At 67.3% G+C, this 50,951-nt stretch carries 45 protein-coding genes and 1 tRNA gene; 22 read left to right on the forward strand and 24 right to left on the reverse strand.

The features are described 5' to 3' along the window. From NCO8_RS24395 to NCO8_RS24410, 4 genes are all read right to left on the reverse strand, one after another. A partial coding sequence (locus tag NCO8_RS24395; RefSeq protein ID WP_067642471.1) for a DUF5130 family protein occupies positions 1 to 351 on the reverse strand: 351 nt, incomplete at its 3' end. Then, the gene (ctaJ, locus tag NCO8_RS24400) at positions 338 to 616 is read right to left on the reverse strand and encodes an aa3-type cytochrome oxidase subunit CtaJ (RefSeq protein ID WP_067486150.1); all 279 of its coding nucleotides are present in this window, start codon (positions 614 to 616) and stop codon (positions 338 to 340) included. The genes ctaJ and NCO8_RS24395, both read right to left, overlap by 14 nt. A 61-nt stretch (positions 617 to 677) precedes the next feature. Next, the gene (locus NCO8_RS24405; RefSeq protein WP_245655479.1) at positions 678 to 2,279 is read right to left on the reverse strand and encodes a glycoside hydrolase family 13 protein; all 1,602 of its coding nucleotides are present in this window, start codon (positions 2,277 to 2,279) and stop codon (positions 678 to 680) included. A gap of 175 nt (positions 2,280 to 2,454) precedes the next feature. Next, positions 2,455 to 2,868: a globin gene (locus NCO8_RS24410; RefSeq protein ID WP_067486149.1), complete on the reverse strand. Its 414-nt coding sequence runs from the start codon at positions 2,866 to 2,868 to the stop codon at positions 2,455 to 2,457. Positions 2,869 to 3,020: 152 nt separating this feature from the next. Here NCO8_RS24410 and NCO8_RS24415 point away from each other — a divergent pair, with 152 nt between their 5' ends. Further along, entirely contained in the window at positions 3,021 to 3,734 is a 714-nt protein-coding gene (locus NCO8_RS24415) for an HNH endonuclease (RefSeq protein ID WP_225280980.1), read from the forward strand. On the opposite strand, the gene NCO8_RS24420 is transcribed toward NCO8_RS24415, so the two are convergent. Then, positions 3,735 to 4,304 (reverse strand): helix-turn-helix domain-containing protein, encoded by a 570-nt coding sequence (locus NCO8_RS24420; RefSeq protein ID WP_067642477.1) that lies wholly within the window; start codon positions 4,302 to 4,304, stop codon positions 3,735 to 3,737. It abuts the gene before it with no gap. A 64-nt stretch (positions 4,305 to 4,368) separates the two neighbouring features. Between NCO8_RS24420 and NCO8_RS24425 the strand changes: the two genes are divergently transcribed. After that, positions 4,369 to 5,190 carry an AzlC family ABC transporter permease gene (locus NCO8_RS24425; protein ID WP_084457442.1) on the forward strand — a complete coding sequence of 274 codons (822 nt, stop codon included), beginning with the start codon at positions 4,369 to 4,371 and terminating at the stop codon, positions 5,188 to 5,190. Next, the gene (locus tag NCO8_RS24430; RefSeq protein ID WP_067486144.1) at positions 5,187 to 5,507 is read left to right on the forward strand and encodes an AzlD domain-containing protein; all 321 of its coding nucleotides are present in this window, start codon (positions 5,187 to 5,189) and stop codon (positions 5,505 to 5,507) included. Before NCO8_RS24425 ends, NCO8_RS24430 begins: the two co-directional genes overlap by 4 nt. An 81-nt stretch (positions 5,508 to 5,588) precedes the next feature. Here the strand turns inward: NCO8_RS24430 and NCO8_RS24435 are convergent, their stop codons facing one another. From NCO8_RS24435 to NCO8_RS24465, 7 genes are all read right to left on the reverse strand, one after another. Next, entirely contained in the window at positions 5,589 to 6,260 is a 672-nt protein-coding gene (locus NCO8_RS24435) for a DUF8185 domain-containing protein (protein WP_067642432.1), read from the reverse strand. A 4-nt stretch (positions 6,261 to 6,264) separates the two neighbouring features. Next, positions 6,265 to 6,690 carry a thioesterase family protein gene (locus NCO8_RS24440; RefSeq protein WP_067486948.1) on the reverse strand — a complete coding sequence of 142 codons (426 nt, stop codon included), beginning with the start codon at positions 6,688 to 6,690 and terminating at the stop codon, positions 6,265 to 6,267. Between the two features lie 41 nt (positions 6,691 to 6,731). Then, positions 6,732 to 11,618 (reverse strand): NAD-glutamate dehydrogenase, encoded by a 4,887-nt coding sequence (locus NCO8_RS24445; RefSeq protein WP_067642433.1) that lies wholly within the window; start codon positions 11,616 to 11,618, stop codon positions 6,732 to 6,734. Positions 11,619 to 11,816: 198 nt separating this feature from the next. Continuing rightward, positions 11,817 to 13,493, reverse strand: a complete 1,677-nt coding sequence (ettA, locus tag NCO8_RS24450) for an energy-dependent translational throttle protein EttA (protein ID WP_067486138.1) — start codon at positions 13,491 to 13,493, stop codon at positions 11,817 to 11,819. A 70-nt stretch (positions 13,494 to 13,563) separates the two neighbouring features. Continuing rightward, positions 13,564 to 14,133, reverse strand: a complete 570-nt coding sequence (locus NCO8_RS30835) for a single-stranded DNA-binding protein (RefSeq protein WP_084457436.1) — start codon at positions 14,131 to 14,133, stop codon at positions 13,564 to 13,566. A 128-nt stretch (positions 14,134 to 14,261) separates the two neighbouring features. Next, positions 14,262 to 15,236, reverse strand: a complete 975-nt coding sequence (locus NCO8_RS24460; RefSeq protein WP_281201990.1) for a serine/threonine dehydratase — start codon at positions 15,234 to 15,236, stop codon at positions 14,262 to 14,264. Beyond that, positions 15,233 to 17,314 carry a bifunctional copper resistance protein CopD/cytochrome c oxidase assembly protein gene (locus tag NCO8_RS24465; RefSeq protein ID WP_067642434.1) on the reverse strand — a complete coding sequence of 694 codons (2,082 nt, stop codon included), beginning with the start codon at positions 17,312 to 17,314 and terminating at the stop codon, positions 15,233 to 15,235. Before NCO8_RS24465 ends, NCO8_RS24460 begins: the two co-directional genes overlap by 4 nt. Before the next feature lie 134 nt (positions 17,315 to 17,448). On the opposite strand from NCO8_RS24465, the gene NCO8_RS24470 reads away from it, so the two are divergent. From NCO8_RS24470 to NCO8_RS24480, 3 genes are all read left to right on the forward strand, one after another. Further along, positions 17,449 to 17,522 (forward strand) — tRNA-Arg (locus tag NCO8_RS24470). Positions 17,523 to 17,805: 283 nt separating this feature from the next. Then, the gene (locus NCO8_RS24475) at positions 17,806 to 18,141 is read left to right on the forward strand and encodes an ArsR/SmtB family transcription factor (RefSeq protein ID WP_067642435.1); all 336 of its coding nucleotides are present in this window, start codon (positions 17,806 to 17,808) and stop codon (positions 18,139 to 18,141) included. Further along, complete coding sequence (locus NCO8_RS24480) at positions 18,138 to 18,617, forward strand: SRPBCC family protein (protein WP_067642436.1); 480 nt, start codon at positions 18,138 to 18,140, stop codon at positions 18,615 to 18,617. The genes NCO8_RS24475 and NCO8_RS24480 overlap by 4 nt, the downstream gene beginning before the upstream one ends. A gap of 95 nt (positions 18,618 to 18,712) precedes the next feature. On the opposite strand, the gene NCO8_RS24485 is transcribed toward NCO8_RS24480, so the two are convergent. Continuing rightward, positions 18,713 to 19,264, reverse strand: a complete 552-nt coding sequence (locus NCO8_RS24485) for a TetR/AcrR family transcriptional regulator (protein WP_157105077.1) — start codon at positions 19,262 to 19,264, stop codon at positions 18,713 to 18,715. 110 nt (positions 19,265 to 19,374) lie between these two features. Between NCO8_RS24485 and NCO8_RS24490 the strand changes: the two genes are divergently transcribed. The 8 genes from NCO8_RS24490 to NCO8_RS24520 all read left to right on the forward strand — a co-directional run bounded on the left by NCO8_RS24490 (position 19,375) and on the right by NCO8_RS24520 (position 31,359). Beyond that, positions 19,375 to 19,929 carry a carboxymuconolactone decarboxylase family protein gene (locus NCO8_RS24490; RefSeq protein WP_067642438.1) on the forward strand — a complete coding sequence of 185 codons (555 nt, stop codon included), beginning with the start codon at positions 19,375 to 19,377 and terminating at the stop codon, positions 19,927 to 19,929. 111 nt (positions 19,930 to 20,040) lie between these two features. Next, the gene (locus NCO8_RS31550) at positions 20,041 to 20,211 is read left to right on the forward strand and encodes a hypothetical protein (protein ID WP_157105078.1); all 171 of its coding nucleotides are present in this window, start codon (positions 20,041 to 20,043) and stop codon (positions 20,209 to 20,211) included. Positions 20,212 to 20,441: 230 nt separating this feature from the next. After that, on the forward strand, positions 20,442 to 21,062 hold the full coding sequence (locus NCO8_RS24495) for a hypothetical protein (RefSeq protein ID WP_067642439.1): 621 nt from the start codon (positions 20,442 to 20,444) through the stop codon (positions 21,060 to 21,062). Continuing rightward, positions 21,062 to 22,927 carry an SPFH domain-containing protein gene (locus tag NCO8_RS24500; RefSeq protein ID WP_084457439.1) on the forward strand — a complete coding sequence of 622 codons (1,866 nt, stop codon included), beginning with the start codon at positions 21,062 to 21,064 and terminating at the stop codon, positions 22,925 to 22,927. Before NCO8_RS24495 ends, NCO8_RS24500 begins: the two co-directional genes overlap by 1 nt. Then, entirely contained in the window at positions 22,924 to 27,954 is a 5,031-nt protein-coding gene (locus NCO8_RS24505) for a DNA repair ATPase (RefSeq protein ID WP_067642440.1), read from the forward strand. Before NCO8_RS24500 ends, NCO8_RS24505 begins: the two co-directional genes overlap by 4 nt. A gap of 277 nt (positions 27,955 to 28,231) precedes the next feature. Beyond that, positions 28,232 to 29,539 (forward strand): Na+/H+ antiporter NhaA, encoded by a 1,308-nt coding sequence (nhaA, locus tag NCO8_RS24510; protein ID WP_067642441.1) that lies wholly within the window; start codon positions 28,232 to 28,234, stop codon positions 29,537 to 29,539. Between the two features lie 48 nt (positions 29,540 to 29,587). Beyond that, a complete protein-coding gene (locus NCO8_RS24515) occupies positions 29,588 to 30,112 on the forward strand; it encodes a TerD family protein (protein WP_067642442.1) in 525 nt (174 codons plus the stop codon). Further along, entirely contained in the window at positions 30,112 to 31,359 is a 1,248-nt protein-coding gene (locus NCO8_RS24520) for a glycosyltransferase family 87 protein (protein WP_067642443.1), read from the forward strand. Before NCO8_RS24515 ends, NCO8_RS24520 begins: the two co-directional genes overlap by 1 nt. 16 nt (positions 31,360 to 31,375) lie before the next feature. Here NCO8_RS24520 and NCO8_RS24525 read toward each other — a convergent pair whose 3' ends face one another. From NCO8_RS24525 to NCO8_RS24550, 6 genes are all read right to left on the reverse strand, one after another. Then, positions 31,376 to 32,083 (reverse strand): TetR/AcrR family transcriptional regulator, encoded by a 708-nt coding sequence (locus tag NCO8_RS24525; RefSeq protein ID WP_245655481.1) that lies wholly within the window; start codon positions 32,081 to 32,083, stop codon positions 31,376 to 31,378. A 119-nt stretch (positions 32,084 to 32,202) separates the two neighbouring features. Further along, entirely contained in the window at positions 32,203 to 34,413 is a 2,211-nt protein-coding gene (locus NCO8_RS24530; protein ID WP_067642444.1) for an acyl-CoA dehydrogenase family protein, read from the reverse strand. Between the two features lie 2 nt (positions 34,414 to 34,415). Further along, positions 34,416 to 35,294 carry an SDR family oxidoreductase gene (locus NCO8_RS24535; RefSeq protein WP_067642445.1) on the reverse strand — a complete coding sequence of 293 codons (879 nt, stop codon included), beginning with the start codon at positions 35,292 to 35,294 and terminating at the stop codon, positions 34,416 to 34,418. A gap of 12 nt (positions 35,295 to 35,306) precedes the next feature. Then, positions 35,307 to 36,185, reverse strand: coding sequence for a MaoC/PaaZ C-terminal domain-containing protein (locus NCO8_RS24540; protein ID WP_067642446.1), 879 nt, complete (start codon positions 36,183 to 36,185; stop codon positions 35,307 to 35,309). Continuing rightward, on the reverse strand, positions 36,182 to 36,622 hold the full coding sequence (locus NCO8_RS24545; protein ID WP_067486118.1) for a type II toxin-antitoxin system Rv0910 family toxin: 441 nt from the start codon (positions 36,620 to 36,622) through the stop codon (positions 36,182 to 36,184). Before NCO8_RS24545 ends, NCO8_RS24540 begins: the two co-directional genes overlap by 4 nt. Before the next feature lie 30 nt (positions 36,623 to 36,652). Continuing rightward, positions 36,653 to 37,843, reverse strand: a complete 1,191-nt coding sequence (locus NCO8_RS24550; protein ID WP_067642448.1) for a lipid-transfer protein — start codon at positions 37,841 to 37,843, stop codon at positions 36,653 to 36,655. Positions 37,844 to 38,047: 204 nt separating this feature from the next. On the opposite strand from NCO8_RS24550, the gene NCO8_RS24555 reads away from it, so the two are divergent. The 4 genes from NCO8_RS24555 (at position 38,048) to NCO8_RS24570 (ending at position 42,042) form a co-directional block, all read left to right on the forward strand. Continuing rightward, complete coding sequence (locus tag NCO8_RS24555; protein WP_067642451.1) at positions 38,048 to 39,124, forward strand: serine aminopeptidase domain-containing protein; 1,077 nt, start codon at positions 38,048 to 38,050, stop codon at positions 39,122 to 39,124. A 308-nt stretch (positions 39,125 to 39,432) separates the two neighbouring features. Continuing rightward, on the forward strand, positions 39,433 to 40,221 hold the full coding sequence (locus NCO8_RS24560) for an ABC transporter permease (protein WP_084457440.1): 789 nt from the start codon (positions 39,433 to 39,435) through the stop codon (positions 40,219 to 40,221). Continuing rightward, complete coding sequence (locus NCO8_RS24565; RefSeq protein WP_067486112.1) at positions 40,214 to 41,047, forward strand: ABC transporter permease; 834 nt, start codon at positions 40,214 to 40,216, stop codon at positions 41,045 to 41,047. The genes NCO8_RS24560 and NCO8_RS24565 overlap by 8 nt, the downstream gene beginning before the upstream one ends. Positions 41,048 to 41,049: 2 nt before the next feature. Beyond that, positions 41,050 to 42,042, forward strand: a complete 993-nt coding sequence (locus NCO8_RS24570) for an ABC transporter ATP-binding protein (RefSeq protein WP_067642453.1) — start codon at positions 41,050 to 41,052, stop codon at positions 42,040 to 42,042. Positions 42,043 to 42,044: 2 nt separating this feature from the next. Here NCO8_RS24570 and NCO8_RS24575 read toward each other — a convergent pair whose 3' ends face one another. Continuing rightward, positions 42,045 to 42,359, reverse strand: coding sequence for a hypothetical protein (locus NCO8_RS24575; protein WP_067642455.1), 315 nt, complete (start codon positions 42,357 to 42,359; stop codon positions 42,045 to 42,047). A 334-nt stretch (positions 42,360 to 42,693) separates the two neighbouring features. Here NCO8_RS24575 and NCO8_RS24580 point away from each other — a divergent pair, with 334 nt between their 5' ends. Continuing rightward, on the forward strand, positions 42,694 to 43,179 hold the full coding sequence (locus NCO8_RS24580) for a DUF4254 domain-containing protein (protein WP_084457441.1): 486 nt from the start codon (positions 42,694 to 42,696) through the stop codon (positions 43,177 to 43,179). Here the strand turns inward: NCO8_RS24580 and NCO8_RS24585 are convergent, their stop codons facing one another. From NCO8_RS24585 to NCO8_RS24595, 3 genes are read right to left on the reverse strand one after another with little or no spacing between them, the layout of a single operon-like run. Beyond that, positions 43,180 to 43,494, reverse strand: a complete 315-nt coding sequence (locus NCO8_RS24585; protein WP_067642456.1) for a hypothetical protein — start codon at positions 43,492 to 43,494, stop codon at positions 43,180 to 43,182. Continuing rightward, positions 43,494 to 44,642: a fatty acid desaturase family protein gene (locus NCO8_RS24590; protein WP_067642458.1), complete on the reverse strand. Its 1,149-nt coding sequence runs from the start codon at positions 44,640 to 44,642 to the stop codon at positions 43,494 to 43,496. Before NCO8_RS24590 ends, NCO8_RS24585 begins: the two co-directional genes overlap by 1 nt. Before the next feature lie 40 nt (positions 44,643 to 44,682). Then, positions 44,683 to 45,774, reverse strand: coding sequence for a ferredoxin reductase (locus tag NCO8_RS24595; RefSeq protein WP_067642460.1), 1,092 nt, complete (start codon positions 45,772 to 45,774; stop codon positions 44,683 to 44,685). A gap of 145 nt (positions 45,775 to 45,919) precedes the next feature. On the opposite strand from NCO8_RS24595, the gene NCO8_RS24600 reads away from it, so the two are divergent. Further along, positions 45,920 to 46,573: a TetR family transcriptional regulator gene (locus NCO8_RS24600; RefSeq protein WP_067642464.1), complete on the forward strand. Its 654-nt coding sequence runs from the start codon at positions 45,920 to 45,922 to the stop codon at positions 46,571 to 46,573. 173 nt (positions 46,574 to 46,746) lie between these two features. Here the strand turns inward: NCO8_RS24600 and NCO8_RS24605 are convergent, their stop codons facing one another. After that, positions 46,747 to 48,087 carry an MFS transporter gene (locus NCO8_RS24605; RefSeq protein WP_067642465.1) on the reverse strand — a complete coding sequence of 447 codons (1,341 nt, stop codon included), beginning with the start codon at positions 48,085 to 48,087 and terminating at the stop codon, positions 46,747 to 46,749. A 113-nt stretch (positions 48,088 to 48,200) separates the two neighbouring features. Between NCO8_RS24605 and NCO8_RS24610 the strand changes: the two genes are divergently transcribed. Together NCO8_RS24610 and NCO8_RS24615 are read left to right on the forward strand one after the other, a co-directional pair. Continuing rightward, the gene (locus NCO8_RS24610; protein ID WP_067642467.1) at positions 48,201 to 48,755 is read left to right on the forward strand and encodes a PadR family transcriptional regulator; all 555 of its coding nucleotides are present in this window, start codon (positions 48,201 to 48,203) and stop codon (positions 48,753 to 48,755) included. Beyond that, complete coding sequence (locus tag NCO8_RS24615) at positions 48,752 to 50,782, forward strand: NADPH-dependent 2,4-dienoyl-CoA reductase (protein WP_067642469.1); 2,031 nt, start codon at positions 48,752 to 48,754, stop codon at positions 50,780 to 50,782. The genes NCO8_RS24610 and NCO8_RS24615 overlap by 4 nt, the downstream gene beginning before the upstream one ends. The last annotated feature ends 169 nt before the right edge of the window (positions 50,783 to 50,951 follow it).

The following is a 50,951-nucleotide window of genomic DNA, read 5'->3' on the forward strand; positions in this document are numbered from 1 at the left end:
GTTGGCGCGCTCGGCCACCGCGGCACCCGAGCGGACCTCGACGGCACCCTGGTTGGGCGAGACCGCGATGAGCACCGAGTCGGCGGACTCGGGGGTGTTCGGCAGCAGCGCGTCGGCACCGGCGGCCGGGTCGGCACCCAGGTCGCCGAGGTAGATGTTGAAGCGCACCTTCGTGGCGCGGGTGGCGTCGGTGAGCGCGTTGTCGAGGGCGACCCGCTCACGATCGGTGAACGGCACCTCGTCGAACACCGTGCCGGGCTCGTGCACACCGGAGACGCGGCCACTGCTGGTCAGCGCGTACCCGTGCGGCAGGTCGGCTTCGACAACCGCGGGCCAATTAGAACTTGCCACTTGCCCGGCCTCCGATCAGCTCCGCGTGCGCGGGTTCGAGAACCGCATGGCTGCCATGCGGTTCGGCGTGGTGGTGACCGGACGCAGCGGTCACCTCGTCGGTAGCGCTCCACAGCACCGGCGGGTGGGTCCACTTCTGCCCGAGCTCGAAGTGGGCCGGCTTCTCACCGGGCAGTGGCTTACCGAGATAGGACAAACCCGCGATCGCGAAGTAGATCGCGGCCGGGATGCCGACGAAGATCAGCACTGTCTCGAGAATGCTCACGAGTGAAACGTTAGACGATGCTCTGTAGTAGTTCATCCTCCGGCCGTCGGAATTGCGCGTGTCAGACCAACCAGGCCGCCGCGTTCGCGGGCAGGCGGTCGTCGGCGACCGGAGCGCTGGACAGCAGCAACTCCCCCGGCGGCAGCTGAATCGGCCCGTCGGAGGCGTTGAGCACACACACCAGCCCACCCGGCCGGCGGAACGCCAGACATCCGGCCGGACTGCCGTACCAGTCGATCCGGTCGCCCGCGAATTCCGAACGGGTACCGCGCAGATCGATCGCCAGGCGGTACAGCGACAACGTGGAGTGCAGGGTTTCCAGCTGGGCTTCGACGGTGCGGTCGGCCCACTCGGCGGGCATCGGCAGCCACGGCGTGCCCGTGGTGAAACCGAACGGCGGCGTACTGCCCTCCCACGGAATCGGCACCCGGCACCCGTCGCGACCACGCTCGGTGTGGCCGGAGCGTTCCCACACCGGATCCTGCAGCGCCTCCTCGGGCAGATCGTCGACATTGGGCAGCCCGAGTTCTGCGCCGTTGTAGACGAATACCGCACCCGGCAGCGCCAATTCGACCATCATCATCGCCCGCGCCCGCGCCACCCCGGTCTTGCCGCCGCCGTATCGGGTGACCTCGCGTTCGATGTCGTGGTTGGACAGGGTCCAGGTGGGTGGGGCGCCGACCGCGCTCACCGCCTCGACCGAATGGGTGATGGCGGTGCGCACGTCCTCGGCGGTGAAGGCCGCCTCGGCCAGCCGGAAGTTGAACGCCAGATGCAGTTCGTCGGGGCGCACGTACTCGCCGAAGCGCACGTTGTCGTCGACCCACACCTCACCGATGGACACCGCGTGTGGATAGTCGTCGAGCACGGTGCGGATGCGGCGATGGATGGCGTGCACACCGGGGTTGTTGAAGCGGGGATCGTCGTCGTCGTGCACCAGCATCTTGGTGTCGACGCGCGCCATGTCGGGCAGGCCCTCCGGTTTGGCCATGCCGTGGGCCACATCGAGACGGAAGCCGTCGACACCGCGGTCGAGCCAGAACCGCAGTGTCTTCTCGAAATCCGCGGCGACGTCGGGATTGTCCCAGTTCAGGTCGGGTTGTTCGCGGGCGAAGATGTGCAGGTACCACTGGCCCGGCGTGCCGTCGGGCTCGGTGATCCTGGTCCAGGCCGGGCCACCGAAGATGCTCGGCCAGTTGTTGGGCGGCTCGGCGCCGTCTTCGCCGCGACCGTCGCGGAAGATGTAGCGCGCCCGTTCGGGGCTGCCCGGTGCGGCTTCGAGTGCGGCCGCGAACCACGGATGCTCGGCGCTGGTGTGGTTGGGTACCAGGTCCATGGTGACCTTGATCTCACGATCGTGGGCCTCGGCGATGAGTTCGTCGAGGGCTTCCAAGCCTCCGAAGAGCGGGTCGATGTCGCGTGGGTCGGACACGTCGTAGCCGCCGTCGGCCTGCGGTGAGCGCATCACCGGACAGATCCACAGCGCGTCGACACCCAATAGCTCGAGGTAGCCCATCTTCTCGCGCACACCGCCGAGATCGCCGACTCCGTCACCATCGGAGTCGGCGAACGAACGCGGATAGACCTGATAGAACACGGCGGTTTTCCACCACGGAGCGGTGCTGTTGTCCCCCGGCACCGGCGAGGCAGGTGTCTGTGTCACAACCGCAATATTGCCAAAGAACGCCCACAATATTCATGCGGCGCGAGACTTTCTTCGAATCCGGCAAATCGCCAGCGTTCGCCACGCCGGACGGAAACATCGCGGTAAACCGGGGCGCAGGTCCGAAATCGGGTCGCTACCTGGACGTCATCAGCGAATCCCGGGCGTCCCGAGCTCAGTGCGGGGCGTTCTGCAACGAGGCCGCTGCCATCTGGAAATAGTCCAGCATCGCCTTGCGGTGTTCGGCGTCCAGGATCGACGGCTCGATCTCGTCGACGGCGATCCGCATGCAACGCAACCACGCGTCCCGCTCGAGCGCTCCGATGACGAACGGATGATGACGCATCCGCAGCCGGGGGTGGCCGCGCTCGTCGGAGTAGGTGCGTGGCCCACCCCAGTACTGTTCGAGGAACATCCGCAACCTGCGCTCGGCCGGCCCCAGATCCTCCTCGGGATACAGCGGGCGCAGGATCTCGTCGGCAGCGACCTCGCGATAGAAGACCGACACGATGCGGCGGAAGGTCTCCGCGCCACCCACCGCGTCGTAGAACGAGGTCGTTGTCTGCTCACCTGAAGTCACGCGCTCCATTGTGCCCCGAGCGCGCGCCGGGCCTTCAATCACAGTTCACCCGAAAGTTTGAAAAATAACCGTGCAATACGGGCTCAACCGTGGTCAACTGGGGGACAGTATCGACCCCAGATACCACATGATCCTGCCAATCATGAAATTGAGGTCACACAATGAAGCAGCGGCCAAGCGCCCGGTCACACGAGGCGCGCGCGCACCGACAACTCCAGCCCGCCGACGTCCACAATCGTGGCTCGGGGGCTATTCCGCTGCACATCTTGTCCGATCACCATCCGGGCGCACACGGTCTGCACGACCTGCCGCATCGCCCCGCGCCACTGCATCTCGCCGGCGATCACGACGCCGCCGCCTGGCGTAAACGCCGGGTGCTGCTTCTCAACGCCACCTACGAACCACTCACCGCACTGTCCGCTCGCCGCGCTGTCGTTCTGCTGATCTGCGCGAAGGCCGACGCGGTCCACGACGATCCCGCCGCCCCGGTCCTGCATTCGGCGGGCGCGACGGTTGCCATTCCCTCCGTTATCCGGCTGCGCACCTATGTGCGGGTTCCCTACCGCGCCCGGGTGCCGATGACCCGGGCGGCACTCATGCACCGCGACCGCTACCGCTGCGGGTACTGCGGCGGCAAAGCCGAAACCATCGACCACGTCATCCCGCGCAGTCGCGGCGGGGAGCACTCGTGGGAGAACTGCGTGGCCAGCTGCGCGCCGTGCAACCACCGCAAAGCCGACAAGATGCTGACCGAACTGGGCTGGACGCTGCGTCATCCGCTGGTCTCGCCCAAGGGCCCGCACTGGCGGCTGCTGTCGACCACCGCCGACCTCGACCCGCTCTGGTTGCAGTACCTGGGCGAAGGGGCCGCCTGATCAGGCGCTCTCGATGACCATCGTGGCCCACGTGCCCGGTTCGAGAGCCTCGAAGACGTGCGGGAGATCACCCAGGTAGCGGATGTAGTCGCCTGGGCGCATCTCCACGGGCTCGTCGGCGGGACCGACGATGGCATGACCGGCCGCGAGGACCACGTGCTCGACCACACCGGGCGTGTGCGGTTCCGAGCGACGGATCTGACCGGGTTCGGCCGCGATCCGGTACACATCGCAGCGCGCGTGCGATTGGCCTGCCGCGAGCAGGGTGACGCGATAATCCGCGTCGGCCGAGGGCACCTGCGAACCCTCGTCGGCGCGGATCACCTGCACGTTCGGGCGCGGCGGATCGAGCAGTCGCGAGAACGGCATCTCCAGGGCGACGCACAGCGCCCACAGGGTTTCCAGGCTGGGATTACCGGTGCCCGATTCCAATTGCGACAGTGTGGACTTCGCCACACCCGCGCGGCTGGCGACCTCGGTGAGCGACAGGCCGGCGCGCGCACGTTCTCGTCGTAGGGCCGCCGCGATCACCGCTTGGGGTGGTCCGGTGACCGGGTCCTGCCGGTCCATCAACGCCTCCTGGGAGCTGTTTCCGCGTTGACTTTACCGACCCGCGGCGTTCACTATGAAAAACATGCGTTCGATATGGCGAACACTCGATCGGCGGACCGCCGCCGCCGTGGCCGCGGCCTGCCTGGCCGTCGGCCTCTTCGGCGTCTCCTACGGCGCCTCGACCATCGCTGCCGGATTCCCGGTGTGGATGCCGATCGTCGCCGCGGTGACGGTGCTGGCCGGCGGCTCGGAACTGCTGTTCTTCGGGATCGTCGCGGCCGGTGGGAGCCCGCTCGCCGCCGTGGTCGCCGGGTTGCTGCTCAACGCGCGGCACCTGCCGTACGGGCTGGCCGCCCCCGATGTGTTCGGGCACGGCTGGCGTCGGCTGTTCGGGATCCACGTCCTCAACGACGAGTCGGTGGCCTTCGCGACCGCGCCCGGTGCTCGGGAACGCAAGCGTGCGGCGTATTGGGCCTGCGGAATCGGAGTCGCCCTGTGCTGGCCGCTCGGTGCGACCCTCGGCGCCGCCCTCGGTTCCCTCGTCCCCGACACCTCCGCACTCGGCCTGGACGCGGTGTTCCCGGTCATCCTGCTGACGCTGCTGCTACCCGCACTGCGTGATCGCGCGACGCTGCGCCCGGTACTGGCCGGGGCCGGGCTGGCAGTCGCGATCGCGCCATTCGTGCCTGCCGGGTTGCCGGTGTTGATCGCGCTGATCGGGTTGGTGCTGGCGTCCCGGCCTGCGAAGCCAACGGATTCCGCAGCGGCACAGCCGGAGAGTGTCGGCGGAGTCGGCCACGCGGAAGTCGACGCGGCGGGTGCCGGCGTGCGGCCGGGCGGGTGGGTCGCCGCCGACTCGGATTGCTGCCCAGCTGCGGCATCCTCGCGCGGGGGTGCGTCGTGAACGCGCCCTACCTGGTGCCCGCGATGATGGCGCTGGCGGTCGGCACCTATGCGTTGCGGTGGGCGGGGCCGGCGTTGCGGGATCGAATCCGGTTGTCGGCGCGCACTATTGCGCTGCTCGACACCGGGGCGTTGATCCTGCTGGCCGCGCTGGTGGCGACGGCGACGTTGCCGACGGGCACCGGGGAACTCGGGGTCGCCTTGCCCGCCGGGGTGGCGGTCGGCGGTGTGCTCGCCTGGCGACGGGCACCCTTGCTCGTCACGGTGATCGCCGCCGCCGCCACGACCGCACTGCTTCGACTCGTCGGCGTGCACTGACCCCGCTTGTCGCGCTCGGCAGGTCGGTATAGCGCCGCCGGTGGCATACGACCAGTCGGCAGGAAGCCCCCTGCCGTGAGTTCAACTGGGCGACAGCGGGATTCCACCACCCAATCGGCGGGCAACGGAACCGTAGCGGGCGTCGAGGCGAAGCCAGGTGCGGGTGGTGCGGACGCGAACCAGTTCGGTCGGCTGGATGCGCCGGGATTCGGCCTTCTCCCCCGCGTGCGGGATGAAGTCCATGGCGGTGAGGGCAAAGACGACGCGCATCGGGACCTCGACCGCGAGATCACCCGCGCCGGTCACCGTGAGCACCGACTGGTCGAGCAGGGACGCGGGCGGCCCGTGGGCGCCACCGTGCTCACGCGCCAGATCCGCTCCGCGCTCAGCCAATTCGACGAGCGCGCGGGCAGGCACATCGTCGACGTGGGCGAAGCCGTCGGTCGGCGGGAGCGCACCGCGCCAAGCCGAGTCCATCGAATAGCCGAGGTCGATCGGATGCCCGGTGCCGAGCCCGGCCAGCACCATGTCGGCGCCGACGGTGACATCGTCGACACCGAGTTCGGCCGTGATCGTGCGCACCGCCAGCGTCTCGAAACCCGTTGCCACCCAGGCGGAGACGAGACTGGAGCCGCGGCGGCGCAACCGCACCACCGCCGCCTGGTCCAAGCGCAATGCCCGCGACAGGAAGGTGGCCAGATTCTCGCGTTCGGCCGGGTCGGGCGTATGCAGCACGCGCTGTTCGGAACTCACGAAATCAGGCCCGCCACAACGCCAGGTAGTCGCGTTCGGTGTCGGTGAGCCTGCGCAACCGTTGGGTGTCGATGTCGAATGCCGCGAGCTGGGTGGTCGCGGTGACCGCGGGCGGCGAATCCGGTGCGGCCCCACTGGCCCGCACCTCGTAGCCGACGGTGAAGTCGACGGCGCGCAACTGCTTGATCCACATGGCGATGTCGAGCGGGGTGTCCTCGTGGCGCAGTTGTCCCCGGTACTTCACGTGCAGATCGACGAGCACACAACCCTGCCTGCCCATCGACGCGGTCGGCTTGTCGTCGTCGAACAGCCACGGAATCCTGGCCTCCTCCAGCAACGTCACCATGCGGGCATGGTTGACGTGCTGGAACACGTCCATATCCGACCAGCGGATCTCGACCTTCGCGTGGAAACGCTGCGGCAGAACCAGCTGCGCTTCGGGCGCGGCGGTGCTGCCGTTCGGCGAACTCGTCACCGTGGTACCTCCGATTGGGCGCCCACCCCGCTCACCATGCTCCGCACCTGTCGCGCGGCGACCGACAGTGTGGCGAGGTCGTGGGTCCCGGACTCGAACAGTTCCGACAGGGCAGCGCGCGCACGACCCAGCCGGGACTGGTTCTTCGACTCCCAGTATGCAATTTTCTCGTCGGGCGTCTCCTCCGGGTCGCCCGCCGACAGCACATCGAGGGTCAGCGACCGCAGCGAACCGTACATGTCGTCGCGCAGCGCGAGCCTGGCCAGCGCGTGCCAGCGGTCGCCGCGTTCGAGGTGGCTCACCGCCTCGAGCAGCCAATCGATCTTGAGGTGCTCGTTGAGCGCGTAGTACAGCGCACCCACCTCGGCGCCGTCGCGGTCGGTGATGTCGGCGATGTCGACCACATCGAGCAGCGGGAAGAGACCGAGCAGTCCGAATACTTCGGTGGCCAGTTCGGTCGGTGCGCCACGGGCGATGAGTTCGGCCGCGCCCTGGGTGAGCGAGGTGACGTGGTGACCGCGCAACCAGCCGGGCACCTGCGGCGCCAGCTCCTGCACCCGCCGGTGGTAGCGGTTGATCTCCGCGCCGACGGCGACGGGCTGCGGGCGGTTGCTCAGCAGCCAGCGCGAAGCCCGGTCCAAGGTGCGCTTGGATTCCAGTTCGAGCAGGTCGCAGACCGAGGCCGGGGCGTCGGCGCTGCGGATGCGCGACCACACATCGTGCAGCTGGAAGATCGCGGTGGCCGCGGCGAACGCGCGAACCGTGTCCGAGGTGGTCGCGCCGACCTCTTCGTTGAGCCGGTGGGCGTAGGTGATGCCGCCGTAGTCGACCACCTCGTTGACGAGCATCGTGGTGACGATCTCGCGGCGCAGCCGGTGCTTCTTGATCTCGGCACCGAACCGTTCGCGCAGTGGGGTGGGGAAATACAGCGGCAGTCTGCCCGCGAACGCGGCGCTGTCGGGCAGGTCCGTGTCGAGCAGGTCGGCCTTGAGGCCGAGCTTCACGTGGGCGAGCAGGTTCGCCAGCTCCGGTGAGGTGAGACCGACGCCCTCCGCCTCCCGCTGTTGCAACTCGGTTTCCGACGGCAGCGCCTCGAGCTCACGATCCAGACCACGCCGCTGTTCGAGATCGGAGATCACCCGCGCGTGCACGCTGGCCATCTGCGGCGCGTCGGTGCGGGCGATACCGATCAGGAAGTTCTGATCCACGTTGTCCTGCAACACCATTCGCGCGACCTCGTCGGTCATCGAGGCGAGCAGTGGGTTGCGGTCCTGCGGTGCGAGCGCGCCCGCGCTCACCACACCGTCGAGCAGCACCTTGATATTGACCTCGTGGTCGGAGCAGTCGACGCCCGCCGAGTTGTCCAGGGCATCGGTGTTCATCTTGCCGCCCGCGCGGCAGAATTCGATGCGCCCGAGCGCGGTGGCACCGAGGTTGCCACCCTCGCCGATCACCTTGACGCGCAACTGATCTCCGTTCACCCGGACCGCGTCGTTGGACTTGTCGCCCACCTCGGCATTGGTCTCGGTACTCGCCTTCACATACGTGCCGATACCGCCGTTCCACAGCAACTGCACGGGCGCGAGCAGGATGGCGCGCACCAGTTCCGGCGGCGACAGCGCCTGCACCGCGTCGGGCAGGCCGAGCGCCGCCCTGGCCTGCGGTGAGATCGGCACCGACTTCACGGTCCGTTCGAACACGCCGCCACCCGCGCTGATGAGGCTGCGGTCGTAGTCGGCCCACGACGAACGCGGCAGCGCGAACAGCCGCTCCCGTTCGGCGTAGGACGTGGCCGCGTCGGGGTTCGGGTCGAGGAAGATATGGCGGTGGTCGAAGGCCGCGACCAGCCGGATGTGCCGCGAGAGCAGCATGCCGTTGCCGAACACGTCGCCGCTCATGTCGCCGACACCGACCACGGTGAAGTCCTGGCTCTGGGTATCGATGCCCATCTCCCGGAAGTGACGTTTCACCGACTCCCACGCGCCCTTGGCGGTGATGCCCATGGCCTTGTGGTCGTAGCCTGCCGACCCGCCGGAGGCGAAGGCGTCGCCGAGCCAGAAGCCGTAGCGCTTGGCGACATCGTTGGCGATGTCGGAGAAGCTCGCCGTGCCCTTGTCGGCGGCCACCACGAGGTAGGTGTCGTCGCCGTCGCGACGGACCACCCGTGCGGGCGGCAGCACCGCACCCGTGGCCAGGTCGACATTGTCGGTGACGTCGAGCAGGCCGGAGATGAAGGTGCGGTAGCAGTCGATGCCCTCGGCGACACTCGCCTGACGGTCGGCGGCCGGGTCGCCGGTGGCGGCGGGCGGCCGCTTCACCACGAACCCGCCCTTGGCACCGACCGGCACGATCACCGCGTTCTTGACCGCCTGGGCCTTCACCAGACCCAGGATCTCGGTACGGAAGTCCTCGAGGCGGTCCGACCAGCGCAGACCGCCACGCGCCACCGAACCGAAGCGCAGGTGCACACCCTCGACCCGGGGCGAGTACACGAAGATCTCGAACTGCGGTCGTGGCTTGGGCAGTTCGGCGATTTCTCGCGGCTCCACCTTCAGCGACAGGTAGCCGCGCGGTGCGCCGTCGGCATCGACGACGTAGTTGTTGGTGCGCAAGGTCGCCTTGATGAGACCGAGGATGGCGCGCAGGATGCGGTCGGCATCCATGCTGACCACCTCGTCGATGCCTGCGCGCACGCGCGTTTCCAGTTCGGCGGCGTGCTCGGCCGAGACGGTGTCGGGATCGAAGCGCGCGGCGAACAGGGCGACGAAGTCGCGCGCCACCTCCGGATGCGCGAGCAGGACGCGGGCGATATTGACCTGGCTGTAGGGAAAACCCGCCTGCTGCAGGTACTTCGCGTAGGCGCGCAGGATGGCGACCGAGCGCCAGGGCAGGCCTGCCCGCAACACGAGTTCGTTGAGACCGTCGGCTTCGGCACGGTCGTACCAGACCGCCTCGAATGCCTCGGTGAAGCGGGCGCGCAGACCGTCGGCCTGGCCGGGGTGTTCGAGCAGCTCCGCGTCGAGATCACCGTCGAGGGCGTTGCGCAACAGCTCGGGACGGGCCTGCAAGCCGAAATCGTAGATCCAGCGCTCGGTTCCGCCGTCGAGTTCGAGCTGGTAGGGCCGTTCGTCGACGACCTCCACGCCGAGACTCTGCAGCACCGGGAGCACCTGGCTCAACGACACACCACGCCCGGCGATGTAGAGACTGAACCGCCACGAACCGGGCGCGGCCTCGGACCGGCGGTACAGGTGCTGGTCGATGCCACCTTCGGACAGCTGCTCGAGACGCGCGATGTCGTCCAGCGCGCGGGCGGGTGCGAAGTCTTCCTTGTAGCTCTCCGGCAGCGCCTTCGAATAGCGCGAGACCACGGCGGGGTCGAGCACGGTCGACGACGCGACCTCGTCACCGATCCGGTCGTCCCAGGAGTGGCTGGCCGCGTTCAGCAGCGACTGGAGGCGGCGCCGGTTCTCCTCGGAGGTGTCGGGGCCGTCCTGACCGGCGGCCTCGGGCGGCAGCATCACCGTGAAATACACACTGGCGAGCTCGCTTTCGCTCACCCGGGCCGAGTAGTCGATGTCTACGCCGCCGAGTTCGCGCACCAGGATGGACTGCATTTCCAGCCGCACCGCGGTGGTGTAGCGGTCGCGCGGCAGGTACACCATGCAGGCCACGAACCGCCCGTAGGTGTCGCAGCGCAGGAACAGCCGCACCTGCCTGCGCAAACCGACGCCGAGGACCGCGACAGCGGTACGGCGCATGGTGGCGGTGTCGGCGGAGAACAGCTCGGTGCGCGGGAACGACTCGATCACCTCGAGCATCGCTTGCCCGGAGAACGAGTCCTTGTCGAAGCCCGCGTCCTCGATGGCCGTGCGCACTCGACGATTGATGACGGGAATGTCGAGGACGTTCTCGTGCACGGCGCTCACGGTGAACACACCGATGAACAGGTGCACACCGACCACCGCACCCGCGTCGTCGACATCGGCGACCCCGATGAAGTACGGGTACACCGAGCGGTGCACCGTCGCGCGGACCAAGCCCTGCGTGAGCATCAGCAGCGGGCGGTCACCACCATTGATCGGCACCTGGAAGTCGGTACCGATATCGGGGCGGAGCACACCGAGGCTGGTGCCCGGAACCCGCGTGGAGACGGTGTGGCCGTTCTCGGTGGCGCGCTGGTAGCGCGTGTAGCCGAGCAGGGTGAAGTTGCCGGCCGCCAGCCAGCGCAGCAGCTGGGCGCAGTCGGCGAGATCGACCGACGGGAAGGGCGCGGTGCCCGCCGCGGCGGTCCGGTCGAGATGATCGGCGAGCGAACTCTGCGCCGCGACCATCGCCTCGGTGTCGTCGATCACCTGACGCACGTCGGCGAGCACCTCGGGCAGGGTGCGTTCGATCTCGTCGAGCTGGGCCTGCTCGGTCGACGGGTGCAACTGCAGATGCATCCACGACTCGGCCAGCCCCTCGGCGCCGTTGCCGTCCACCTCGTGCGGTGCCGCGCCGACGAGTGTGCCGTCGGCGTCGCGAGTGACCTCGAAGATCGGGTGGATCAGTTCGCTCACGCTCACCTGCATGCGGCCCAGCGCCGCCGTGATCGACTCGACCAGCAGCGGCATATCGTCGGTCACCACCTGCACGGCGGCTCCCATGCCCGACCCGTCGTCGGGATGGTGCACCTCGACCAGGGCTTTACCCGGTTGACGGCGGGCGGCGAGTTCCATGTGGTGGCGGAAGATCTGGGTGATCCCGGTGATCGGAAAATCCACGTCCCCCGCGTCGACGTGTCGGAAATACGCCTCCTCGAGTGTCGCGAGATCGTCGCGCAAACTCTGTGGCATTCCCGCCGCCCAGCCCGCACTCGACATTTCCGACGAGACCGTCATCTTTCGCCTGCTCCCATGTTTCGGTTGGCTTCGATTCCGTAAAGTCCGGTGACGCGATTCCGAGACTAACGCCGCCGCGCGAGCCGTGCCGTCGGAAATCCGGCTTCCCCGCCGGTAACTTGTGAAACGCCGACGGCCCGGCCGTTCGATCGACAAGTCGATCGTCAGGCCGGGCCGTCGATGCGGTCCGCGCGGATATCAGTCGCGAGTGAGCTTGCGGTGCGTAACCCGGTGCGGGCGAGCGGCTTCCGCCCCCATACGTTCCACCTTGTTCGCCTCGTAGGCCTCGAAGTTGCCCTCGAACCAGAACCACTTGGCTTCGTTGTCGTTGTCGCCTTCCCACGCCAGGATGTGGGTGCAGGTGCGGTCGAGGAACCACCGGTCGTGGGAGATCACGACGGCGCAGCCCGGGAACTGCTCGAGCGCGTTCTCGAGCGAGCTCAGGGTCTCGACGTCGAGGTCGTTGGTCGGCTCGTCGAGCAGGATCAGGTTGCCACCCTGCTTGAGGGTGAGCGCCAGGTTCAGGCGGTTGCGCTCACCACCGGAGAGCACCCCGGCCGGCTTCTGCTGGTCCGGGCCCTTGAAACCGAACGCGCTGACGTAGGCACGCGAGGGCATCTCCTGGTTACCGACCTCGATGAAGTCGAGCCCGTCGGAGACGACCTGCCAGACGTTCTTGTTGGGGTCGATGCCCGCACGGTTCTGGTCGACGTAGCTGAGCTTGACCGTCTCGCCGACCTTCACCTCGCCGCTGTCGGGCTCCTCGAGGCCGACGATGGTCTTGAACAGCGTGGTCTTACCGACACCGTTGGGGCCGATCACACCGACGATGCCGTTGCGCGGCAACGTGAACGACAGATCCTTGATCAGCTGACGATCGCCGAAGCCCTTGTCCAGGTGCGACACGTTGACCACGATGTCGCCGAGGCGCGGACCCGCGGGGATCTGGATCTCCTCGAAGTCCAACTTGCGGTGCCGCTCGGCCTCGGCCGCCATCTCTTCGTAGCGACCGAGACGGGCCTTGTTCTTGGCCTGACGGGCCTTGGCGCCGGAACGAACCCAGGCCAGCTCCTCCTTGAGGCGCTTCTGCAGCTTCTGGTCCTTCTTGCCCTGCACCTCGAGACGCTGGGCCTTCTTCTCCAGGTAGGTGGAGTAATTGCCCTCGTAACCGATGGCCCGACCACGGTCGAGCTCGAGGATCCACTGCGCGACGTTGTCGAGGAAGTACCGGTCGTGGGTGACGGCGAGCACGGCGCCCGGGTAGGAGGCCAGGTGCTGTTCGAGCCACAGCACGCTCTCGGCGTCCAGGTGGTTGGTCGGTTCGTCGAGCAGCAGCAGGTCGGGCTTGCTCAGCAGCAGCTTGCACAGCGCGACGCGGCGACGCTCACCACCGGAGAGGTTGGTGACCGGCTCGTCCGGCGGCGGGCAGCGCAGCGCGTCCATGGCCTGCTCGAGCTGGGAGTCGACATCCCACGCGTCGGCGTGGTCGAGGAACTCCTGCAGCTTGCCCATCTCGTCCATGAGCTCGTCGGAGTACTCGGTGGCCATGAGCTCGGCGATCTCGTTGAAGCGATCCAGCTTCACCTTGACCTCGCCGAGGCCCTCCTCCACGTTGCCGCGGACGGTCTTCTCCTCGTTCAGGTCGGGTTCCTGCATGAGGATGCCGACCGAAGCGCCGGGCGCGAGGAACGCTTCACCGTTGTTCGGCCGGTCCACCCCCGCCATGATCTTCAGCACGCTGGACTTACCCGCGCCGTTCGGGCCGACCACGCCGATCTTGGCGCCGGGCAGGAAGTTCAACGAAACGTCGTCGAGAATGACCTTGTCGCCGTGCGCCTTGCGAACTTTGATCATCGAATAAATGAACTCAGCCATATATGGAAGCCTATCGGTGCGGGTAACGGTGGTGCGATCCGGAGCGGGGGCCGGTGCCGCGGACCTGCCCTCAGGCGTCGACCTGCGCGGGAATGCCTTCGATCGGCATCTCGTCCGGCGATCGCGCCGGGAGGGAATCCGCCGCGGACGTAGAGGCTACGGCAGAACGGTCGTCGGGCGCATACTCGCCCTCCGCCCCCGGCGATGCGGCAGCCGACACTACAGCGCCCTGATCGCCCGGAATATTCCGTACCACGTGCGGGGTGAACCGCGCCGCCTCCGATCGTCGCTGGATCGTGGCGCTGCACCGGCCGAGGTCGGGTCCCACCGCGACGGCGCGCATCTCCAGATCACGACGTTCGACGCCGTCCTTGCCCCGGTATTCGTGCGAGCGCAGCTGACCGTAGGCGATCACCGGGTCGCCCCGGCGCAGTGATCGATCCACTCCGGCCACCAATCGGCGCCAGCAGCTGACGGTGAGATAGAGCGTGCCCGCATCCACCCATTCACCCGCGCTCGGATCGAACCGGCGTGCCGTGCTCGCCATCCGGAACGACACCACCTGCTCCCCGTTGGCCAGATCCCGCCGCACGGGATGGTTGACCACCGTGCCGATCACCGTCGCATTCGCCTCGTACATCGAAACCGCCCCCGCTCAGACATTCGGTGTTGTTGCTCTGACCATCCAAGAATGGCGCAGGCGAGCACCGCCGAGCAGGCACCGCAGACATCTGGGGACAACTTCTCGAGTTGTGGATATCCGCCGTGTCAGAGCATGGGCAGTTCGGTGTTCGCCCCGCACAGCACCACGATCGGCCGCACGCCCGGCTCCGGTTTGTAGGCCCCGCTCTGCACCGCAGCCAGCGCGGACGCGCCCTCGAGCTCGACGACCACCCGAAATTCGCGCCACAGGTATTCGCGCGCACGGGTCACCGCGTCGTCGGCCACGCCGAGCGCTCGCATCTGCTGTCTGCTGGCGATGTCATAGGCGATATCGCCGACCCGGGTCGCGCACATCGGTTCGTCGCCCGGGGACGGCGCGGCGACGTCGACCGGCCTGCCCGCCGCGAGCGCGGCCGACAGCGCGGGCGTGTGCTCGGATTCCACCCCGACGATCTGACGTCGCCTTCCGAGTGCGGCCCCGAGCCCGGCGATGAGGCCACCGCATCCCACGGCCGCCAGCACCGGCGGCCGCCCACGCACCTGTTCCTCCAGCTCCAGACCGATGATGCCTGCACCCGCCACCACCGCGGGGATGTCGTCGGCGCGCAGGTGTCCGGCGCCGCGTTCGGCCGCCAGGGTCACCGCGTGGCGCTCGGCCTCGGCGAAGGTCGCACCGTGCCAGAGCACCTCGGCACCGTGCGCCCACATGGCCGCGACCTTCGTGTGCGGTGCGGATTCGGGGACGACGACCGTGCATTCCTTACCGAGCTGCGCCGCTGCCAGCGCGAACGCGATCCCGGCGTTGCCACCCGAGGCGACGACAACATGCCCGGCCGACTCCTCGGCCAGCAGCGCGTTGAACGCGCCGCGCACCTTGAAGGTGCCGCCGTGCTGCAGGAACTCCATCTTCAACGACACCGGAACCGGTCCGTCGGGCCCGTCGACGCTGGTGTGGAACACCGGTGTCTTACGCACCCGCCCCGATAATCGGCGCCGAGCCGTCCGCACATCGGTCCGCAGCACACGCGGGGTCCCGACCGGTCGGCTCGTCTGGCTCGCCGGTATACCGCATTCGGTCACGGACGCACCTCGCGGTCGCGACGCGCGAGTTCGGCGTACATCGCGTTGTAGGCGTTGAGTTCGGCGTCGTTGTCGCGGTCGGCCACGCGGTCGGTGCGCTTGGCGAGCCGCTGATCGCTGCGTGACCACTGGATCAGCAGCGCAAGCATCACCACGACCAGCGGCACCTCGCCGCTTGCCCAGGCGAAGCTGCCACCGTTGCGCTGATCGGCGAGCAGGTCGATATTCCAGCCCAGGTCGAGGGTGCGGTAGAACCAGCCACCGAGGACGGTCGTCATGCTCATCAGAGCGATACCGAAGAAGGCGTGGAACGGCAGGGTGCCGAACACCATGGCCAGCTTGGTCAACGGCGCCACCTCACGCGGTTTGGGATCGATGCCGATCACCACCCAGTAGAACAGATAACCGCTGATGAGGAAGTGCGCGTTCATCATCAGATGCGCCGCGTGCGAATCGACGGTGGCGTCGAAGATCCCACCGAGGTAGAGCGCGTAGAACCCGGCCACGAAGATCACCGAAGCGACCACCGGCTGGGTGAGGAACCGCGAAACCGGGTTGTGCACGGCCGCGAGGATCCATTCGCGCGGACCGGGAATCCCGCCGCGACCGGCGGGTGTGAGCGCGCGCAGGGCGAGAGTCACCGCACCGCCGAGGGCGAGCAGGATCGGCGCGAGCATCGACAACGCCATGTGCGCGCCCATGTGCACGCTGAACATGGCAGGCGCGTACCGGCCGACGCCCGAGGAGGTGGCGAGCAGCAGCACGAGGCAACCGCTGACCCAGGCGATGGTCCGGCCGAGCGGCCAGGCGTCGCCGCGGGCGCGCAGCCGGTACACGCCGAGCAGATACAGGGCGGCGAGCACGATGGCGAGGGTGCCGAAGATCAGGTCGAACCGCCAGTCGAACAGCAGCCTGCCGACGGTCGGCGGGCCGTCGACGGTGTAGCCCAATTCCACTTCCGTCGGTGTGGGGATGGCCGTCGGTGGCGGAGGTGGGGTGCGCCCGAGTCCGACGGCGAGGCCGATCGTGGCGGCGAAGATCAGCATCTCCACGCCGGCGAACCGGATCAGCGCCGCGCGGTCGCGCGCGTCGGCCGCCAACGCGGGCAGTGCGGCCCGACGCTGCAGGAAGCCGATGCCCGCGAGCAGCACGAGTGCCGCCGTTTTGGCGAGCACGAGCCTGCCGTACGTGGTGGTGAACAGCTCGGCGGCAGGCACCCGGACCCAGGCGTTGATCACACCACTGAGCGCGATGACGACGATCGCGACGGTCGCGGCCAGCGAGAAACGCCGGGCGGCGACATCGGTATCGGCGCCGCCGCGCATCGCGTGGGCGAGCACGGCGACCAGCCCACCGACCCACACCGCGGCCGAGATCATGTGCAGGATGAGCGAGTTGGTCGCCACGTCGTGCGAACCGCCTGAGGACGAGTGCCCGGTCAAAGCCAACGGCATCATGGTGCCGATCGCGAGCGCGAGCAGGATCGGCGTCCAACTCCAGCGCAAGGCCAACCGGCACCCGATCGCGAGGACGAGGGCGAGCACGGTGGTCGTTCGCCACGCACCCGCCACCTCGACCTGGGCGATCACCGGCCACAGCACCTCGGGCCGCCAGATCGAACCCACCGGCTGACCCGTCGTATCCGACACCGTCAGCGGCACGAGCAACGCCGCGCACACCGCCCAGACGATCGCCGCGTCCGAGGCCCGTCGCACCGCCCGGTAACCGCCCGCCTCGAGCAACCCGCTGTCTTTCGGCGGCAGCAGGAACGCCGCGAACAGCAGGGAGCCGACCGTCACGGCGGCGGACAGGTCGGCGAGGGCCCGCAACGCGGGCAACCCGTACGTGGTGAGCGCGCCGGGATCGGGGATCCCCAGCAGACTCAGCGCCTGCGCCGCCGACAACGCGACGACGATCGCCGCGACCGCCGCGGCCATCGCCCCGGCAATCGCACCGAGCGCGCCGAACGCCCGCCCACCCGCCGAGGAACTGCTGCCCGTCGCGGCCGCCCGATCCGTCTCCGCCGGTCCAGCGCCGTCGCCGACGGTTCCTGCGGAGCGGTCTTGCGATAACGACATGTCAACGAGGGTAGTTCGACCTGCTCCCCCACGCGCCCATGGGGCGTCGCTCCCGACCCCGCCCACCACCCGGTCGGTCGCTATACTTTTCGCGCTGGACACCGACGCCGACATCGACAAAGGTGAACGCGTCTGCCTCCGTAGCTCAGTTGGATAGAGCAAGGGCCTTCTAATCCCTAGGTCGCAGGTTCGATTCCTGCCGGGGGCGCATCATTTGCGCAGTTCAGGGGCGTTTTTGGGGAGTCTGTTCTCCAGAACGTTCCCTGAACCGCCTGCGATGACCGGCGCCGTGAGTTGCGCCACGAACGGCGAACTCCCCGGTACCCGCAGCCCGGGTCGTGACGAACCGGCCTGCTCGAGACGCTCACCGCGGACGACGGATGCCTCGTACCTAGCCTGCCTTCGCAGCGCGTTCACCACTCACAAATCCGCCGACCATTTACGGCACCCAGGTCTTGCGTACCGTTATTTGAAAGCGCACACTTACGCAAGTGGAGGCTTTCAAAGATGTGGATCCGGGGATCCTGGGCGATCCGACTCGCAAAGCGATCTTCGAGCGTCTCGCCCGGCGGCCGTCGTCGGTGGGCGAGCTCGCCGAATCGCTGCCGGTCACGCGTCAAGCGGTGTCGCAGCACCTGCGTGTCCTGAAGGAGGGCGGTCTGGTCGTGGCGACCCCTGACGGCACCAAACGCATATACCGCATCAATCCCGACGGCCTCGCGGCGATCCAGGCCTACTTCCAGAACATCTGGGACCAGGCTTTGACCGCTTTTCAGAAGGCCGCCGACGCGGCCGCCACCGATTTCGAACAGGAGAATCGACCATGACCACTGGACAACTGCCCGTTCTGGAAGGCAAAGCCACCGTCGCGATGAGCCCGGAGCGGGCGTTCGCGTTCTTCACCGAATCATTCGGCAGCTGGTGGCCCGCGGCCTACCACATCGGCAAAACCGAGCTGGCCGATGCGATCCTGGAGCCCGGCGAGGGCGGACGCTGGTACGAACGCGGCGTCGACGACACCGAATGCGACTGGGGCCGAGTACTGGTCTGGGAACCACCGCACCGGCTCGTGGTGACCTGGCAGATCAACGGCCACTGGGAATTCGACCCCGACCCGTCCCACGCCAGCGAGATCGAAGTCCGCTTCACCGCCGAAGGACCCGAGCAAACCGCTGTCACCCTCGAACACCGCCACCTCGACCGCCTCGTCGACGGCAAAGCCATCCAGGACACGATCGTCGAACGCGGCGGCGGATGGAGCACCCTACTGGAACTGTTCGCCCAGACCGCGCAATCCTCCTGACACGGAACCCCTGACACGGTCAGCGGCGGAAGTTTCCGGCGCCGATCAGGGAAGATTCTGCGATCCGCCACCCTGGCGCATAACCGATCCTGTCGTCAGAGGATCCGCTCAGCGGTGCGTCGTGCGCGCTGGGCGGAGTCGAGGTCTCCGTCGAGATGGGCGGCGGCGATCGCACCGTCGAGCAGCTGGACGAGGCTGGCGGACAACTCTGAATCGCAGCGGTCACCGAGGATCTTCGGGAACAGGCCGTTGATCCAGGCGCGGTGATAGGCGACGGTCTCGCGAATTCCGTCGTGAAGGGGGTATTCCGCGGCAGCGTTGACGAAAGGGCAGCCGCGGTAACCCGGGGCGTGGAACATCTCGTCGAACAGATCGAACACGGTCAACGCCTGCTCGACGGCGTCGGCGGCACGGCGGGCGACTTCGGATTCGACACGAGCGCGCCAATTGTCGGTTCGGCGGCGCAGATACGCCTGCACCAGGTCTTCCTTCGTTCGGAAGTGCACGTACATGGTCGATTTCGAGACCCCGCTCTCGGCGATGACCCGGTCGATGGCGACAGCGCGGATCCCCTCGGCATAGAACATCGCGTCGGCGGTATCCAGGAGTCGCTGTTGCACGGACGGGGGGCGGGTCGACGTCGTCACCACACGATCATATCGAACGAACTAGTTCGTTTGACAGCGGTGTCGGTGGGGCTTATGTTTCCTTCGATCGAACCGAACAGTTCGGTTCGATTCTGGAGGATGAGGACGTCATGTCTCGTGTGAATCTGATCGATCCCGCTAACGCGACCGGCGCTGCCGCCGAGCAGTTGGCAGCCACCCGCACCACCATGGGCGTGGTGCCGAACATGGCGAAGGCGCTCGCGAACAGCCCGGCAGCACTGCGCGGGTTCCTCGGCATATTCGGCGCGCTGAAGGCGGGGGTGCTGAGTGCGCCCGATCAGGAACGGATCGCCCTGGCCGTCGCCGAGGCCAACGGTTGCACCTACTGCCTGTCGGCACACAGCGCGGTCTCGCGCAATGTCGTCAAGCTCGACGAGGCCGAGATCCAGGCCGCACGTCGCGGCGAGAGCGCGGATGCGCGTAGCGCGGCGATCTTGCAACTGACGCTGGCAGTGGTGCGGCGTCGAGGCCACATCGGCGACGACGAATTCGAGGCTGCACGCTCGGCGGGACTGTCGGATGAGGAGATCGTGGAGGTGGTCGCGAATGTCGCTCGCAACATCTTCACGAACTATGTCAACGAAGCTCTCGGCGTCGACGTCGAGTGGCCGCTGGTCACACCGTTGCCGACAGTGACCGCCTGACACCGACATCAGGGCATCGAAGACCCCAGGTGTGCCACCTTGGCCTCGGAACGGTGTTGCCACGAGGTGGGCTTCACCTGGGGTCACATCGCACGGTCATCACCAGCCTCGATGTACCGGTGGGCGCCGGCACAACGAGTGGCGCTGATCCTGCCCGCCGCGCTCGATATCGGCGCGATCCTGGTACCGGTGGCGGCGACCGGAACGCGGCAGTGGGAGTTCCGGGCCGGAATCCTTCACCGGCCGAAGTCATCACGCGCGGGCCGAGCCGACGTCGCCTGAGCGATCACGCGCCTCGGCCCACCGCAAAACGTGCAATCAAGTTGCGCGCGTTGGGTTTTTGCGGCATTCTGACAGGCAGGTGAGCCGGGAAGTCTGGTCGGCATTCCGAATTCATGCGAATTCGGGATTCGTTCGACGTGGGGAGAATTCCGTGCACACCGTCTGGTCTGTTTTTCATCGATACGGCGACTCTCATGTGGCGGAAATGCCCATGACGACCTCGCCGCCGCGTGGGTGAGTTCTTCACCGCGATCCTGACCTTTCCGACTGCGCTGTTCACGTTCGCGCTGCTCGTCGTCGTCGCCTTCTGGCTGCTCGTGCTCGTCGGCGGCACCGAGACCGAACTCCTCGACGGATCCGAGTCCTCTTTTGCGACAACGGGTTTGGACCCGCTCGGGTTGGGAGGGGTTCCGGTAACGGTCGCAGTGACCGGTCTGGTGACGCTGTCGTGGTTCACCAGCCTCGTCGCGATGGTCGGGGTCGGAGCGGTGGGCCTGTCCGGGATGGCCGCGGTGCTCGCCGGGTTCCCGGTGCTGATCGTCGCGGTCGTCACCGCGATCGCGGGCACCCGGCTCGTGGTGATTCCGTTGCGGCGCTTCTTACGCGACAGCGCGCAGCCGACCCGGCAGGACTTCATCGGCCGGGTCTGCGTGGTGCGCACCGGTCACGTCGATACCGGCTTCGGTCAGGCCGAACTCACATCCGCCGACGGTTCGTCGGCGATCATCCAGGTCCGCCAGAGCGCTGTGCATGCGCGGACCGCTCCCCTGTCCCAGGGGGATTCCGCTGTCGTCTTCGAATACGACCCGGCCACAGACACGTTCTGGGTGGCCGCACTGGAGGGGAACTGATGTCTACCATCGCTATCGGATTCGGCGTGCTGATCGCCGTCCTGCTGCTCGTCGCGCTCGCCGTGTTGTTCCTGGTGAGCCGGTTGTTCAAGAAGGTGAGTCAGGGTCGGGCGCTGATCATCTCGAAGATGCGCAAGGTCGATGTCACCTTCACGGGTGCGGTCGTCCTGCCGGTACTGCACAAGGCCGAGATCATGGATATCTCGGTGAAGACCATCGAAATCGCGCGGGTGGGCCGGGACGGGCTGATCTGCCGGGACAATATTCGCGCCGACATCCGCATCACATTCTTCGTGCGGGTCAACAAGACAGTCGAGGATGTCATCAAGGTCGCCCAAGCCATCGGCACGGCGCGGGCCAGTGACCAGGCGACGCTGCAGGAATTGTTCAGCGCCAAGTTCTCCGAGGCGCTCAAGACCGTCGGTAAACACCTGGACTTCACCGACCTCTACACCCAGCGCAACGAGTTCCGCGACCGGATCATGGCCGTGATCGGCACCGATCTCAACGGGTACAGCCTCGAGGACGCCGCGATCGACTACCTCGAGCAGACACCGCTGATCCAGCTCGACAGCCAGAACATTCTCGACGCTCAGGGCATCCGCAAGATCACCGAGCTCACCGCGATCGAGCATGTGCGCACCAACGAGTTCCGCAGGCACGAGGAGAAGGAGATCACCCGCCAGAACGTGGAAGCGCGGGAAGCCGTGCTCGAGCTCGAGCGGCAGCAGGCTGATGCCGAGAACAAGCAGCGACGTGAGGTCGAAACACTCAGGGCGCGTGAGGAAGCCGAAATTCTGCGGGTGCAGGCCGAGGAGCGGCTCAAGGCGCATGCCGCGGCGATGCGTACCGACGAGGCGCTCGGGATCCAGGCCCAGAACAAGGATCGTGAGATCGCGGTCGCGGAGAAGAACCGGGAACGGGTGATCGCGATCGAGTCCGAGCGCATCGAGAAGGACCGCCAGCTGGAGGTGGCCGACCGCGACCGGGCGGTCTCGCTGGCTCAGATCGCCAACGAGCGGGAGCTCGAGACCGAGCGGCGCACTGTCGCCGAGGTGGTGCGCGAGCGCGTCGCGGTCGACCGGACCGTCGCCGAGCAGGAAGAGAAGATCAAGGGGCTGCGTGCGGTGGAAGCCGCGGAACGGGAACGGCAGTCGATCATCATTCGCGCCGAGGCCGAGGCGCAGGAGCATCTGGTCAAGGACATCAAGGCCGCCGAAGCCGCCGAAGCCGCGGCGAAGTTCCGGGCCAAGGAGTCGATGACGCTGGCCGAAGCCGAGGTCGCGGCGGCGGAACTGCAGGCCAAGGCAAAAATCCGGCTCGCCGAAGCGACACAGGCCGAAGCCGCGGCACCCGGCTTGGGTCAGGCACTCGTCCGGGAACGCGAAGCGGACGCCATCGAGAAGGTCGGCCGCGCCGAGGCCGCCGTGCTGCGGGAACGCAACACCGTGGAAGCCGAGGGCCTGCGCGACAAGCTCAAGGGCGAAGCGGAGGGCCTGCACGAGAAGGCCGCCGCGATGGCGGTTCTCGACGACGCGACCCGCGAGCACGAAGAGTTCCGGTTGCGGCTCGAACTGCAGAAGGAAGTGGAGCTGGCGACCGTGCAGGCGCATCGGGACGTGGCACAGGCACAGGCCGATGTGCTGTCCACCGGTTTGCAGAACGCCAAGATCGATATCGTCGGTGGGGAGTCGATGTTCCTCGACCGCCTCGTCGGGTCGATCGGGCTCGGCAAGGGCATGGACCGGTTGCTGCACTCCGACACCGGTGCCGCGGCCTCGGCCGTAGTCGGGTCGCTGCTCGCGCGCAACGGTTCCGAACCGGACAAGGACGCCGCCGCTCTCGACCTCCTGCTGGACAAGTGAGCGCGCCGCAGACGCGGCACCGGGATACCACGGTCGGGACCGATACCACGGTCCCGGCCACGGGTGCCGCCCTCGACGGCGGCACCTACGAGGTGCTGCGTACCCGACTGCGCGAGCAGGCGGCCGAATTGGCCGCACGCTGTGAAGAACTCAACAACCGCAGGATCGAGAACTTCGGCGGCATCGAGCTGGCTCTGACCGGTACCGAACACATCCGCACCGAACACAACTGCGTTCCCCGCGACATCGTCGCCGTGGGCGATGGCCGAATGCTGTTCGGCTACAACGTCTTCCTCGGACTGAAGCCACAGACCGAAGTCGACGACGTCTTCGCCGCGCACCGCTTCCACCACGGCGGTACCGAATTCGCTTTCAGCACAGCCGAATCGACGGGCTTGCTCGACGACCCACGGTTTCAGCGCGACTTCGCCGAACTGTACCGGTACTACACCCAGACCCGGCTGCTGCAATTGCGCCGGATCGACGGGCGGATACTCGCGGTCTTCCAGACCGGGCAGCGCACCGACGACATCAAGGTGCTGCGTTGGCGCGTCGCGGCTACCGGCGAAGTCGGTTATCTCGACAATCGCGGCGAGCGCGACCATGTGTTCCCGCCCCCGCACGAGTTCACCTGGGTCGAGACAACCCGCGACGATCAGGTGCCCGGTCGTCACCCGCACCTGTCCGTCCTCGGCAAGGTGTTCGTCGAGACGCTCGGCGGCACACTCACCGTCAAGGTGGAGAACAACACCGAGATCGGCACCGGGATCTACTCCGAGCCGGTCGACGAGCCCCTGCAGAGCCTCGCCGACGCCGACGTGCACTACGCCGAGGTCGGTGCGCTGATCCTGCTTCGCATCCGGCCCTACAACGAAACAGTGTGGCGTCACCTGGTTTTCAATACGCGCACCCGTACCGTAGTGCGCCTCGACGGTATCGGTTTGTCGTGTCGCCTACTGCCCGAGGACCAGGGCATCGTCTTCCCCGGCGGCTACTACCTGGAAACCGGCGTCCACAAGGTCTTCGACACCGCCGTCACCGACCTCGAATACGAACGCACCGTCCGCGCCGCCAACGGTGAGGATGTGCTCTACGTCTTCCACGCACGCTCGGAGGGTCGCTCACTCCTGCTGCCCTACAACCTGATCCGCAAACAGGTCACCACACCGATCACCTGCCACGGATACTCTCTGTTCGACGACGGCACCATGGTGGTCTTCCGGGCGATCTCGGAAGAACCGACGCGCGTGCACACGATGCAGATCTGGCAGACACCGTTCGTCGCGGACACCCACGCCACCCGCGCACCGACCGGCGACACGGCGTTGTCGCGGATCGGGAACGCCGAACTGGTCCGCGGTATCTCGGACTGTCTGTCGGTGACCAGGATGGTCGCCGACATGGCGGCGACGACCGACGTGTTCGAGGCCGTCATCGCCGCCTGCGTCCGCACCGCGGACCACCACCATTGGCTCACCGATCCGGAGTTCGGCGGGCTGGCCGAGTCGCTGTCCGCCGTCCGGGCCACCGCCGACCAGGTCGTCGAGGAATTCGCGAAGGTCGAAGCCAGGACCGCACAGGCCGCGGCGGCGGTGCACGAGGCGGGCGAACAGGTCGCCACCCTGGTCCGCACCGGCGGTGGGCACAGCTCCGCGCGGGGCTGGGTCGAGGAGCTCACGGCCCTGCGTCGCGCGGCGGGACAGGTCGAGACATTGCGCGAGTTGCGCTACGTGGACCCCGACCGTGTCGACGAGCTGGCCGCGACGGTCGCGGCCGCGCTCGACGACGCCAGTCTTCGTTGTGTCGAATTCCTCAGCACCGCTGATGCTTTCGATGATTACGTGACCTCCATCGCGCAGGTCACCCAGCAGGCCGCCGAGATCGGCACCGTGGCCGAAGCCGCCCCGATCCAGGAGTGGCTGGCCGAGCAGACCGATGGCCTGCAGACCGTCATCGAGGTCGTCACCGGCCTCGAGATCGGTGACGCGACCCTGCGGACCGGCATTCTCGAGCGCGTCGCCACGACGCTGGCCTCGGCCAACCGGGCCCGCGCCACCGTGACGGCGCGACGCTCGGAGCTGGCCGCGTCCGAGGGACGCGCCGAGTTCGCCGCCGAGTACGCGCTACTCGGACAGGCGGTCAGCGGCGCGCTCGCCGCGACCGACAGTCCGGAGGCCTGCGACCACCAGGTGTCGACGCTGCTGTCGCGGATCGAAGGACTGGAAACGCGCTTCGGAGCGATCGACGATTTCGCCGAATGGATCGCGAGCAGCCGTGAGGACATCTACGAAGCCTTCGCCGCCCGCAAACAGCACCTTCTCGACGACCGAGCGCAGCGCGCCCGTCGACTCCTCGACTCCGCGCGGCGGATGCTGTCGACCATCGAACGACGCAGCCGGACTCTGTCCTCAGCGGACGAGGTCAACGGCTATTTCGCCGCCGATCCGATGGTGCTGCGACTGCGCACGGCGACCAGCGACTTGCGCGCCGCCGGTGAGGTGGTCGCCGCGGAAGAACTCGACGGCCGGATCAAGACGGCGCGACAGGAAGCCGGTCGGGTGCTGCGCGACCGGCACGACCTCTACTCCGACGGCGGTCGGACGATCCGCCTCGGCAGGCATCGGTTCGCGGTCACCACCGCCGAACCCGAGCTCGCGCTGGTCCCGCACGGTGACTCGCTGGTCTTCGCCGTCAACGGCACCGACTACCGGGAGCCGCTGTCCGCGGGTGAATTCGGGCCGGACGCCGCGGGTCTGTGGTCACAGCTGCTGGTGTCGGAGAACGCACAGATGTATCGGGGCGAGTTCCTCGCGACCTCGATCCTGGCCGACGTGGAGGGAGCGCCGGCCGGGCTCGAGCGGCTACACGACGCGGCGGCGGGGGGCACCCTCGACGCGCTCGTGCGTGCGGTGGCGCGGCAACGCTATGACGAGGGCTACCAGCTCGGTGTGCACGATCACGACGCCACACTGATCCTGGATGCGTTGCTGCGGATGCGTGCGGGCGCGGGTCTGTTGCATTACCGGCCGGTCGACCGGGCCGCGGCGCAGTTGTGGTGGCAGTTCGGCGGACCCGACTGGCAGCCACACGATCCGCAGGCGCACGCGGGCTGGACAACTCGCATCCGCTCGACTGCACGCGCCGCCGAGTATTTCGCGGACCCGCGCGCACGAGCGGACACGATCGAGGAATTGACCTGTGCCGTCGGCGAATTCGTGGAGCGACTCGCACTGGTCGACGTCGACCCGTCGCTGGCGGCCGGCTACCTGTTCCAGGAAATCGCCCAGACCCCCGCCGGCTTCGTCACCGCCGCTCCCGCGCGACATTTCTGTGCCCGATTCCGGAAGCATCTCGATGCCGCCGATCCCAGTGCCTACGCGGACCTACGTCGCGATATCGCGTCCTTCGACGACGACCTGCCGCGCAGATACCACCTCGTCCGCACCTGGCTGCGGGCGTTCGCCGAAAGTCGCGGCGACACAGAGCTGTTCGAGTATCTGGACGAAGCTGTCGCGATCGAGCTCGGGGGCGACGACATGCACCGCTACGACCACGAAGCCGAACTGACCACCAGCGTCGACGGACTGCTGGGCGAACACCCCACCCTCACCGGCGGATCACTACCGGTGCGGCTCGCCGAACTGACCGCGCGGGCACACCGTTTCCGCATCGAGACGGTTCCCGCCTTCCGCGAGCACCTACGACGACGCGACGCGCTGCTCGCCGCCCAGCGACAGCGGTTGCGCCTCGACGACTACAAACCGGCCGTGCTGAGCGGGTTCGTGCGCAACCGTTTGCTCGACGAGGTCTATCTGCCGCTGATCGGCGACAACCTGGCCCGCCAGCTCGGCACCCCGGCCGAGGCGGGTGGCGCGGTCCAGTCCGGACTGCTGCTGCTCATCTCGCCGCCCGGCTACGGCAAGACCACGCTCATGGAGTACGTCGCCGCACGACTCGGCCTGATCTTCGTCAAGGTCGACGGGCCGGCCCTGGGTCATGCGGTGCGATCGCTCGATCCTGCGGCCGCCCCGAACGCCACCGCCCGGCGCGAGGTCGAGAAGATCGACTTCGCCCTCGAACTCGGCAACAACGTGCTGCTCTACCTGGACGATATCCAGCACACCTCGCCCGAACTCCTGCAGAAGTTCATTTCCCTCTGCGATGCCCAACGGCGCATGGAAGGCGTGTGGAACGGGGAGGCACGCACCTACGATCTGCGCGGCAAACGGTTCGCGGTCTGCATGGCCGGTAACCCCTACACCGAACAGGGCAAACGCTTCCGCGTTCCGGACATGCTCGCCAACCGTGCCGATGTCTGGAACCTCGGCGAGGTGCTGTCGGGCCGCGACGACCTGTTCGCGCTCAGCTACGTCGAGAACGCGCTCACGACCAATCCCGTCCTCGCGCCGCTGGCCGCGCGCGGACGCACCGATCTCGAACTGCTCCTGCGTCTGGCCTCCGGTGACGACACCGCGCGGACCGACCAGCTCACCCACCCATACTCGCCCGCCGAACTGGCCGACATCCGTTCGGTGCTGCGCAAAGTGCTGCACGTGCGTGCGGTCGTCCTGGCCGTCAACCGGGCCTACATCGCCTCGGCCGCCACCACCGACACCGCCCGCACCGAGCCGCCGTTCCAGCTGCAGGGCTCCTACCGCGATATGAACGGACTCACCAGCCGCATCGTGTCGGTGATGAACGACGAAGAACTCGAGACCCTGATCGACGACCACTACCGCGGCGAGGCCCAAACCCTCGCCGCGGGTGCGGAGGCCAATCTGCTCAAACTGGCCGAACTCCGCGGTCGCGTCACACCCGAGCAAGCCGTTCGCTGGGAGCAGGTCAAGTCCGCCTACGTGCGCGAGCTGGCACTCGGTGGCAGCGACGACGACGCCCTCGTACGGGCTGTCGGTGGCCTCGGCCTGTTGGCCGACCGCCTCGGCGCCGTGGAAACCGCCATCCGGGGAATCGCGGACAGCCAGCCGACGGGCAACCACGCAGCCCCCCGAGCCTGGCACCGATCGTGATCGCCTTCGCTCGATCCGGCTCGCTCGGTGATGGCGGACATTCGCGACCCCTGCCGGGGCGGCTGTCGTGCGTCTCGCCGGTATGCCCCGGTTTGCGGTGGCAGCGGCTCTTGCGGCATCTTTACGGGTAGGTGCGCCGGGAAGTCTGGTCGGCAACCCGGCTCGAGCTCCGTCGAGTCGGGTTCGATCGGCGACGGGTAATGGTCTTGCTACGACTGCGCACCACGCACGACACTTCCGCACAGGTCATCGGCCACGGGTTTCCGGTAGGCGACCGATGAGTCCGTCGACACGACGTACCGTCCTGTCTCGCGGCAGCTGGCCGGAGTCACGCCGGATCGCCTCGGTACTGCGCAGCGAGACGGTCGGCGGCGTGTTGCTGATGGTCGCCGCCGTCATCGCGCTCATCTGGGCCAACACGCCCTTGGCCGATGCCTACGCCGCGCTGCGTGACTTCCACATCGGCCCGTCGGCGCTGCACCTCGACCTCTCGCTGAGTGAATGGGCCGCCGACGGGCTGCTGGCCATCTTCTTCTTCGTCGTCGGCCTCGAACTCAAACGCGAGTTCGTCGCGGGCGACCTGCGTGACCCCCGCCGGGCGGCACTTCCGGTAGTCGCCGCCGTCGGTGGCATGGCCGTCCCCGCGATCATCTATGTCCTGATCAACCGGGGCGGCGCGGCAGGAGCACTCGACGGCTGGGCCATCCCGACCGCGACCGACATCGCCTTCGCTCTCGCCGTACTCGCGGTGATAACCACCCACCTGCCCGCCGCGCTACGCACCTTCCTGCTCACGCTCGCCGTGGTCGACGACCTGCTCGCCGTCACCGTCATCGCGATCTTCTACACCAGCGAGCTGGAGCTGCCGTACCTGATGCTCGCTCTCGTGCCGATCGCATTGTTCGCGCTGGCCGTGCAACGGCGCATCAGCTCGCCATTGCTCCTGGTCCCGCTCGCGGTGCTCGCATGGTGGCTGGTGCATCTGTCCGGTGTTCACGCCACGGTCGCCGGCGTGCTGCTCGGTTTCACCGTTCCGGTCCTTGCCAGATCCGGCGCTCCCGACGAACACGGGCCCGCCGAACGATTCGAACATCGCATCCGGCCGCTGTCCGCCGGATTCGCCGTTCCGGTGTTCGCGTTCTTCGCCGCCGGCGTCACCGTCGGCGGGCTGAGTGGGCTCACCGATTCCCTCGGCGATCCGGTGACCATCGGAATCGCCGTCGGCCTGGTGGCGGGCAAGCTCATCGGAATCACGGCCACGACGTACCTCACGGCGAAACTCACCCGCGCCGAACTCGATTCCGAACTGTCCTGGATAGATGTCGCCGGCGTCGCACTGCTGGGCGGCATCGGATTCACGGTCTCGCTCCTCGTCGGCGAACTCGCGTTCGCGGGTGACCATCTGCGTGGTGATCACGTCCGCATCGGCGTGCTGTTCGGCACGGTCACCGCCGCCGTCCTCGCCACCATCGTGCTGCGCGCGCGAAACCGGGTGTATCGCACGCTCGCCGAGGCGGAGTCACGTGACGAAGACGGCGACGGTGTGCCCGACGTCTACCAACGCCCTCCGACCACCGACACATAGTCCGGCCCGCCCGTTACCGCCCGTCGACCGCTCGCCGAGGAGCATCGTATGACCGGAGCGCTCACCCACGCCCTGCGAGGGCCGTTGCGCCACATCACCATCGGATTGGGCAGGGACACGACCAGTGCACCCGACTCGTCCCCCGACGACATCGACGCCGCGGCGCTGTCCTATGTCGGGCACCGGCTCGTCGACATCGCCTTCAACGAACAGACGACCTCACGCGACGGAGCGATCCGGCACCTCGGCAACGACGTGACAGGCGACGATGAAACCCTCGTTGTCGACCTGGCCCGGCTCAACCCGATGATCACCACGATCATGTTCATCGCGACCTGCCACGCCGATCGAGGATTTCACCGGATCGGCAGCGGCTTCTGCCGGGTGGTCGACACTCTCGCGGGCACCGAACTGGCCCGCATCGAGCTGGCCAGCGCCCGATCCCACACCGGCCTGATACTCGGAAAGCTGCACCCGTCGAAGGGACAGTGGGCGTTCCACTGGATCGATGAACCGATCTGGGCCCAGCACGTCGTCACCGCCATCCCGCAGCTCACCAGGCATCTCGGCTGATGGCGCGCAACCTGTTCGACAAGGCCGAGCGCAGCGCGGGCCAGGTCGTCAAGTCGGTGATGTGGCCGCTGGCTCTCGTCACGGCGGCGGACATGGTCTTCACCAAGGCGCTACCGGGCCATCACACCAATGATTTCAAACCGGTCTACACGGCGGTCGCCGCGTTCCTGCGCGGCGAACCCGTCTACACGGCGAACCTGTCGTCGGTGGACCCGCACTACCTGTATCCGCCCGGTGGCACCCTGCTGTTGACGCCGATCGGATTGCTCGACGAGCCGACCGGCCGAACCGTGTTCCTGTTCCTCAACCTGTTCGCCGCGATCGCGGCGATCCATCTGCTGTTGCGGATGTTCGGTTACAGCTGGCGCTCACCGATGGCGCCGGTCGCCTACTTCGCGCTGTTTCTGTCCGAGGCGCTCGTCAACACCCTCACGTTCGGTAACGTGAACGGACTGTTCTTCCTCGCCGAAGTCGTGTTCCTGGTTCTGCTCCTACGGCGTCGAAACATCGCCGCCGGTCTAGTTCTGGGCGTGACGATCGCGATCAAACCGATCCTCGTACCACTGCTGCTCCTCCCCGCCGTGCGCCGCCAGTGGTCGACCGTCCTGATCGCCGTGGCGATGCCGCTGCTCACCACCGCGATCGCGTGGCCACTCGCCGCCGACCCCGGCCGCTACTTCGTGCACAACCTCCCCTACAGCCTGCAGGTTCGCGACTACTACAACTCCTCGATCTCCGGCTTCGGCGCCTATTACGGCCTGCCGCCGACCGCGGTACTGCTCACCCGTGGGCTGCTCGCGGTCCTGGTCGCGATCAGTCTGTGGCTGTTGTGGCGCTACTACAGAAACCAGGAACTGTTCTTCGTCACCACGGCTTCCGGTGTTCTGCTCACCGCCGAGTACTCGCTGAGTTCGCTCGGCCAACAGTACTATTCGATGTTCTTGTTCCCGTTCCTGTTCACCGTCGTCCTCGCCAACTCCGTGCTGCGGAACTGGGTCGCCTGGCTCGCCGTCTTCGGCTTCACCAGCTACGAAACCTGGTTGCTGTTCCGATGGCCCGCCTTCGGACGCAATCTCGAGTACTCGCGGGCGACCTTCAGCTGGGTACTGCTGCTGATCGTCGTGTTCTGTGTCCTCGGTGACCGCTACCTGACCGCACGCCGCGAGCATCGGCTCGCTCACGGGATCGACCCGATCCGTTCGGCCCCGGACTTTCCGGTACCGGACATCGAACGTCACCACGTATGACTGGCCCCCGGACAAACTAGATTTTGTCGGGCCCGAAGAGGTCGGCGACCGGGGTTTGGGCGTCTACGGCTACGCCGATGTCGGCCATGGTGACGGCGATCGTGTTGACGATCCAGCGTTGCAGGACGCGTGACAGTTCGTCGGCGGTGAGTGGTTGCATGCCGCGGCTGAGCCAGCGGTTGACCGAGTTGTCGACCATGCCGACGAGACCGAAGGCCAAGGGCTCGGCGACCTCGGTGGTCCCGCCGTGGCAGGCGATGCTGATCGCGAAGAGGCGTGCGGTCTGCACCGCGACGGCCGTGCGGGCGTCGGAGACCGACGGGGAGCTGCCGACGACCCGTTTCGACCCGGCGGCCAGGAATCGATGCAGGTGCGGATTGGTGACGATCCAGCCGATGTAGGTTTCGACCGCCCTGGTGACCGCGTCGCCGACGGTGCCCTCCGGGCTGAGCACCGGGGTCAGCCGGGTCATCAGCTCGGAGATGATCCGGGTGCGGACCTGTTCGTCGAGGTCGTCGCGGTCGCCGAAGAGCCGGTAGACCACCGAGCGGGGGACGCCTGCGCGTGCGGCGATGTCCTTGACGCCGACCCGCGCGCCGTCCTCGCGGATGGCGACGACGGCGGCGGCCAGGATCTGGTCGCGCCGTTCGGCCTTGTGCCCGTCCCACCGCTGCGATCGACCATCGGACGAGGTAGCTGGCGCGGCGGATTCCAGATTCGGCACAGTCGGACCCTACACCGCGAGGTCGGACGTGGATTTGCCCGCGAACAGGGCATCGATGCGGCGCGGGTGCTGCCCGGCCGTCACGTGATGACAGCCGGACAGCAGACCGATCGGCATGGTTACGCGCTCGGCGCCGCGTCGCGCGGCAGCCCGAGCATGCGCTCGCCGATGACATTGAGCTGCACCTCGGTCGTGCCACCGTAGATGGTGGTGGCGCGACCGGCGATGAGCTGTTCCATCGCGTGATCGCTACGCTCGCCCGGCACCGAGACGACACCGGCGACACCGAGTTCGGCGACGATGAACTCCGAGATCGCCTGTCCCAGACCCATACCGAGCAGCTTGCCGACGCTCGAGGTGGTGGAGACATCGATGCCGGACAGCTGCTTGAGCACCACCCGGGAACCGATCACGTCCACCGCCCGGCTCTCGGCCATCAGCTCGCCGACCCGGTAGCGGGCCACCGGCGACAGCTCGCGGCCGATCGCGAACCGCAGCAGGTCGGTGTCGGTGGCGTAGGCCTCCATCTTCTGGCTCAGTGCCACCCGCTCGCCCGCCAGGGTCGTGCGGGCCACGTGCCAGCCGTCGTCGACCGCGCCGACCACGTTCTCGTCGGGGATGAACACGTCGTCGAGGAACACCTCGTTGAACAGCGCCGACCCGGTCATCTCCCGCAGCGGACGCACCGTGATACCCGGGCTCGACATGTCGAGCACGAAATAGGTGATGCCCTCGTGCTTCGGCTTGTCGGGGCTGGTGCGCGCGATCAGCATCGCCCATTGCGCGAACTGCGCGACGGTGGTCCAGATCTTCTGGCCGGTGACGCGCCAACCACCGTCGACCTTGACAGCCTTCGTGGTCAGGCTCGCCAGGTCGGACCCGGCACCCGGTTCGCTGAACAACTGGCACCACACGAACTCACCGCGCAGCGTCGGCACGACCAGTTCGCGCTTCTGCCGTTCGTCACCGTGCGGGACGATGGCGCCGACCGCCCAGGTGCCCATCAGCAACTGCGGCATCGCGATACCGGAGGCCTTGATCTCCTGGGAGATCACCACCTGCTCGAGCGGCGAGGCCGAACGGCCGTACGGGCGGGGCAGGTGCGGCAGGTTCCAGCCGCCGTCACCGAGGGCGACGAGCTGGTCGTCCTCGTCCTCGATCGCCGCGATCTCGGCCAGCTCGGCCCGGATACCCGCCCGGATCTGCTCGGCTTCCTCGGGCAATTCGAGTTCGTTGGAGAGCGTGACCCCCGACAGCGCGTACCCGGCGACAGCCTCGGCCCGTTCGTCGCGCCCGCCCAGCTGACCACGCAACGCGAGCGCGCGCCGGTAGTACAGGTGCGCGTCGTGTTCCCAGGTGAAGCCGATGCCGCCGTGCACCTGGATGCAGTCCTGGGCCACCTCGACGGCGGCGTCGGGAATGATCAGCGCGGCGATCGCGGCCGCGTAGTCGGCGGTGTCGTCGTCGCGATCCAGCGCATAGGCGGCGTCCCACAGCACGGCGCGCGCCTTCTCGAGCGCGATGCCCATGTGCGCGCACTTATGCTTCACGCCTTGGAACTGCCCGATCGGACGACCGAACTGCACGCGGGTCTTGGCGTACTCCGCCGCGGTCGAGACACACCACGACATCACGCCGACGGCCTCGGCGCCGAGCACGACCGCCGCCACCGAGCGCACCCGGGTCGAGGTCACCGTGAGCACCCGCTCGGCGGGCACCTCGACGGCGTCCGCCTGCAACCGCCCGGCACCGCGCAGCACGTCGACGTTGTCCTGCGTGCTCACGCTCAGCTCGACATTGTCGAACGCGACCCACTGCCGGTCACCGTCGACGGTGACCGGCGCGATGAGCACATCCGCTGACAACGCCCCGAGGACACCGTCGGCCGTGCCGTCGACGATCAGCACGCCGTCGCGCAGCACACCCGTCAGCGACGACGACAGCGCCACCGCACCGGTCCGCGAGCCGTCGGCGAGACCGGGCAGCTGGGCACGCGCCCACGCTCCCCTGTCCTGCGCGAGCACCGCGCTCGCCAGTGCCGTCGGCACGAACCGTCCGGTGTGCAGGCCGCGGCCGAGCGGCTCGAGGGCGACAGCCAGCGTCAGCAGGCCCGCGCCCTGTCCACCGAGGTCCTCGGCGATGTGCAGGCTCAGCAGGTCCTGCGCGACGAGGGAGTCCCAGTAGGGCAGCTTGCCCGCATCGGTGGATTCGACTGCCGCACGGACGGTTTCGCTGGTGATGGTGCGCTCGGCGAATCCGCTCACCGCGTCGGCGAGAGCCAGGTGGTCCTCGCTGACGCCGACGCCGAGCTCATAGCTGTTGCGCGCCATGACTAGCTGGTCTCCTTCAGCTGTGCGGCGACACCGTCGATGGTCCACGGGCCGTCGGTCTCGACGGTTCGCACGTCGTGCCAGCCGCCGAGTTCGATGATGGCGCCGCCCTGCACCGCGAAAACCTTGCCGGTGAGCGGGCAGTCGGCCTCGGCCAGGTGCGCGACCAGCGGGGAGATGTTGGCCGGGGAGAACGGGTCGAACTCGCCCTCGGGTACCTCGGCGGCGAACAGGGCGCCCATGCCGGGGGTGGCCAGGGTGAGCCGGGTGCGGGCGATCGGGGCGATCGCGTTCACCCGCACGCCGTAGCGCTCGAGCTCGTCGGCGGCGACCAGGGTCAGCGCGGCGATACCCGCCTTGGCGGCGCCGTAGTTGCCCTGGCCCGCGTTGGGCATGAAGGTGCCCGAGGCCGAGGCGGTGTTGATCACCGACGCCGAGACCGGGTTACCGGCCTTGGTCTGCGCCTTCCAGTACGCGGCGGCGTGGTGCAGGGTGGCGGCGTGGCCCTTGAGGTGCACGGCGATGACCGCGTCCCACTGGGATTCCTCCATGCTCGCGATGAACGCGTCGCGCAGGATGCCCGCGTTGTTCACCAGCACGTCGAGCGAGCCGTACTCGCTGATCGCCTGGTCGACAAGCGCTTTCGCACCTTCCCAGGTGGCGATGTTGTCGGTGTTGGCCACGGCCTGCCCGCCCGCGGCGACGATCTCGTCGACCACCTGCTGGGCGGGCCCGGCATCGGTGCCGGTGCCGTCGTTGGCGCCGCCGAGATCGTTGACCACGACCTTGGCGCCCTCGCGGGCGAACAGCAGCGCGTGTTCGCGACCGATACCGCGACCGGCACCGGTGATCACCGCGACGCGACCGTCAAGCTTTCCCATAAGTCTTGTCTCCTAATTGAATTCGACGCGGCCGTCGGTGATGGTGATCTGGCCCGCGGCTTCGGTCTCGAAGGCGTAGGCGCGCACGCCGGAGTCGGCGGACCCGGTCGGCCAGAAGGTGGTGGTGATCTCCTGGCCCGGCAGGACAGGCTTCGCGAAGCGCACGGCCAGTCGGCGCAGGCGGGCTGTCTCGCTGTCGGCGAGTTCGGTCAGCGCCGCCCAGGAGGTGAAGGCCATGGTGCACAGACCGTGGTTGATGATGCCGGGCAGCCCGGCCATCCGGGCGATCTCGTCGTCGAGGTGGATCGGCATCGGATCGCCGGAGGCCGGCGAGTACCGGAAGGTCTGATCCTTGTCGATCTGCGCGGTGACCTGTGCGGCCGGCTCGCCCGCGCGGTCGGCGTCGGTGATGCGGTGCTCCGGTGCGGCCTCGCCTTCGCCGGGGCCCGCGTCGACCTTGCGGAAGAACGCGGTCATCCACTGCTCGTTGACGAGTTCGCCCGCCGCGTCGCGGGTTTCGGCGTAGACGACGACGGTCGACCCGTTGGGCTTGCCGACGTACCCGATCGGCTTGGCGCGCACGACCAGTTCGTCGCCCGGCCGGATCGGGCGGTGGAACAGGAAGTCCTGCTCCCCGTGCACCAGCTTCATCAGCAATTCCACCGGGGCCACGGACAGCGCCGCGGGCGCCATCGAGGTGAACACCGGCACCACCGCGAACACCGGCGGTGCGACTTCACCGTTGCGGTGGGCCGCGATCGGGTCGTTGGTGGCGGCAGCGTATTCGGCGATCCGCTCGGCGGTGACCGAGAAACGCTCCTCGTCGGTCCATTCCCCCAGGCCGGAGCCGTCGAAGACGACTCCGGCCGTGGTCGCGTCGGCGCTGCTCACGCCGCGGACCCGACGAGCTCGGTGAACTTGGCCATCGACTCCTTCAGATCCGCCTCGGCGTTCTTGGCGACGGCCTTGCCGATCGGGCCGACGATCATGGTCCCCTTGAAGGAGGCGTCGAAGGCGGCCGAGGAACCGGTGGCGGTCGGTTCGACCTTCAGCACGAATTCCACGGAGACACCCGCCATGCCGGTGCCGGTGATCTTCAGGTACTTCTGCGGGTCGACCTCGGCCACGGTCCATTCGATCTTGTTGGCCATGTTCATCACCGAGACGACCTCGATGAACCGCGATCCGACGGTCAGCTCGGCGGGCAGGTCCGAACGCCAGCCCTGGTGGATGGTCAGCCACTCCTCCCACGTCGCGAGATCACTCAGCTTCGCCCAGGCGGCTTCGGGGGTGATGGGCAGTTCGGTGGAGACGGACACAGATGCCATGGGGATACTCCTCGGTGAGATTGGTGGAAATCAGCGGTTGGCCGGGCGGTAGGCGGTCACCACGACCGCACCACCGAGTCCGATGTTGTGTTGCAGGGCGATACGCGCGCCGTCGACCTGACGGGCGTCGGCGGTGCCGCGCAGCTGCCAGGTGAGCTCGCTGCACTGGGCGAGACCGGTCGCACCGAGCGGGTGCCCCTTCGAGATGAGGCCACCGGAGGGGTTGACGACCCACTTGCCGCCGTAGGTGGTGGCGTTGTCGTCGACGAGGCGTCCACCCTCACCGGCCGCGCAGAGGCCCAGCGCCTCGTAGGTGAGCAGTTCGTTGGTGGAGAAGCAGTCGTGCAGCTCGATCACGTCGACGTCCTCGGGCCCGATCCCGGCCTGGGCGTAGACCGCTTCCGCGGCGGTACGCGACATGTCGGCGCCCACCAGGTTGATCGCGCTCTTGGTGGAGAAGGTGGTCTCGAGGTCGGTGACCATCGACTGCCCGACCATCTCGATCGCCTGGTCGGCGAGGTTGTGCTTGTCGACGAACGACTCGCTCGCCAGGATCACCGCGCCCGAACCGTCGGAGGTCGGTGAGCACTGCAGCTTGGTGAGCGGGCCGTAGATCTGCTTGGCGGCCAGCACCTCTTCCAGGCTGTATTCCTTCTGGAACTGCGCGTACGGGTTGTTCACCGAGTGGCGGTGGTTCTTCACGCCGATCTTGGCGAACTGCTCGGCGGTGGTGCCGTAGCGCTCCATGTGCTCTTTGCCCGCGGCGCCGAACATGTACGGCGCGGGCGGCATGGCGAACTCCTGCAGTTCGGCCAGCGCCAGCAGGTGCCGCATCATCGGCTGTTCGCGGTCGTCGTAGGTGGAGCCGAGCGAACCCTTCTGCATCTTCTCGAAGCCCAGCGCCAGGGTGCAGTCGGCCAGGCCGCCGCGGATCGCCTGGGCGGCGAGGTAGAGCGCGGTCGAGCCGGTGGAACAGTTGTTGTTGACGTTGACCACCGGGATGCCGGTCATGCCGAGCTCGTAGACAGCGCGCTGTCCGGCGGTCGACTCGCCGTAGACGTAACCGACATAGGCCTGCTGGACCTGGTTGTAGTCGATTCCGGCATCGGTGAGCGCCTTGGTGCCCGCTTCCCGGGCCATGTCCGGGTAATCCCACTCCAGCGCGCCCGGCTTCTCGAACTTCGTCATGCCGACGCCGACGACGAACACCTTCTGTGTCATGTACGCACTCCTGTGTGTCGCGTATCCCAAGTACGTGGGACTACGTGTACCAGGAAGGTATATTGGACATCGTGTCCCAGTCAATACCTTGACGTGCGGAAAATCGCCGGTCACGCAGATATTAGAATCTGGTGAAGTTGCGACTTGTCGTGTAAGTGAGACACGATGTCCAGGTCAGCGCATGCACAGTGATGGAGGAAGACGATGGTCGGATGGGGCACCGCGGTGCGCAACATCGGCGCCTTGTTCCGGGAGGGAATAGAGCCCTACACCCCGACACCGTCGGTCGACGTGTACAGCCACCCCCATCGGCGGCTGCGGTGCTATCGCCGCACCACACCGGCCGTCGGCAATCCGATCCTGCTCGTCCCGCCGCTGGCGGTCACGATCTCGTGCTACGACCTGCGGCCCGACCAGAGCCTGGTCGAGTTCCTCCTCGGCCTCGGCCGTGCGGTGTACGTCATCGATTACGGCGAGATCACCTACGCCGACCGTGATCTCGGGTTCGAGGAGTGGGTCGACGACATCGTGCCCGACGCGATCCGCCGGGTCAGCGCCGAGCACGCCTACGCCCCGGTCGAGGTGATCGGCTGGTCGTTCGGCGGCACCATCAGCCTGTTGACCACCGCGGCCGACCCCGAACTCCCCGTCGCGTCGGTGACGGCGGTCGGTACCCCGTTCGACCAACGACGCAACGGGCCGATGTCGCTGGCCAGATCGCTCGGCCGCCTCGCCCCGACCAAGATCGTCACCACGCCGGTGCGCCTACTGGGCGGCATCCCGAAACAGGCCGTGCGGATCGGTTTCCGCGCCCAATCGCTCGACCGCGAGCTGACCAAACCGCTCTACATCGCGCGCCACGCCAACGACCCCGAATCGCTGGCCAGAATGCAGGCCGTCGACCGATTCATGGACACGATGCCGGGCTACCCGGCGCGCTTCTACGCACAGGTGTACCGCCAGCTGATCATCCGCAACGAAATGTGGACCGGCACAGTGCATCTCAACGCCCAACACGCCGTCGACCTGGCCGCGATCACCGTCCCGGTCCTGCTGATCGGCGGAAACCGCGACACCCTCGCCTCCGCCGCGTCGGTAGCCGCCGGAATCGATGTCCTCACCGGAGCCCCCGTCACCTTCGTCGAAGTCGACGGCAGCCACCTCGGCATCATCGCCGGCCCCGATGCCCGCACCACCAGCTGGGCAGCGATCGCCGACTTTCTCGCCGACACCACTGTCGACACCGATGAACTCCTGACACGGAGTGCCACCGCACACTGACGGTCCGGCACGAGTGCTCCCGATGAGCCGGACCGATGCCGTGTCAAGAGTGGGCGACAGGTAATCTTGCCCCTCATGTGGATCATTCTCGCCATCTCTGTGGTCAGCTCGGTCGCCATCGCGATCCTGTTCGCGACGGGGTTCCCCAAGGACTGACAACGATCGGCGAACAACGCCGTTTTCGTCCTGATCCAGGGTCGGCCGCCTAGAGTTGACTGATTGTGCGGGGCAATGCGGAGGGGGACGCGGGGATTGTTCTCGCGGTGCGCCGACGCAGGTGCCGACGGCGCGCACCAGGTACCGCCGGGGTGTATTGGACCCTGGTGCGGGCGGGTTTCAAGAGACAGGCGCAGTACAAGCTGGCGATGTTCGCCGGGCTGTTCACCAACTGCGTCTTCGGGTTCGTCCGTGCCGCGGTGATGGTCGCGGCCGTGCGATCGGCCGGGGATTTCGGCGGGTACGACGAGGCGACCATCGCCGCGTACGTGTGGTTGTCGCAGGCCCTGCTCGGGGCGACGCAGTTCATGGGCCCGCCGATCGATCTGGTCGAGCGCATCAAGACCGGTGACGTCGCCATCGATTTCCTGCGCCCGGTCGACGTGCAACTCGGCTACCTCGCCGCCGACATGGGCCGCGCGGCGTGCACCTTCATCCCACGCGGCGTGCCGAGCATCGTGATCGGCGCGACGCTGTTCGGGCTGTCGATGCCGGACTCGCTACCGGCCTATCTACTCGGCCTGCTGAGCGTGGTGCTCGCGGTCGCGTTGTCGTTCCTGTGCCTGTTCGCGGTCGCGCTGTGCGGTTTCTGGGTGGTGGAGATCCGCGGCATCCGCATGCTGTACCAGATCGTCGGCACGTTCCTCGCGGGCCTTTTCGTCCCGGTCCATATGTTTCCCGAGTGGTTGCGCGTGGTGGCACACGCTACCCCGTTTCCCTCCATCCTTCAGTCCCCGATCGATACGCTGTCAGGGCGGGTCGTCGGAATGGAAGCCTTGTCAGTCGTTGCGGGACAAGGTTTCTGGGTACTGGCGATCGGACTGCTCGGCAGGGTGTTGTTGCGAGCGGGACAACGCAGGTTGGAGGTACAGGGTGGCTGAACCGGAGACCGCACGCATTGTGTCCGGGACCTGGTTCACCCCCTACCTCGCAGTATTGCGTTCGCGTGTCAAAGCACAGCGGGTCTACCGGGTTTCCTTCGCCATCGAGGTGTTCAGCGCGTTCCTGATCGGCCTGGTGGAGTTCGCCGAGGTGTGGGTGATCTTCCACAACGTCGGTACCCTCGGCGGGCTCGACGTCGACGCGGCACTGTTGCTGTTCGGCCTGTCCAACACCGCTTTCGCACTCGCCCAGGTGCTGGTCGGCCACCTCGACTCGCTCCCGGCGATGATCCGCATGGGCACCCTCGACGCGTATCACCTTCGCCCGCAACCACTGCTGCTCCAGTTGATCACCAGCGACATCTCGCTGCGCCGGATCGCCCGTGCCGCCGTCGCGGTTGTCGTCCTCGGCATCGGGCTGTGGCGCAACGAAATCGACTGGGGCATCGTCCCGGTTACCTTGATCGTGATCACCCTGCTGAGTGGAATCGCGCTGTTCTGTGGCCTTTTCGTATGTGCGGCGGGGCTACAGTTCTTCTTGATAGACGGTGCCGAGCTCACCAACAGCTTCACCTACGGCGGCTCGTTCGCCGCGATGCAGCCGGCCTCGGTGTTCCCGACACCGCTGAAACTGTTGTTCGGGTTCGCGATTCCGGTCGCGTTCACGGCGTACGTGCCGACCATCGCGCTGCTCGGACTGCAGGGTCCGCCGCTGCTGCCCGCGTGGTCGGCGTGGCTGACCCCGCTGGCCGCCGCCTGGGTGTGGTTGCTCGCGGCGGCGGCATGGCGGGTCGGGACGAGGCACTATCAGGGAGGAGGCGGATAACGATGGACGACAACGCCACATCGGATCCGATCATCGACATCGACGACCTCACCCGGCAATTCAGCGTGTACCGCAAGAACGGCAGCCGCTGGCGCAGACATCGCGACATCATCACCGCCGTCGACCGGATGAGTTTTCGGGTCGAACGCGGCTCGGCCGTGGGCTATATCGGCGCCAACGGCGCGGGCAAGTCGACCACGATCAAGATGCTCACCGGCATCCTCGTCCCTACCAGGGGCACGGTCCGCACGTGCGGTCTCGAACCCGTGCGCCAGCGGCGGGAACTGGCCTCGCGCATCGGTGTGGTGTTCGGGCAGCGGTCACAGCTGTGGTGGGATCTGCCGCTGCACGAGTCGTTTTCGATCCTCGCCGCGATCCACCGGCTCGATCCGGAGGTCGCGGGCAAACGGACACACGAGCTCGTCGAGCAACTGGAGATGGCCGACACCCTCGACACGCCGGTGCGTCAGCTCTCGCTCGGTCAGCGGATGCGCGCCGAGGTGGCCGCCGCCCTGCTGCATTCGCCGGAGCTGGTGATTCTCGACGAGCCGACGATCGGTCTCGACGTGTTGTCCAAGCAGCGATTACGCGAGTTCCTGCGCGCCGAGCGCATGGAACGCGGAACCACTTTGCTCCTCACCACCCACGACATGGGCGATATCGAACGACTCTGCGAACGGGTGCTCGTAGTGGATCACGGCACCCTCGTCTACGACGGTTCGCTCACCGGCCTCGGTGCCACCGTCGGCGCGCGCCGGGTACTCGTCGTCGACCTGGCCGAGCCGACACCGGATCTCGACGATCTGCCGTGCGGTGCGCAACTGCTGTCGAGCGCGGCGGGCGGCATGCGTCAGCGCCTGGCCTTCGACGCCGAACACACCACCGCCGCGGCGTTGCTCGCGGCGGTCTCGGATCGGGCGAAGGTGCGCGATCTGTCCATCGAGGAACCGGGCATCGAAGACGTGGTGCGCCGAATCTACGAGTCCGCGCGCTGATTTCAAGCGTTCGGGTTACCGGAGTACATACTCACCTCGCCGCCCTCGCCGATGAAGGCGTTGACCAGCATGATCCGCTGCGCGCGCAACTCGTCGGCATCGGGGGCGCTGGTGGTGATGGCGATCTGCGGGATGGCGGCCCAGTTCACCACATAGCGCTGCGGTGGCCCTTCGTCGTCGGACAGCCGGGCGAGCCGGAACACCGACACCGCACGGCGTTCCATCAGGTCGCGGACCACATCGGCGATTCGCTGCGGGTCTTCCAGCGCGAAGAGAAAGCCGAAGGTCAGCTCGGGCGAGGACACGTAAGCCGGCACATCTACCGAGGCTAGTGCATACGCGGGTCTTGTCGTCGGTGAGATTGCCGTGAATGTGCCGCAGTGGTTTTCCCCGTCACCGCCCGGTGACTCGCCCGTCATCGGCACATAACAATTTCTGCCGACCCGGAGTTTTGTACACCATACTATTGCGCGTCGATCCCGGATCGCGCTTTCCTGAAAGGGTCCCGATATTTCCCGGGCCGTCATCCTCACCGCAGCGTCGCGGAATACGTCGGCGTCTGGGCGGGGCTACGCCGGTGCCGGGGCGCGTCCCGGCGATTCCCCGGCCCCGGCGTATCCACCCTCGCGAGCTTTTTCAGGGGCGTGCACCATGCCGATCGACTCCGGCCACCTGACACAACCACCGTCACCGTCGGCCTTGTTACGGGCATTCGTCCGGCCGATCGATCGGAACCGTCCCCATCACCGGGTACTCGACGCGGCCGCCGCCCTCGCCGAATGCCACGCACGCAGGCGCGCGGTGATCGAGGAGGCCCGCGACCCGGCCGTCTCGAGCGCGCGGATCCTGCGTCTGATCGACGAGATAGACCGCGAACGCACCACCCAGATGGCGCTCATCGACAACTGGGTGGCCACCAACCTGGCCCATCGCGCGGGCGCCTCGCTGCACACCGAGACCCTCGGCGCGGTGATCGATCGGATGGCACGAAAATGGATCGCCGCCCAGCATGCGCTGGACGGCGATCCGGAGGGTCGAACCCATCTGCACTGGTCCCGGCTGGCCGAACTGGCCGACGGCTACCGCGATCTCATCACCGATGTGATCGAGCACCGGCGCCGGTTGCCGGTGTGGTGATCAGTGCTGTTCGGGAACCGGCTTCGGCGAGACCACCCCGGTCTCGTCGACGATCTCGGCCTCGGTGACGGGCTGCTCGGGCGCCCGCACCTCGTCGTCGGTGGCGTCGTAGGCCGGTTCGGCCGCGGCCGCGTCACGGCGAGCCGCGGCGGCCGCTTCCTTCATCTCGATCGCGTCGGTGATGAACTCACCGATCTCCCGAGCTACTCCCGCGACGGTTCCGGTGATCAGCGCGGCGATATTGCCCACCCGCTGCGCGCCGGAGGTCGTCAATTCCTGGACGAGATCCTTGTTGGTTTCGAATTTGCCGACCATTACACGCCCACTTCGGTTGCCTTCCGATTACGCATAACGATAACACCGGGCTTGGGCGCCCTCTTGATGATGTTGTCGGGCAGCGCGAGCTGGAAGATCTTGACCCACACCGAACCGATCTGCTTGGAGAAACGGCCGGTGTTGTAGGGCAGGCCGTACTTCTCGCACAGCGCCTTCACCTCGGGCGCCATTTCCGGGTACCGGTTGGCCGGGATATCCGGGAACAGGTGATGCTCGATCTGGTGCGAGAGGTTGCCCGACATGATGTGGAACAGTCGCGAGCCGTTGATGTTGGCCGAGCCGAGCATCTGGCGCACGTACCACTCACCACGGGTCTCCTCCGCGGTCTCCTCCTTGGTGAACGTCTGCACGCCCGCCGGGAAGTGACCGCAGAAGATGATGGAGAAGGTCCACAGGTTGCGCACCAGGTTCGCGGCCGCGTTGCCCGCCAAAGTGTGCAGGAACAGCGGGCCGGTCAGCGCCGGGAACACCACGTAGTCCTTGAGGACCTGCCTGCCCGCCTTCTTGAACTGCCCCTTGAGCAGCGGCTTCAGGTCCGACCACTTGCGCTTGCCCTTGATGATGTTGTCGGCCTCGAGGTCGTGCACCATCACGCCCCACTCGAACAGCACCATCAGCAGGAAGGCGTAGACGGGGTTGCCCAGGTAGTAGGGGTTCCACTTCTGGCCCTCGTCGATACGCAGGATGCCGTACCCGATGTCGCGGTCCATGTCGTGGATGTTGGTGTAGGTGTGGTGCATGTAGTTGTGCGAGTGCTTCCACTGATCGGCCGGGCACACGGTGTCCCAGTCGAATTCGCGGGAGTTCACGCCGCGCTCACGCATCCAGTCGTACTGGCCGTGCATCACGTTGTGGCCGATTTCCATGTTGTCGAGAATCTTCGACGCGCCGAGCGCGGCAACGCCGGCCAGCCAGAACGGCGGGAGGAAGCCGAGGTACATCAGACCGCGGCCTGCCACCTCGAGACCACGCTGGGTCTTGATGATCTTGTAGATGTATTCGCGGTCGCGTTCGCCGAGGTCGGCGACGACGCGGGCCCGCAGGTCGTCGAGCGCCTTGCCGAGCTCTTCGACCTGGTCGGGGGTCAGGATGACCGGGCCGTCTGCGGTTTCGGTGAGGATCGTCATAGCAGTATCTCCCCTGGGTTGTTTCGCGGTGATCGGTTGACTAGAGGGCGATGTCGACGTCGCCGACGGGTGCGTTCACGCAGATCTGGATCTGCTTGTCGGGGTCGGCGTCGAGTTCGCCGGTGCGCAGGTTGCGGGTGCAGCCGGACACCTTGGTCGCGGTGCAGGAGAAGCAGATCCCCATGCGGCAGCCGTATTCCGGGGTGAGCCCGGCCGATTCGGCCTGTTCGAGCAGCGAGGAACCGTTGTTCTCGGCGGCGACGTCGCTGCCGGAGAAGGTGACGGTGCCGGTGGCCTCGGACGGGTCGACCGGAACGGTGGTGAGGGTGAACTCCTCGCTGTGCACCCGATCCGCGAGACCCTCGGCCTCGAAGATGTTCTTCACGGCGTTCATCAGCGGCGGCGGGCCACACACGAAGGTCTGCGCGTCGGCGAACCAGGGCGCCACGCGCTCGAGCTCGTCGTAATCGAAAAAGCCGCTGCCGGTGGAGGTCTCACCGTTGACGACCGTGCCCGGCTCCACCGGGAAGCGGTATTCCACCCGGAAGTTGGGGCGCCGGTTGGCGATGGCGGCCAGTTCCGCGCGGTGCGGAATCATCTCCGGCTGACGCGCGTAGTGCAGGAAGGTGACCTCACCGGTGTAGGCCTCGGCGTCGAGGGTGCGCAGTATCGACAGCACCGGAGTGATGCCGCTGCCGCCGCTGATGAGCAGCACCTTCGCGGGCCGCTGCTCGGGCAGCGCGAACACGCCGCTCGCCGGCTCGAGGTTGACGACCATGCCCGGTTCGGCGTGATCGTGCAGGTAGTTCGAGACCAGCCCGCCGGGGTGCGCCTTGACGGTGATCTGTAGGAAGCGGTCGCTGCCGCCCTCGGGGTCGATGGGCGAGTAGCAGCGGACGTGGCGCACGCCGTCGATCAGCACCCCGATCTGGATGTACTGCCCGGCCTTGTGTCCACGCCAGCGGCGCGAAGTACGCAGGGTCAGGGTCACCGAGCCGGGCACCGCGCGGGATACATGGGTGACCTCGGCACGCAGTTCCCGCGCGGTCAGCGCCGGGCTGACGAGTTCGAGGTACCGGTCCAGCGGATGCGGCGTCGTCAACGTCTGCACCAGGTCGATCAGTCCCACCATGTGTGTTGCCCCTCTGCGGATGTTCCGTGGACGTGCTGGCGAAAATTTCAGTGCACGCCTGTACACTCACCAGTGTGCCGGATGAACCCGGCCCACTGTCAACCGGCAGCGATGTGAGCCGGACTACATTTCCAAGGAAGCGACTATGGTGAACGGATGTATGCTCACCGATGTGACTGAGCAGGCAGGAACCCGGAATGAGCGCAAAGCGCACACTCGGGCGGCTCTCCTCGACGGCACGCTGGCACTGGCCGCGGAGCGCGGGTTCGCCGCACTGAGCCTGCGCGAGGTCGCACGCTCGGCCGGGATCGTGCCGACGGCGTTCTACCGCCACTTCGCGTCGCTGGACGATCTGGGCGCCACCCTCGTCGACGAGGGTGTCACCGCGCTACGGCTGGCATTGCGCGAGGTCAGGCGCAAGCCCGACGCCCACCTCGCCGACACCGTGCGGTTCGTCTTCGACCAGGTCGCCGCCAAGCGCGCGCTGTTCGGATTCCTCCTGCGCGAACGGCACGGCGGCTCGGCACCACTGCGTCAGGCCATCGCGATGGAGATGCAGCTGATCGTGCGCGAGATCGTCGCCGACCTGTCGCGGTTGCGGGCACTGGATTCCTGGAGCACCACCGAGCTCGAGATCGCCGCGGACCTGCTGGTCAGCACGGTGACCGACGGAATCGGCGCGTTCGTGTCGGCGACCCCGCGCGAGGAATCGGCGGTCGTGGAGCGCACGGTGATGCAGATGCGCCTCATCGCGCTCGGCATCGCCGCCTGGCAGCCGTCGCGTTCGCCCGAAAACTGACGCCTCACCCGCTGTCCCGTCGCTGGGGTGCGAGGGATTCGCCTCGGCGGCCGACGACGACGTGCTGGTTGCGAGCGTTCATACCGGTGAAATACCCGCGTTCTCGCGAATCCGCGGTCGATCGGGTTGGGAGTACAGGTGTTCACAAATCGGTGCGGGCAAAATCGGTGACGCTACATAGGTTTGGCGTCCTGGATCGCGCTCGGTGCACGCACCGGGAGCAGTACGAGTAGACCGATCGTCAGCACCACGAGCAGGCCGATGATGCCGGCGCGATCGTTGTGGAAAGCCCACGCGAACAGCCCGAACAGGGCCGGTGCGAGGAACGAGACCGCGCGACCGGTCGTGGTGTAGAGGCCGAACAGCTGCCCTTCGCGACCGGGCGGGGCCAGCCGGGCCAGGAACGAGCGGGCCGAAGCCTGGGCGGGGCCGACGAAGACGGTGAGCGCGAGGCCGAAGATCCAGAACATCAGCGGGCCCGTGACCACCAGCAGAACCACGCCGCAGGCGATCATGCCCACGAGCGAGCCGACGATCACCCGCTTGGGTCCGAGCCGGTCGTCGAAGCGGCCAGCCGCGATCGCCGCCGCGCCGGCCACCACGTTCGCGGCCACGCCGAACAGCAGCACATCGGCGTCGGCGAAGCCGTACACGCCGACCGCGAGCACGGCACCGAAGGTGAAAACGCCGGCCAGCCCGTCGCGGAAGATCGCACTGGCCAGCAGGAACCACACGGTGTGCCGGTCGGTGCGCCACAGGTCGCGCACGTCACGCCACAGCACCCGGTAGGAGCCGAGGAATCCGACGCGGTCGGCGCCGGGATCGGCACCGGTGCGTGGCAGTTCGGGCACGGTGAACAGCACCGGCAGCGCGAACACCGTGAACCAGACGGCGGCGAGCACGATCACCAGCCGCACATTGAGGCCCTGATCGGTCGGCATGTCGAGCAGGCCGCGGCGGTCGCCGTCACCGGCGAGGAAGCCCACGTAGCAGGCGAGCAGCAACACGATGCCACCGAAATAGCCCATCGCCCAGCCGAATCCGGACACCCGACCGACCGTCGCAGGCGTCGACACCTGGCGCATCATCGCGTTGTAGGGCACCGTGGCCAGTTCGAAGGTGGCCGAGGCGAAGGCGAGCAGGGCGAGCCCGAGCCACAGGTCGCGGTGGTCGTCGTGGACGAAGAACATCATCGACATCGCGCCGACGGTGAGCGCGGTCAGCGTGGCCAGAGCCCGCTTGCGCGACCCGACCGCGTCGAAATACTGCCCGCACACCGGCGCCGTCAGCGCCACCAGCAGGCCCGCGCCTGCCAGCGCCCAGCCGAGCCACGCGCTCGCCGAGATCGTGCCCGGCAGATCGTCGCCGACCTTGTCGGTGAGATACACCGAGAACACGAAGGTGAGCATCACGGCCTGGAACGCCGAGGACCCCCAATCCCACAGCCCCCACGCCATCACCTGTCCGCGTCCGGCCGCCTCGCCGATGGTCGCGGACGCGCTCACCTCGGTCATGCACCGAGCGTAACGGCGCGTTCCGTGCCCGGCAGGGCATCGACGATCCGCCGCGCCGTCAATTCATATGAACCTGGTTGCATAGAACCGTTGGTTGCGCATATCCTCGTCGCATGGCACTCGAGCACGCGCTCCTGGTCTCGCTGAGCGAGCGAGCAGGCTCCGGGTATGAACTCGCCCGTCGATTCGACAAGTCGATCGGCTACTTCTGGAGCGCCACCCACCAGCAGATCTACCGCGTGCTCAAGCGGATGGAGGAAGCCGGCTGGGTCACCGTGGAATCGGTCGCCCAGCAGGGCAAACCCGACAAGAAGGTGTACTCGGTCGCCCCCGCCGGAGCCGAGGAATTGGCCCGCTGGATCGCCGAGCCCGCCGAATCGGTGCCCACCCGCGACGAACTCGGCGTCAAGGTGCGTGGCGCCGCGCACGGCGATATCGACGCCGTCTGCGCCGAGGTCGCCCGCCATCGCGCCGAACACGCGCAACGCCTCGAGGAGTACCAGCTCAGCGAGAAGAAATTCTTTCCGGCGCCGGACCAGCTCTCCGGCACCGCTCTGCACCAGTACCTGGTGCTTCGCGCGGGTATCCGCGCGGAGACCGGTTACGTCGAATGGTGCGACGAAGTACTGCAGGCCCTGCGACCGCGAAAAGGTGACCATCGCCCATGACTGCCTATCCCCATCTGTTCGAGCCCCTCGACCTCGGCCACACCACCCTGCGTAACCGGGTGGTCATGGGCTCCATGCACACCGGCCTCGAAGACCGCGCCTGGGACACCAACAAGCTCGCCGCCTACTTCGCCGAGCGCGCACGCGGCGGTGTGGGGCTCATCATCACCGGCGGGTACGCACCCAACCGCACCGGCTGGCTGCTGCCGTTCGGCGGCAAGCTCACCACCAAGACGGAGGCCTACCGGCACCGGCGCATCACCAAGGCGGTGCACGACGAGGGCGGCAAGATCGCCATCCAGATCCTGCACGCGGGCCGCTATTCCTATATGCCGACCAGTGTTTCGGCCTCGGCGGTGAAGTCGGCGATCAACCCGTTCAAGCCGCGTGCCCTCTCGGCCAAGGGCATCGAACGCACCATCGACGACTACGCCCGCTGCGCCGGGCTGGCCAAGTTCGCCGGGTACGACGGTTGCGAGATCATGGGCGGTGAAGGGTATTTCATCAACCAGTTCCTCGCGCCGCGGGTGAACAAGCGCACCGACAAGTGGGGCGGTACCCCGGAGAACCGGCGGCGGCTGCCCGTGGAGATCGCGCGCCGCATCCGCGCCGAGGTGGGCCCCGATTTCATCATCGTGTTCCGGTTGTCGATGGCCGAGCTCGTGGAGAAGGGCCAGACCTTCGACGAGATCGTCGCGCTCGCACAGGAATTGGAGTCCGTCGGCGTCGACATCCTCAACACCGACATCGGCTGGCACGAGGCTCGGGTGCCGACCATCGTCACCTCGGTGCCGCGTGCGGCGTTCGTGGAGTTCACCGCCAAGATCGCCCGCAAGGTGAACATCCCGGTGTGTGCGTCGAACCGGATCAACATGCCCGAGATCGCCGAGGAGATCCTCACCCGAGGCGACGCGGCCCTGATCTCGCTCGCACGCCCCCTGCTCGCCGATCCCGAATGGGCGAACAAGGCGCGCGGCGACCGCGCCGACGAGATCAACACCTGCATCGCCTGCAACCAGGCCTGCCTCGACCACGCCTTCGGCAACAAGAAGGTGTCGTGCCTGGTGAACCCGCGCGCGGGCAGCGAGACCACCCTCAACCTGCTGCCCACCCGGCGCACCAAACGCATCGCGGTGGTCGGCGCGGGCCCCGCAGGCCTGTCGGCCGCGGTGAACCTGGCCGAGCGCGGCCATCACGTCGACCTGTTCGAGGCCGACGACAAGATCGGCGGCCAGTTCGACATCGCCCGCCGCATCCCCGGCAAGGAGGAGTTCGACGAGTCGATCCGCTACTTCCGCCGCAAGATCGAGCTCACCGGTGTCCGGCTGCACCTCGAAAAGCGTGTCAGCGCAACCGAACTGATCGACGGCGGCTACGACTCGGTGGTGCTGGCGACCGGAGTGCGCCCCCGCATCCCCAACATTCCCGGCATCGACCATCCGATGGTGCTGTCGTACGCGGAGCTGGTGAAGCAGGAGAAGCCGGTCGGCAAGAAGGTCGCGGTGATCGGTGCGGGCGGTATCGGTTACGACGTGAGCGAATATCTCACCGTCGACGGGCATCCCACGCTCAAGCTCGACGAGTGGAAGGAAGAGTGGGGCGTCGACTCCGACAACGAGCAGGTCCCCGGCCAGCTCAAGAAGCCCAACCCCTCCCCCGCCGCCCGCGATGTCGTGCTGCTGCAACGCAAGTCGACTCCGTTCGGCAAGGATCTCGGCAAGACGTCCGGGTGGGTGCACCGTGCTGCGCTCAAAGCCAAGGGGGTCGAGCAGATCGGTGGGGTGAATTACGAGCGCATCGATGATTCGGGTCTGCACATCAGCTTCGGGGAGAAGCGGGAGAATCCGCGAGTCATCGAGGTGGACAACGTGATCGTGTGTGCCGGGCAGGAATCGGTGCGTGAGCTCGAGGAACCGTTGCGGGCGGCCGGGGTCGAGTTGCACCTCATCGGCGGGGCCGAGCTGGCTGCTGAGCTCGATGCGAAGCGGGCCATCGACCAGGGGACGCGACTGGCTGCTCGCCTCTAGACCCGGTCGTCCGACGCGACGGACGGCCGTTGCGACGCCCCCATCCACCGAACTCGCATCCGGTGGGTGGGGGTGTTGTCTTTGGTGGGGAGGTTGTCTGTGGTGGGGAGGTTGTCTGGGAGTTGGGGGCGTGGCCGGCTCTTTTTGGATTGCGCCCAAGTGGTGCTGG

Source organism: Nocardia coubleae NBRC 108252 (assembly GCF_001612805.1).
Classification (GTDB): domain Bacteria; phylum Actinomycetota; class Actinomycetes; order Mycobacteriales; family Mycobacteriaceae; genus Nocardia; species Nocardia coubleae.

Bases quoted from the DNA above. Each gene is read 5' to 3' on its own strand.
- NCO8_RS24410 (WP_067486149.1), bottom strand. From the start codon at position 2,868: ATGGAGCGCGTGACTTCAGGTGAGCAGACAACGACCTCGTTCTACGAC.
- NCO8_RS24415 (WP_225280980.1), top strand. From the start codon at position 3,021: ATGAAGCAGCGGCCAAGCGCCCGGTCACACGAGGCGCGCGCGCACCGA.
- NCO8_RS24420 (WP_067642477.1), bottom strand. From the start codon at position 4,304: ATGGACCGGCAGGACCCGGTCACCGGACCACCCCAAGCGGTGATCGCG.
- NCO8_RS24425 (WP_084457442.1), top strand. From the start codon at position 4,369: ATGCGTTCGATATGGCGAACACTCGATCGGCGGACCGCCGCCGCCGTG.
- NCO8_RS24445 (WP_067642433.1), bottom strand. From the start codon at position 11,618: ATGACGGTCTCGTCGGAAATGTCGAGTGCGGGCTGGGCGGCGGGAATG.
- ettA (WP_067486138.1), bottom strand. From the start codon at position 13,493: ATGGCTGAGTTCATTTATTCGATGATCAAAGTTCGCAAGGCGCACGGC.
- NCO8_RS30835 (WP_084457436.1), bottom strand. From the start codon at position 14,133: ATGTACGAGGCGAATGCGACGGTGATCGGCACGGTGGTCAACCATCCC.
- NCO8_RS24465 (WP_067642434.1), bottom strand. From the start codon at position 17,314: ATGTCGTTATCGCAAGACCGCTCCGCAGGAACCGTCGGCGACGGCGCT.
- NCO8_RS24480 (WP_067642436.1), top strand. From the start codon at position 18,138: ATGACCACTGGACAACTGCCCGTTCTGGAAGGCAAAGCCACCGTCGCG.
- NCO8_RS24490 (WP_067642438.1), top strand. From the start codon at position 19,375: ATGTCTCGTGTGAATCTGATCGATCCCGCTAACGCGACCGGCGCTGCC.
- NCO8_RS31550 (WP_157105078.1), top strand. From the start codon at position 20,041: ATGTACCGGTGGGCGCCGGCACAACGAGTGGCGCTGATCCTGCCCGCC.
- NCO8_RS24500 (WP_084457439.1), top strand. From the start codon at position 21,062: ATGTCTACCATCGCTATCGGATTCGGCGTGCTGATCGCCGTCCTGCTG.
- nhaA (WP_067642441.1), top strand. From the start codon at position 28,232: ATGAGTCCGTCGACACGACGTACCGTCCTGTCTCGCGGCAGCTGGCCG.
- NCO8_RS24515 (WP_067642442.1), top strand. From the start codon at position 29,588: ATGACCGGAGCGCTCACCCACGCCCTGCGAGGGCCGTTGCGCCACATC.
- NCO8_RS24520 (WP_067642443.1), top strand. From the start codon at position 30,112: ATGGCGCGCAACCTGTTCGACAAGGCCGAGCGCAGCGCGGGCCAGGTC.
- NCO8_RS24530 (WP_067642444.1), bottom strand. From the start codon at position 34,413: ATGGCGCGCAACAGCTATGAGCTCGGCGTCGGCGTCAGCGAGGACCAC.
- NCO8_RS24535 (WP_067642445.1), bottom strand. From the start codon at position 35,294: ATGGGAAAGCTTGACGGTCGCGTCGCGGTGATCACCGGTGCCGGTCGC.
- NCO8_RS24545 (WP_067486118.1), bottom strand. From the start codon at position 36,622: ATGGCATCTGTGTCCGTCTCCACCGAACTGCCCATCACCCCCGAAGCC.
- NCO8_RS24550 (WP_067642448.1), bottom strand. From the start codon at position 37,843: ATGACACAGAAGGTGTTCGTCGTCGGCGTCGGCATGACGAAGTTCGAG.
- NCO8_RS24555 (WP_067642451.1), top strand. From the start codon at position 38,048: ATGGTCGGATGGGGCACCGCGGTGCGCAACATCGGCGCCTTGTTCCGG.
- NCO8_RS24570 (WP_067642453.1), top strand. From the start codon at position 41,050: ATGGACGACAACGCCACATCGGATCCGATCATCGACATCGACGACCTC.
- NCO8_RS24580 (WP_084457441.1), top strand. From the start codon at position 42,694: ATGCCGATCGACTCCGGCCACCTGACACAACCACCGTCACCGTCGGCC.
- NCO8_RS24585 (WP_067642456.1), bottom strand. From the start codon at position 43,494: ATGGTCGGCAAATTCGAAACCAACAAGGATCTCGTCCAGGAATTGACG.
- NCO8_RS24590 (WP_067642458.1), bottom strand. From the start codon at position 44,642: ATGACGATCCTCACCGAAACCGCAGACGGCCCGGTCATCCTGACCCCC.
- NCO8_RS24595 (WP_067642460.1), bottom strand. From the start codon at position 45,774: ATGGTGGGACTGATCGACCTGGTGCAGACGTTGACGACGCCGCATCCG.
- NCO8_RS24600 (WP_067642464.1), top strand. From the start codon at position 45,920: ATGGTGAACGGATGTATGCTCACCGATGTGACTGAGCAGGCAGGAACC.
- NCO8_RS24605 (WP_067642465.1), bottom strand. From the start codon at position 48,087: ATGACCGAGGTGAGCGCGTCCGCGACCATCGGCGAGGCGGCCGGACGC.
- NCO8_RS24610 (WP_067642467.1), top strand. From the start codon at position 48,201: ATGGCACTCGAGCACGCGCTCCTGGTCTCGCTGAGCGAGCGAGCAGGC.
- NCO8_RS24615 (WP_067642469.1), top strand. From the start codon at position 48,752: ATGACTGCCTATCCCCATCTGTTCGAGCCCCTCGACCTCGGCCACACC.